Consider the following 56574-nt stretch of genomic DNA (forward strand, 5'->3'; position numbering starts at 1 on the left):
CGATAGCTCCGTCCGGCACTACACAGAGCAAAATGAAGCGATTGATTATGCCGAGTTAAGCGCCATCGTAGCCGATGACCCGCGAATCCTGGCTCATGTCAAAGGCAAAGCAAAGCTGCGAAAGCTTGAGGCAGCCCGGAATAACTGGTTCCGGAATCACGTCAGATTGGACGACCAAGCACAATCCCTTGAGCAAAGAGTCGCAACCTTGGCGGCCAAAATGCAGATGATTCGAGCCGATGCAGCAAACATTGCGGCCACCGCGGATGAGTTGTTGATTACCGTGGATGGTGTGACATATGAAAAAATGGGGGTGGATTCGACGGCTACAGATCGTCTAAACATAACCACCGCCGCCCCGGCTGTCGGTTCAAAATATAGCAGACTGAACTACCGTGCAGATATTGGCAGTCAACACGACATGGCTACTTACCGGGGGGCTACTCTGGTCTATGAAAAGCCATATTTCGCCAAACTGTGCTTCGCCACCGAGTTCACAGTTCGCGGCCCCTCCGGTCATCACTACGAGCTGAGAAATGTAGAGCGCAATAGCATTAACGCTGTGATGGCGGCCTTCGTCGCGCTCGTCGATAACTTGCCGCGCTTACCAAACATAGCCACAGCCCAAATGGCTACTTGGACAAAGAACGCTACCGACTATCGTATTGAGGCTGCGAAGCCATTCAGCGCCCAAGCAGAGCTTGATGAACTGATCCCATTTTTGCGGCAACTTGAAAAGGAGTTGGCAGATTCTGCCATACATTCAGCACATCAAGTGGCCGCTTGAGGAATGATGTAGCCCCTGCTGACAGGTGGGGGGTTCGTTGACGAAAGACATTCGTCTGTTATTTGATAGCCCCAACTTCTGAATATTGGTTTGCCCTCCCTTGCATTGACCGATGCCGTGGGATCATAACCCCATTGAAACCAAAATAGGGTTATGAACATGAACGCATTGAAACAAGGCGCTTCCAATCGCACGGATGATTCTTTGGTGATGCTCACTGTTGATCAGGTGGTCGCAGCCCCCTGGGGCAACGTCCGTCGCGGAAACCGCAATAATGCCAAGTGGACGGAATTTCTCGCTGATGTGAGGCTGCGCGGGATCATCCAATCGGTGACGGTTCGCCCCCATCCAGAAATGGCAGGTATTTTCGAGCTGTTAGCAGGATATGGCCGTTGGGATGCCGCTAAAATTGTGGGTTGCCCTATCCCCGCCCTTGTCGTCAATTGCAGTGACTCAGAAGGCGTTGCCATTGGCATGATGGAGAACCTGCAGCGGGAAGACATGGGGCCGGTTGATGAAGCCCACGCAGCACAAACGGCACTAGCTCTATGCAATGGTGATTACGAAGAAGCCCGCAAGCAACTCGGTTGGTCACTGGGTCGCCTCAAACAGCGACTGCATCTTACTCGCTGCACTCCGGCAGTGCTTGATGCAATCTCAGCAAAATTGGTTTCACTTCGTCATGCCGATTTGCTCGCAGGTATCAGTGCTGAGGCGCAGAACGCTCTGTTGCCCTCAATTACTGAGAAAAACCTTAGCGTAGATGCGCTCAAAGCCTTGCTTGGTAAAGCTTCGGCACCGATTTCCTCCGCGCGTTTTGATGTTGGAGATTGCGCCTCCTGCGTTCACAACAGTCAGCAACAATCCAGCCTGTTTAATGAGTTCGCTGTTGTAGACGGGGCTGTTTGCCGGAATCTTGTGTGCTTTAAACAAAAGACTGCTGCTATGGTTGCGGCCCGCAAGGACGAACTCGCCGAGCGTTACGGCACCATCATTGTACTATCCGAAGTATCCCAAGGTTCGATTAACCATGTAAGCCATGACACGGTTGGCGCAGAGCAGATGTTTGATGGCTGTTTACCTTGCTCGAAGCGCGTTGCATTGCTCGATGACCGCATTGATACCGCGGGTGATGTGCTCGAAGATCGATGTACCGACCCAGATTGCTTCAAAACGTGTGTTTCTAAGCACCGTGATGCAGTGGCGGAAGCTGCAGAAATCACTGAAAAGGCGAACTGGGCGGCAGGGATTGATCCCACCCTCACCAACGCAGCCCAACCCTTGCAAAAGGATGAAGGGAATACGCAGGCTCCCAATGTGCCTAAAAGAAAGGCTGCCGATAGTGATCCCACTACCTCTTTGAGTAGTTCGGTGGTTGCAGACCACAAGATAATGCTTAGACGCGCAGCCGTTGAGGCGTGGGGAAGCGACGCTGAGGCTTCACAGCGTTTTCAACTATCAGTTGTTTTGTCGAGCCTTTTGTCCGTTGCTGGCAAAGCAACCTTTGGACGCGCCCTGCCGGATACCATCGCTGATAGCAGTAAAAGTATTGAGGCGTTGCGAAGCGAGATTGCCAGTACCATGAGCTTTATCGTCGAGCGATTAGACGGCACCGGCTACTGCCCCATGGTGGACGTTATGATGGCAACACTCCCCCACGCACCTAACGCTAAGGAGAAGGCTATAGCCCAATGGGTTCCCACACCCGAGCGACTGAAAAGTTACACAACAGATACAATCACCTTCATCTTGAAGGAGTCCGGCTACTTGACTGCCTATGAAGCTGCCCACGATTCCAAAGCACTGAAAAAACTTATCGGTATGAGCAAAGGCGACCTTATCAAGACTGTCGGAGCCTTTGCGTTCGATTGGTCAGGCTACGCCCCCAGCTTTTACCTTAAGGGGTTCGAATAGTCCCTCTCCCCTCCCCCGCCTAGCAGGCGGGGGACACCCCTTTAGGATCCCCTGTGGGGATTTCACAATATGTCCTGTTCCTGGGAGCCATCTAGCGGGGTTGTACTCCGCTAGGATGCGCAAGGGTGACAACATGCTCAGTTCATCCAGTCGGTACAATTTCAGGTTTTTCTTTCTTCCCTTACTCCAACCCATCAGAGGACTTTTGCAAGGTGACCCGGGAATTCAGATAATAAGTGCGACACTCATGGATGAATGGCGAGAGGTGGCCAACTGCTGATTGGTGGTACCCTTCTGCTCGCCAAAGTATAAGCAGTATCACCATGAGCTATCAGCAGTTGACCGAGGGGCAACGATACCAGTTATCGGTGCTTCGCGCACAGGGGATGTCCATCCTTGCCACCGCACGCGCCATTGGCGTTCATCGCTCCACCCTCTACCGGGAGCTGCGTCGTAACGCCGGGCCGCAGGGCTACCAGCCAGACAATGCGCATCAGCACGCCACCCACCGACGGGCCAGTGCGGCCAAATCTCGGCTATCTGCCGATGTCATCCAGTTTGTCGAGCTGACACTCGCCTGGTGGTGGAGCCCGGAGCAGATAAGCACGGTGGGCAAGCAGATAGGCCTCATGGTGAGTCACGAGTGGATATACCGCCATGTGGCCGCCGACAAAGCCCGGGGTGGCCAGTTGTACCGCCATCTGCGCCAGGGCCACAAGCGCTACCGCAAGGGGGCGAGCAGCCTGCGTTCTCCCATCAAGGAAGCCCGCTCTATTGATGAACGGCCGGCTATCGTCGATAGCCGGGAGCGGCTCGGTGATTGGGAGGCGGACACGGTGCTGGGCAAGCAAGGCACAGGTGCACTGGTCACCCTGGTGGAGCGCAAGAGCCGGCTCTATCTGGTCAAGCGGGTCGCGAGCAAACAGGCTGGGGTGGTGCGGGATGCGATAATCGAGATGTTAACGCCCTACATCGAGCAGGTGCATACTATCACCTTTGACAACGGCGGCGAGTTTGCCGAACACAAGGCGATAGAGGAAGCGCTGGGTGCCGAGACTTACTTTGCGCACCCTTACTCTTCGTGGGAGCGCGGTCTGAACGAGAACAGCAATGGGCTGTTGAGGCAGTTTATCCCAAAGGGAACAGACCTGAGAGAGGTCACGGACGAGGATGTCAGGAGAGCGGAGCAGTGGCTCAACCTACGACCTCGGAAATGTCTCGGATTCAGGCAGCCTGTCAAGGTATTCGAAGAGTACCGTCAGGCGGCATAGGCGAGTGTCGCACTTCGAAGTTGAATTCGCGACCTACCTGATGGGCACTTGCATTATCAAGTTACGGCGTAAGTTGACTCCACGCACCAAGGAGACAACCGTTATGATGGAATTTACCTTTAAATCCAGTTCATCTTTTACCGACGCAATCACCTTCGTTGCAGCTCATGCTAAAGGGAGCATTGCACCGATTCATAAATACCTTCTCCTGCAAATAGCAGAGAGCGGTGTTCTGTCAGTTCAAGCCACAAATGGTGGTTTCTTTGCGACCCGCATGACGAGAATGGATTCGTTCAACGGCACTGGTTCTATCTGCGTTGATGCGGCAAAATTCAATGCCATCGTTCACTCGATGCCCGTTGATGCAATCGCAACTGTCAAGTTTTGCTCTGACGGCAATAAATTATCTGGCGTTGTTCAAGCAGGGCGTAGTCGATTCCAGTTAGTGTGCTTGTCAGCCGACGAGTTCCCACAGCCAGAGATTTGTAATAACACCTCTCGTTTTTCCATCCAAAGCAGCGATCTGATTCCCACCCTGACCCGTCTAAACCGTATGGTTCCGGCTAATGATTGTCGACACACGCTCAATTCCATTTGCGTTGAGCTGGACGAAACGAGGGCCGTAGTTGTGGCATCCGATGGAATGCGGCTGGCTAAAGGAGAGATCCCTATCAGCAGTATTAGCGGTGATGTGCGGGGGCGTCAGCTGTTGATCCCTAAACAACAAGTGCAGCAGATAATTTCAATGACAAAATTGGGGTGTGAGCTGGTAGTTCTCTTTGATACTTCACGCCTTGCCATCATCTGTCCGGTATATGGTTGGAGGCTACAATTCAGCCTATTAGAAGGAAAGTACCCCAACTGGCAGCGTGTTATCCCGAGTCCCTCTGGTCATGGTTGGGCTGATCTAGGGGTAGATAGGGAATATTTCATTTCATGCCTTGAGAGAGCCAAGATTCTTGCTGATGGTCGCAAGCAAACTGTACGTTTCCAAGTTCAAGCTGGGGAGATCACTATCAGCTCGAAGAACGAAGGGAGCGACGAGGGGGCAACCGAGATCGTCCCCTGTAAGATGCCGTCAGGCTTAGACAGAGTATCGGCCATTTTCAATGTCGGTTATCTCGTCGATGCTCTGCGCGGATTGTCCGGCGCAATAGTCAATCTGACCATCGACACCTCGGAGCAGAATAGTGCGGTTCTCATGCGCTCTGAAACTGACATCACTGCATTGCAGGTGTTAGCCCAAGTAAAGGCTTGATGTTATCTAACAGCTTGATTATGTCGTTCTATTGGGGGGCAAGCTAATCGCTATGCCCCTTGCATCAGCCGGTATCGGGTTAACCTAAGTCCACTGAATCAAGAACCAGACCGGAGAAATATCCATGTTCCAGCCCCTGATTGAATGCCTTTCCACTCGCCTCGGGGTGAGTCAGTTCAACCTTCAAGTGTCCGGCTCGGCAGAGTTAACACAGGTGATCATCATCCCCGTTCTCTCGGCTCCTGCGGCCAATGTTACCGGGGCAGGCTATCAGGAGGGAGGACAAGCCTATCGTGCAGCCCTGACAACTCCGGTTATCGTTTCCGCACCTCTAAGTAACATTGATACTCGCTTAGCTGAGATCCTTGACGAGTATGCTCAAGCTCTCTCTGGGACATTGCGCCAGCCCAGCATCACTGAGCAATTGCAGAAAGCTGTATCTCAAGCGGCGGTCAAGGGAGTTGAGCCGAAGAAGAAAAAGGGGGAAGCCACAAAGCCAGTCACTGATGATGCTATTCCAGCAGGGGCAGGGGCAGGGGCAGGGGCAGGGGCAGGGGCAGGGGCAGGGGCAGGGGCAGGGGCAGGGGCAGGGGCAGTTCAGGAGAAGGTTGATACCCAAGCACTTTTTGACCAAGACATTTTGTCCTCTTTGGGTATCTAAGGGGAGTCCATATGCAAACCATCAACTTACTGCGTCGAACCTTTAAAATTGGCTCTGCTATCGTAGATGACCCTGTTCCTGGCCTGCCACTCGAAACGGCACAACAGATCCTATCAGCCACCTACCCACAGGTGCGCTGGACAACCTTGTACGAGACAGATGGCCTTCTGGTTGGGAATACATTGCAATACGAATTTCTAATACCCCCAGTTAAAACCAACGGTTAGATGTTGGAGGGGGGAGGGGATCAAAAACCGCCGCAAGGCGGTTTTATCATTTTGGTGCATAGATTTCAGTCGCCAGCTATCAGTCCTCTAGGGGTGGTTTGAGTGACCCATCACAGTTGATGGGGGGCTATCGTCGGTGAGCTGACAGCCGAAAAATACAGTGTATTTATGTTTCCAACTTGTTATTGATGGCGCAAGAGAGCAACAAAAATACACTGTATTTTTGGGAGCTTGAGCTGATCTTGCGTCTGAACAATCTAAGAGATACTGGCTGCATAGGAGGTGCCTTCATGCCGACTCATGATGAACTAGCCGCATGGCTGGATGTAATTGAGGCTGAACCAGAACAGCCGTTAGAGCCAGTTTCCGATCAAAATTACCTAGAAGCATTTGCCAAGGAGAAAATGAAATGGGTGCAGTTTGCTCAGAAAGTTGCGAGAGCACCAACCGAGCGGGATTTGCAATCCGGTTGGGCGTTCCGGCCTCGCTGACAGGGCAGGATCGCGCACGTTTGCAAGTACCCCCATCCTTGCGTCTGCGTGGGGCTGTGATACCAAGACCGGGGCTTTCGACTACAGATGGATTCCAATCATCTATTCACTCTCTGGGGGAAATTGCACCACTGTTGAAGTCTGTTGTTACGTTGGCTCACAAGAACGGATGGGGGGCCACGGAACTGACCTATTTGGTGGCAGCACAAACTCTAGCAGAGCGCCTGAGTCGTTTTGAGGATCTTGCGCATGTGGTATGCCAAGAGCTATCTACGCGAGCTGAGCGAGCAGGGGAGGCATGTGCCCGCGAACTGCGGGAGATACTGATAAACGTGGGTGGGGAAATATTGGCCGGAGAGTTTGACGATAGCTATTCAACGTGTAAGCAGATTCTTGATTTTAGTTTTGGCCTTGTTAACGACCGAAACGGTAATGAGTTCGGTCAGTCCAGCGAGCAATTAAGATTCCGGCTGTTTTCAGATCTAGAATTCATGGTATTTCCATCGTCAGTATCCAGCGACTACCTCGCAGCATTTCAAAACCTCATGTTCTCGCAACTCCCACTGGTAGGGTTCATCCCAAGCAATGCCTTCTTTGAATACACTCTCGACTGGATGACTGAGTGTTACGATCTTGAGTTACCCGAGACTTTGGAGGCCACCCAAATTCACGAGTTCATCGGCGTTCTGGAGCGGGCAGAAAGTGAATTATCCAAGATAGACTCAGCTCCCAGATTCGAAACAGAAGCCCCCGACTTTTTCGATAAACTCGCGCTTCTGGTCGGTGGCAAAGCAGAGGCAACATCTGTTCTTATGAAGGTAAATGATGCCAGTGATGAACTCGGTGGTGATGGATACTCAGCCATGTGGAGCTGTTTTGATTATTGCCATCAGAAAGCTGGCTGGGCTGAAATCGAGCAGTCAGTAAAGGAGATAACTGCTGAAGGGGGACTTGCGGCTGTGTTTGGCCGCTTGCGCGAGGTGGAAGATAACACCTCTCTGAGTGCCTTCCTATTGGGGGCTCAGACGATCATTGAAAGGGAAATGGCGACCTATAGGGTCTCGAAAGAGGTTTTCGACTACCAAGACGAGTCTGACATATCCATTGACTTTAAAATCCCCTTTGAGACAAAGGCACTTCCGCGCAGGGAGCTTGCAGATGATGCCTACAACACTCACAACGACTTTGCCATGAACGGGGATCTATGTACCTCTAGCGTTTGCGTCCACATCAATGATGATACTTTGATGGCCATGGAATCGTGGCAGCGAAGCATTGCAATTATGGCCGCTGTGTACGTCGCAGGAAACAACGTTAAAGAGGAAGCTGGTCATGCAAGTGGTCAGAAATAATACCTGTCAGAAGAAACAGACTTTACCCCGCCTTGCGCTCGTATTTTCCAGCTCTAGTGAGCAGATGGCAGACCTAACCGGCATTACACGACACGCCATCGTTGACGACAAACTCGGGTTAGGTGAACCCCTGTCAATGCAGACTATTCATGAGCTGTTGGCAGACCTCACAGGCTCTCTGGATCGCTCCCAGGGTAACACGAAGGGCAACTACCAATTCATCCCCTCTAACGTGCTACTCAGTAGCCCAAGCGCGATTACATGGTATCAGCCCTCGCGGGAAGGGATGTTATGGTTACAGGTGGGTGGTGAGCGTTGCGGTTTCAAGATCCTTTGGCCAGCTCTAGTGTTCAATGTCCAGAAAGGGTCGGCACGGCTATCTGTAGCCGCTTTGGACACCGACGAACGCCCTACACCCGAGAACCATGTCTACGATGTTCCTATGCCCAACTGCTACCACGGAGGAGGGTTTTGCCTTGGAAGTGCAACGTTGCCCCGAGAAATTGATTTCTCGACCTTGCCGGAGATTGAGGCTTGCATGTACGACGCACTTAAAACTCACAGTAACAACTCCCAAGCGGTAGCCGATGGCTCTACACCAACCGCGTTTTGGGTCGGGATGGACGTAGAGCGGAGAAAGACCGGCGTAATCCCAACAATAACTGCATCCCAGATGACGAGAATAGGCTATCTCGGTGATTGGATTGAACAGGTTGCATCACGATAAAGAAGGGGATAATTGCGAAAGTTGAGAAAAGGAGCAGGGCGATGAAGTGGAAAACCCCCATCGAGTATTTGTCTCAGGAAGTGGATGTTGTGCTAATTGGGTGTGGAGGGACTGGCAGTTTTGTCATGGGCGAGCTGTCAATGTTACATGATCTCTTGACCCGTCTTGGTCATCCCGGTATCAGTGTGACTGCCTATGATGGCTCTCCAGTTCGTGAAGCTAATTTAGGTCGCCAGAGGTTCCATGCGGCAGACCTGGGGCTCCCCAAAGCACAAGCCTTAGTCGATGCGGAGCGTTGCTATAACGGTTTCGCTTGGGAGGCTAGGGGAGACTATGAGGTGGGTCAGGAACTCCTTAATCGCCGCCGTCCAACCGTATTTATCACAGCAGTGGACAAGCCTAGTTTTCGTGTACAATTCGGGTCGAAGTTTGCAACATTGAGCAAATCAAACCGCCTCTGGATTGATGCTGGCAACGATAACAAGACGGGGCAGGTAGTTTTAGGGGGGGCTGGGTTGCCGACAGCCTACGACTTGTTTGCGGGGCAGTATGAGGTGATGGTGGATGACCTATCCAAGAGCTGCTCATCAGCGGAGGCCGTCGCCAAACAAGATTTCGGGGTTAACTCAACGGCTGCCCGGGTTGTGGGCCAACTCATGTGGAACATGTTCCGGCATGGCGGCCTTGATTCCCACGGAGCGTTTTTCGACGTTCACCGGTTATCAGTTGACCCCATGCCCATTGACGAAAAAGTGTGGTCATCATTCGGATACTCTCCGCAGAGTCTCTGAATTCCATGAACACAACAACAAATAAAAACCGCCTTCAGGCGGTTTTTATTTTCTGGCATGTTGGTGAAACCCTATTGATGCTGTTGCTCCCATGCCCAGCTTGATCCTCACATTTTGAGCATGGCAAGGAGATCGAACAGTTGCTGACTGGAGATCTCGTCTGGTAGGGTCAACTCGAAAGTATTACCCTTTTTTTGCTTCACCGCGATCCCGGCAATCACATTCACATTGGTACGCTTTTCCGGCTTTTCACCCGCAAGTTCTGTAGCTTGTGCGGCAATGTCGGCCAGTGCTTTCGGTGCTGAGGGGTATGGTTCTTTACCCTGGGCCCATAATATCAGGGCTTCAACTTGTCCCTTCGTGAGTAGCTTTAGGGTTCTGCGCAGATTCAGTATTGTTGGGCGTCCAGTGCCAGTTCCATCCGGTAGCAGTTCATAGAGTGGCAGCGGAATCTCAAGTGCCCACTGTGAAGCGCGGACTTCTGACTCATGCACCCCGAATAACGATGCTACCTTGAGTACATCCAGCCCTTCATCTTTCATCACCCGGGCATAATGCAGCCCTTTATCATAAAGCGAGTTGGGTCGAGTGAGGTTAGCAATTCGACTGAGCTCGCGTAGCTCAGCCATGCTCAGATCCTCTGTTTCGTCGGTGTAAGCTATGGGCAAGCCTTTTTCCGCCAACAACGCACAGTATCGGCGACGCTGACCGTCAAATATCCCGTACCTGGTATCTGCCCCTCGTACTGCCAACACCTCCATTACGACACCACCAGAGCGAACTGAGCCGATCAGGTCATCTACAGTATCTTCAGTCACTCCCGACTTGGAGCGAATGTTCGCTTCGTGGATGTAGGTTAGCTCCTCAACATGTGCAGAGGGGATATAGACAGACGTCAGCCGCACGAGGCGCCCGCTTTTCAGGCGTATAACCCGGAAAGCACCGGTCGAACGAATCTTACTGGCCAATGCTTCTTCTGCATCCTGAAATCCCCCAGCCACATCCTCAGGCATGCTGAACACACCGCTTGATATGGACTGCGCGGCTGCTGATGTAGCAATGTGGGCCGCTAGGCCTTCGCTCATTGGCGTGCGCTTTTTATTCATCAGTTTGCTACCTCAAGAATGTTAGAGAAAAACTCAGCCACAACGTTCTCCGCAACGTTCTGGGCGCGTCTGAGTGACCTGGTATCTCCTGCATAATGTTTCGGTTGGATGGTGAATACGGTGCGGCCATCTTCAGTGACAGAAGAGAATGGCCTCAGTTGCTCCATCCTGTTGACAAACAACTTCGCAGGTTCAAGGTTCTTGAGCATCATGTAGTTATCCAGATGCTGTGGATTGGTGCCGTCAAATTTACTGCCCAGAAGCCACACGGATGCGGGATCAAGGTTTGGGGAGGGAATGTTCGCCAACAACCCATGAATGGACTCGAGGAATTTCAAGCTCGAGTCAAACTCCAGCGGGTCGAGGCCAATAGCAACAAACAAGCTGTCACTCGCTTGCAAGGTGTTAATCAAGGCCGCATCAAGGTGAGGTCCCGCATCAAGTAAGATGAGGTCGTAGTGATCACGAATCGGATCTATGACATATTTTGTCAGCAATTCGGTCATGTTGATGCCGGTATCTGCGGCGTGTTGGTATGCCTGCAGTGAAAAGAATCCATCTGCAGTTCCCGCTGGCATGACAAATAGCCCATCGCTAGAAGTAGGCAGCATCCAGGACCTTACCGTTTCAGGTGTAGCCCTGGTGGCAATGGCTTCGATTGCAGAATGTTGTGGCTCTTTACCAAGCCCGGCGAATCCAAAAGCCACGGAAGTTGACCCCTGAGGATCCATGTCGATGACCGCTACCCGCAATTGATGGCGGATCAGGTTGCGATGATGAACCAAACCGGTCGCGATGGTGACAGTCGATGTGGTTTTGCCGACCCCTCCCTTGAGGTTGAGGCAAGCAACAACCTTGGCGAGAGTATCGGAGCCTAGAGTGGACTTGATCTCGGCAAACGAACGCTGACCTGCAGCCTTATAAATCGCCCGAACATCGGCATGAGAAAATGTGTGTGGTTGGAGTGCGTTTTTCTCTGCGGGTAGCCGGCTGAACTCTCGACCACCTTCCCGCAACACCTTGATAGCCCCTTCAACCCTGGCTCGAGTCATTTCAGGTAAACGTTGCACCTGGTACATTGTGTAAACCGCACTTTGATACCCGTCCTCAATGGAAGTGTCCCGGCGGTCTTGCTTCACATCGGCTATGTAACCCAACAGCATTCTTGCTTGGCCGCGGAGTTTTTCGAAGCCAACCAGGCGTTGCTGCCTTGCCAATACACTGCTCATTCAACAATCCCCCTCAATTCCATGTTTTTAGATTTTTGGATGATAATTCAGGAATTATGGGTTTGTCTATTTTTTGGCTCCAGGCGCAACTGAAGGCGCTAGTTCTTCCCTCAGCGATATCCGGCCAACCAAAGCTAAATGCACATCAGATAGCCGATCACATTCTTTCATCAGCGGCATGATTAATCGGCAGAAATAGCTGCATCAGCAAATCAGCATCGTGGCCAAACACGGTCATTTTTCGACCCACGGGTGATACAAAGCGACTACGACAGTAGTTCAAAGGCGCTACGCAGGTAGCTCAACGGTGATACGACTTGCATCAAATGTGATTCGTTTATGATGCAAAGCGTTGACAACGGGTAAGCGCAAAAATGAGCACAAATGCAACCTACCCTTGGCACTTAGACAGCATCTCTTAGCGAGGACCTTATGTTACCAAGCAGAAAAGGCGCATCGAAACTCGAGCCCTACACAGTCGAAATCCTGGAGCTGAGGGGAAAGCATTCGCTTGAGGTGATCCGTGAGTACCTAGAGGAGAAGTACAACATTGAGATAACAAGGTCTGCAATTAACGCCTTCGTAAAACGTCGACAGAAAGGATTGGCAAACCGTAATTCGATGCCACAAGCCCCTCTCGAACCCATTAAGGCTCCTGCCGCCGTACAGCGTAGCCATGTAGCCGAGCAACAACCTTCTTCCACAACCGATAAGGCGGAATCGCCGGCTGTTGTTGATGTGTGGGCTGGAAAGGTAACACTCTGAATATTAAGGAATAACATAATGAAAATCGTTGTAGTATCTAAAACAGGATTTGTGGGTAAAACCGTTCTGTCTGCCCACTGGTTGAAAACCATGATGCCCGCCGCACAGCTCTTCTCGATTGAGGATATGAACCAGGCAGCTGATGCACTTGGTGTTGACGTAACCACAATGAACGGTGGCCAATTCTCTAATCTGATGAATTGCATCATGGTAGAGGATGAAGCCATCATCGATGTGGGTATGAGCAACGTCCGGTTCTTCATCGATGGACTTCGCAAGTTCAGTAACTCTTGCCAAGAGTTCGACTACTACTTTGTCCCCCTCACACCGGAGAAGCGTTGCCAGGAAGAGGCGGCAGAAACCATCAACACACTGTTGGAAATTGGAGTAGATCCGGCTCGGATTCGCCCTATTTTCAACAAAATCCCGGCCACATTCTTCTCCTTCGAGCAGTTCTCGGGCTTCGTGTCATACATGAAGAAGCACACCAAAGTGGAAACTGACTTCAAGTGGGCAGTCGAAGAAAACCCTGCGTTTGAAATGCTCTCGCGTCAAGGGCTGAGCCTCGCTACTGTGGTTGCTGATACTCGGGATTATAAGGGTGAGGCGAAGGAGCTTGTTATGAAGGCGCGTGCCGAGGGGGGGGAGCTCGATACCGGCAAGATAGAAGAGCTTACTTCCATGCACACTCTTCGTATGTGCTGTATTCCACTCCTTGAAAAGCTCAACGTTGTCTGGAGAGATTTGCGTCTCAAGCGGGCTGCTTAATGACTCCCCCCGGACAACCGGAGGCCCTATCGCTGAAGGGGGGCGTGTTGCCGGCAGAACATTACCAGGCAATCTTTGCATCAATGCTTGGTGATGTGTACGAAGCGATTCAAGCAGCCAGCCGCCTGCAAGGGGAGGTGGAGCGTAACCATGAACTGTTTGGAAGGATTGAGTCGCTATTAAGGTGGCTGTCCCGCGAGAGGCAAGAGATCCATGATGCAGCAACACGCTTCGGGGTCATGCTAGGGCGACTAGATGAAGAGAATGAACGATTTATTCGTTTGCATCGTTCCACTCTCGATGCGATGAGGAGTGAACTCGAATTCATAGCTCGCTCTGAATTGAAGGTGAGGGAAAGTAAACTGAATGTCGTTTCATGCACCCCCTGGCTGATAGCCATAATCAGCTCTGGCATTACAGGGTACTTGCTTGGAATAATGGCGAAATGATTAGAAGGCCGCACAGTGATTGTGCGGCCTTATCCATCGCACTTATCGGCGGGGATCAGAATGTAAGGAGTACCACAGCATGGCCCAAGTTGAATGCCCATCTTGTAAGGGTAGAGGAAAGGAAGTGGTGTTTCTCAACCCCACTACAGAACAGCGAGGTAGTTTCTCGCTGGATACCTGCTCAATTTGCAAGGGGAGCGGAAAAACCACAGTAGAGATCGCCGATCAGCTCACAAAGCGCCAAAAAACATGGGACAAGATCCTGAATGGATAATAGAGAAAAATCGACATGGAAGCGCGGGTTCGAGAGATCAGCAAGTAAAGGGAAGTTTGTGATGGCCATGGATGATCTGAAAACGGGTGATGTGAGAATTTTTGCCAAGAGCGGCAATACCGTCCGCCTTATTGAGCGAGAAGGTGAGGGCTGGGTCGTGGAGCGGACAACCGGGGCATCAGCGGGAAAACAAATGTGGTGCCCGTCCCGCTCCCTGGTCAAGTCACTCGATTCTGAGTAAGAGGAAAAACGGGACCATGAGGGCACCAGATCACCCGCCCGCCGCCGCTGACCACCCAGGGCCCCGAGCTCAGCGGCGACCCGGGGCACCAGATCCCGGTGCCGGCCCGGGGGCCCACTGCGTACCGGCTCCGCCACCGGTGGCCACCCTGGTCGCCGAGCTCGGCGGTGACCCAGGGTACCAGATCCCGGCCCCGGCCCGAGGGCCCGGGGCCACCTGCAGAACCGGATCACCCACCCACCACCGTTAGCCACCATAGGCGCCAAGCTCATCGGAGACCCGGGGCACCGGATCTCGGCACCGACCCGCGGGCCCCCACTGCGCATCGGACCCGCTTCACCTCTCGGACCTCCCATAACACCGAACCCACTCCGGCCCGGGGGCCCACTGCGTACCGGCACAGCCATCGGCCAGCTGGACACCGTACCGCCACCGGTGGCCACCTTGGGCGCCGAGCTCGGGGGTGACCCGGGGGACCAGATCCCGGCACCGGCCCGGGGGCCACCTGCAGCACCGGTTCACCTGCCTGACCGCCGGCAGTGGCCACCTTGGGCGCCGAGCTCGGGGGTGACCCGGGGGACCAGATCCCGGCACCGGCCCGGGGGCCACCTGCAGCACCGGTTCACCTGCCTGACCGCCGGCAGTGGCCACCTTTGGCCCCGAGCTCGTCGACGACCCAGGGCACCGGATCCCGGGGCCGGCCGGGGGCCCACCGGATAACCCACCCAGCGGCCGGCAGTGGCCACCTTGAGCGCCGAGCTCGGCGGTGACCCGGGGCACCAGGTCCCGGTACCGGCCCGCGGGCCCACTACGTACCGGATCACCGGCACTGGCCAGCTGGACATCTACAGCACCGGACACCCTAGGCCTCGAGCTCATCGGCGACCCTGGGCACCAGGTCCCGCCCCCCGCCCGGGGGCCACCTGCAACACCGGTTCACCCGCCCGGCCACCGGCAGTGGCCACCCTGGGCCCTGAGCTCGTCGGCGGGCCGGGGGCCACCTGCAGCACCGGATCCTCCGCCCGGCCACCGGCATTGGTCACCTTGGGCACCGAGCCCGCGGCGGTCCGGGGCCCACCGCGCACCAGATCACCCACCCGCCGCCGCGGGCCACCTTGGACACCGGATCCCGGCACCGGCCCGGGGGCCACCTGCAGCACCGGTTCACCCGCCCGGCCACCGGCAGTGGCCACCCTGGGCCCTGAGCTCGTCGGCGGCCTGGGGCCACCTGCAGCACCGGTTCACCTGCCCGGCCACCGGCAGTAGCCACCCTGGGCCCTGAGCTCGTCGGCGGCCCGGGGCCACCTGCAGCACCGGTTCACCTGCCTGGGCGCCGAGCTCGGCGGCGACCCGGGATCCCGTACTCAGCATGCACACCGACAAAACCCCACCACCACCCAGGCCCCTCCGCTCCCCGGCGCCGGCCGGGGGCCCACCGGATCACCCACCCAGCGGCCGGCAGTGGCCACCTTGAGCGCCGAGCTCGGCGGTGACCCGGGGGGCCAGATCCCGGCACCGGCCCGGGGGCCCACTGCGTACTGGCACCGCCACCGGTGGCCACCCTGGGCCCTGAGCTCGTCGGCGGCCCGGGGCCACCTGCAGCACCGGATCACCCGCCCGGTCACCGGCATTGGCCACCTGTAGTACCGGATCACCAACCTGGCGGCCGGCAGTAGCCGCCCTGGGCCCCGAGCTCGTCGGCGGCCTGGGGCCCACTACGCACCGGATCACCGGCACCGGCCAGCTGGACACAGCACCGCCGCCGGTGGCCACCATGAGTCCCGAGCTCGGCGGTGACCCGGGGCACCACATCCCGGCACCTGCCCGGGGCCCGCCGCACACCTGGTCCCCGGCAAAGAGCAAGCCACCCAGGATATCGAACCGTCCTGCGGCCCGAACAAAACCACCAGCGGTGTCGACCAAGGACATCGAGCTGAGCACAACCGTTGGAGCTGGCTGCCCTGGGCCTCGAGTTCGACAGCAGCTAAGGCCCGTTAGCGCCAACCCATCTCAGGGCGGCCCACGGCGCCGGCTACGCCTACCGCCACTCACCAACTCATCTGCACCTGTGCTCGCAGTCTTGGGCTACGAACCATAACGGACTCCCAATCTGGATAGTCAGTAAGGATCCAAAGCTGATGATCATCTAGCCGAACGTGGATCCAGTGATTGAATATCAAGTCTGATGGCCACCGAAAAGTATTGGCCACCACCAGAGGAAGGGAAGGGAAGGGAAGGGAAGCATTAGAGTAACGCGAAGTAATAGGCAAGAGCCGGCGAATCTATCAATGCTGCGACACTGACGCGGCTAATGCGGTAGAAACTACTGATGTAGCCCCTTATCTCTAAGATATCTCCGACATTCCATCAACAAAAAGCCCCGCGAGGCGGGGCTGTTTGGATCTTGCGTCTGTCATATGTCTATGTAGAGATCTTAACTGGGCGCGGCAACGGCTTACAGGCGATGATTGCGAGCTGCCATTCATGGTGCTGAGGGCTACCCCATATCTGATCTGACAATGAGGCCAACTCTTCATCTGAACGGATCTGGTGCAGTTCGCCGGTCATCAGTTGATAGTGGTACACGTACAGCCGACGATAAAGCGCCTCGGACATTCTGGCCTTCCAGAAGTGCATACCCTCCCCAGTCTGCATGTTATCACTCAGGATCACATCGTAACGGGCGAGTATATAGCCGAAAAATACCGCTGACGGCAGGTCTCGAAGAGCTGCCTTGTGGTGCTGATTGAACGAGCGCCAAACCCGTTGCTGGGTGGCTGGGCGACATTTCAAGTCTTCATAGTGAACGATGATCACCTGGTTGTAATAGGCGACCTCAGCCGTCTGATCATTGACCAAGGCGATCTCGAACTTGTCACCACCGAGTCGAGTAGTCACACAGACTAGGCGGTAGCCGGGCGGTAGAGCGAGCCCCAACTCCGGCGCAATCTCCTGGATGTGCTCATGCCCCACCAGAGCTTGATACATAGCCCCGTTGGTTGCGGTCACTTCCAGATCACGGAATGTTTCTGTGACCTTGTTTGCATCGATAATGAGTTGCGGCATAGCGTCTCGTAGTTGATTGCTCATATTTGATTCACGCCTACTCTACCACTCTCCATAAGAATAGACAAAGCCCCGCAAAGAGGGGCAGGACGACCAAAACGAACTATGTCAGGCAAATCACCGACTTATTTTATCCCGAGGCCTAGTGCATTTGAGCCGAAGGTAATAACAAGCTCCCAGGGACCCCAGGCAGTAGAGTAGGAAGGGCAGCACCGTCCGATATGGGTAGGTGCTAGGAACCATGCTCGTCGGCGGAATAGACATTATCTTGAAGTTTTTGAATTTCGTCGATTTTCCGTCCGCATCAGTCAGAAAATAAGCCCCAGCCCAGTCAATAGAGAGGTCACCTGAAAGAGTTATATCATTCGGAAGCACGACTTCAACATTGTGGCGAACAAAGCCAACAGAGTGCCATTTCACCCCTAAATGGATGACCCCTATCGCCATCCATAGCCAACACCCTCCGGCCAACAAGATAACTGGAACATACCGCATTTGACTCACTTGTACCTCCCCTAGAACAACGATGTTTGGCCCTAAAGCTTCATGACCTTTTTCCTACGACTACCCGCAGCCGCCCGGTTCCAGTCATCCCGCTTATTGCTCTCAATTGATTCCCTTCCTGCTTCCCATGTTCCGCTGAAAAAGTTGGCATCATCTATTCGACCAACAGCGATTAAGGGGGTCACCAAGCGCGAAAAATACACCCTCTTGTGAATCTGAGCCGCAACTTCAAGCGGCGATCGAGAAGAAGAGAGCATCTTTTTCAAGATGGCGATAGTTTCTGCGTTATCTCTATACCAGAAAGTGACTCGAAGATGAGCCGGTTTAAGCGGTATAGAGCGGAGTATCGTTTCAAATTCTGACTGTTTGCTTTTACGTGGATCATGGCTCGCGATCTGACGCAGCAGCGCGGCATCGGCATCACGCTCCACCGACTCAAACACCTTAGCTAGGCTGGTCAATTTGCGATCATCGCCCCCCTTGAGCAGGAGCCGAGCGCCGGCCGGTGACTTCTTGGCAGCCTTTCGCAATCCTGACATTATCCGCTCAACAACATCCAAGTTGGTTGATAACCACTCTTTAGGCTTGGTTCTGGCTGATGGACTCGTACTTGATGCCGTGAAACTGAGCCCCTGCAGTTCCTCCGCCACCTCAGTGCTATACGCCTTACCGCGGCCCCGTTTTTTGGGCACATCGATTACTGGAAGTGCAAGATCCGTATTCGCTACGGACCGAGCATCCCCAATTGAATGCGATTTGAAGTGAACTTCCGTAGCCAGAGTGAGCCGTTCGTCGCTGTCCTTTGACTTTACGTTGCGATAATTAATATCTACATCTATCAGTCCCGCACTCAGCAGCTCGTTAAGGGCCAGTGAGAGTTGCCGGCGATCGTTGTGGTTGTGTCGACCGGTCTCACGTGGATGAATCTCTCGCAGGAGCTCCAGAACCGTCATAGGCCGTAGATTCAGAAACACCCGGCGTCCAATTAGCTTGCCCGGCCTGGCTGCGATCCATAACGCTAGCAGCCGGGCCATCTGTGAGTTCAACTGAATGACTGCGCTTCGGTTTATTGGCACGAGCTTTTTAGTGCTCAGGTACAAGGTCCGCAGTTCTGGAGTCGGAGATATCTCTATGGTCCCATCAGGTTCTAACCTCAGAGTACCAACGATATTCGCAATCATGACCGATCTCTTACGGGTAGTCTCATCGGCATCATCAAGCGTTGGGTAAAAGAGCAGGGCAACGCTCTTGAGTCTTGCAAGCGAGTCCACGATTTTTTTGTCCAACAGGTAATCCGATGGCCGCATATCCTCAGGAATCGGTGAAAAAAATCGCTCTATGGTCATACGAATAGGCTTGATGATGGCCTGTTCAAACCTCTCCTTAGACAGACGCCCCAACCAATGCGTGATGCAGATATAAGAGACCAAATCCATCTGAGTGTTGAGCGTTGGCCCCCTCAAAGACATATAGGCGTGACCACTGCTAAGCGGAGTGGTCAGGTGGTAAATTCTATGCTCATCCAATGCAGGTGGCGTCTTCCCGCTTGCTAACACTCGGAACATCCCCGTTTTCAAGGTCATATCCAGGTGCAAATCAATGTTCTCCGGGGGAGGGCTTCGATCTGGGTACAAGGAACGGGCTTGAAACTTATCGTACTCAACCAAGAAGTCCGTATCGTGTTCGATCACAACCGGTGCTCTTGAGTTCGCCACGACAGTGACTTCAGGCGGTCCCTTTTCTTCAGCCCCCCCCACAGTCGATTCATTGGCCTCATCCACCAGCAACGTCATTTTGTCCATTGCCGGCCAAATGATCTCCAGGGCTTGCTCTACTGACAGTTCCGGTGCCGTCGACACGAAATTCAGCAGCATTGACACCGCCGATTTGTTAATTTTTGGTAAAAGCGGGGGAGCCATCACTTTAATAACGTCAGCAGGGAAGCCCTGCTTGGTTAAATACGCCCCTAAAATCGCGTTTGCGCAGCCAATTTTATCAACACTCATGTCTGTCACCCTCACCTGTGCATATGCTGAGCACAACCTGTTTAAAAGCTGTTCGTAAGCTGTTGCTATCTACAATTTCAGCCTCATTAGAGGCTTTACGGCATAGTAGATAAGAGACCACGGCATAGTAGATAGCATATCACGGCATATAACATAGAGCATCACGGCATAGTAGATAGGAGAACACGGCATAGTAGATAGGAGAACACGGCATATAACATACGAGTTAACGGCATATAACATAGAGCAAAAAAAATCTAATTACATCATGATGTTATGCCAACCCCCATCTTTAAAGATCTTAAACAGATCAAAGATATTAAAAGATCACTAGATCAAGAGATCATAAAGAAAGAGATCAATGATCTATAATAAGGTGCTATCGTTCTCTTCTCGATGGAGTCATTTTTCGGACTCAGAATCGGGTTGCAGCCCCCAAGCGAGCTAAAATTAGCCCCTATACAGCGCTCTGGTGGAGGGTTGGGCCTGAGGCAATGCCTTGGCATACCCCGGCTACGAACGCCCTAAAAACCGCCATTCCTGCGATTTTATGGATAGGTGCAAATCTGCTTAAAAAACAGTCCCATCCTATTGGATCCACCAAATGGATCCACTGGATCTATGGTTGATCCGTTTTTTAACAGGCCTTGTTTATCTCATCTCATCAATAACCAATTGCTAATCGTTGAGTTAAAACCACCCGAAATGGATCCAAGACACGTAAATCCAATACTCTGGGTTCGATCCTTGACAGGGTATGACAAAGCTCGACGATCTGGAGCGACAAAAACAGGCGCCCTAAGTTCAAAACTTGGTCTCATTCAGCATTCGTAAGATCCGATGGGGTTAACATACAACTTTCGGTGCGGAGGCATGTTATGAGAAACGTAGCAAGGAAAGGCGATCCCACCAGCACTGGTGGCGAGATCCAAGACGGGGACAGCAGCTGGATCAGCGAAGGCTCCCCAACCACATATATCGGGATGATGGCGAACTGCCCTGCTTGCAAAGTCGGACAGGGCCCTATCGTCGCCGTTGGCCCCCGCTCCATCATCGGCCCGGGCGGGCCGGTAGCGCTGCAGGGTGATTATGTCGCCTGCAGCTGTCCACCAATGAGCAACACCATACTCCCCGCCCAGGGGACGACCGTCGGCGACAATCAAGGGCCCCGAGCGGGAGCAGCCAGCGTCCCCGCAGAACCATCGGCACCAGCTCCCACCAGTTCGCCGGCGACCCCTCTTGTCCCGCTGGTTGACCCCACGGAACATCGGATCGGCATCTTCTTTGATGGCACCCAGAACAACCGGTACAACAGCAAGCTCAGGGAGCAGTGTGAAGAGGCAAGCACCGCGGCCTGCCAATCAATAGAGAAGCTGATAGGCAAGGGATCGTCATACGACGGCGGCGCCACCAACGTAGCCCGTCTGCATCAGGTCTATAGCGGCTCAGCAATCTACATCGAGGGGATCGGCACCAGTACCGGCAAAGCCGACTCGAATTTAGACATGGCCTTCGGCACTGGCGCAACTGGCGTCATATCCAGGTCAGAGGAAGGCCTGGCCAAGATCAGCACCATGATCGCCGGCCTCTCGTCCGGCCCGGTGGCGGTGGATGTTTTCGGCTTTAGCCGGGGTGCTGCCGCAGCTCGGCACTTCGTCAACATCCTTCTGGAATCCAACCAGGGGCGCGAGGTGCGCGTCGCCTTCGTCGGCCTCTTCGATACCGTGGCAGCAATTGGCCTGGACACCACTGATGACGACAATGCGCCGGTTCGCCTCTACATTGCCCCAGGGGCGGCGGAGAGGGTTGTCCAGTTGGCAGCCAAGGACGAGTACCGGCTCAACTTTGCGCTTAACTCTGTACAGCCAGAGCACACGGAACTCACGCTTTTCGGTACCCATAGCGATATTGGTGGCGGCTACCTGGCCCAAGTCGAAAAGACGCCGATCATGCGCCCCCTCGATGCCGTCCTAAAGTTTGGGGACGATGTGGCCTACAAGAGATTCGAGGCAGCAGCCAATGCTAGGCTCCAAGATGCTGCTGCCCAATACATGGAGTACGTGAAAGACAGCAGCCAGATCAAGCCGACCATCGGCACTTTCTCCGTTGTCTCCAAGAGCGATGCGCCAATGGTGGGCTATGTAGCCAATGCGATCATGACTCGCACAGTCAAACCGGATCTGCAGCTTCTTGCCGGCCACCTCATGCAGACCATAGCGCAGGAGAGCGGAGCGCCGCTTTCCCCTCTATCAGACCCGGTACCTGGGGAACTGGCCTTTCTGTTCAGCAAGTACCTTGATCTGTGGCATGGGAGCGGTGACATCACCCTATCCAAGGAACAAACCGAGCTGCTGATGACGGAGTATGTTCACTGCTCCGATAACTGGACGCCGGTCGGCCCCCTCTACGTGAACGCCCCCGCCCCTGGCCGGGTTCGTCGCATCTACCAGCAATCACCGGGGAAGTGACACGATGAAGCGAATAGCGATTGCCATAGCCCTTTCCATCACGCTGGTGGCTTGTGGAGATGCCCAGGAGAAGCAGCAGCACCGCAAGCCTCCAGAAGAACAGGTGATCAGTGAGCCAGCCCATGGGCTTGGAGTCCTGTTTGGGAAGCCAGACCCCAACTACACTCCACCTGGCACACCAGTTGATAGTCCGGGCTTTAAGGTGACTCTCCCAGAGGATCGCTGGGAAGATACCACTATCAGCAAACAAGAGGGCAAGCCAAGCGAGGCTGCTGGTGTAGATAAATGAGAGCTCGCGGGCGGATACTGGTGACACCTGAGCGGCAAGCTGCAATGATGAACTAATCAATCAACACGGAGGGCAAGCAATGTCCTTTACTGCGATCACCCTTGAGGCCGCCCAGGCCATTGAACCAACTGAACTGTCCGGCGTCATAGACGGGATACCGGTCAATCCTGCCGATCCACCAGCCAGAGACATCAAGAATGACGAGCGCGAAACCGAAGAGCTGATACTTTGGTGGCGCCAGCCGTACTTGCAATGGAACAAAAGAGGGCACTGGGAGATTAGATGCCTCGATGGCGGCGCATGGGACCGTCCCACGTTCATAGGCAGCCATGATGAGCTGGCCGGAGCCATCGAGCTGGCCAAGAAGCCTACCCGCGCGTATGCCATATGGGAGCGGCAGGCCATGGAGAACGGCGAAGCCCTAATGAGAACGCTGGGGCTTGATGAATGAGAAAAGGGCGTCTTTGTGGCGCCCATGTCTCACCGCTCGCGGCATCCTGCCCATTCAGGGGCTCAAACCGAGACCCACAACAACCTCAGTTCTGTTCAGCCTCCTGTTTTTCCTCTTACTTGTCGTGGTTGTCCAGGGGCTGCCACATCATGGCACCAGCGGCCTCGTTACAAGCGATGGCTTGCCACTGCTGGCCAGCCTCATCAACAGCGACACAGCCCGCGACCCAATGAGCAGGATCACGCAACTCGTTCACCCAACCCTGCACCTCGCCTCGATAGACCACAACCACGCCGCCACGGCCTGTATAGCCCTGCTCCTGCCGCCATTGAGTGGCCAGCTTGCTATCTGATGGCATCGTTATTCCATCCGAACTACTTCTACCGGTTTGCCGCGCAGCTTTCTGGCCGCTTTGGCGGCTTCCTCGGCGGTAATCCCCTCCACTAGGTAATGACCACCGCCGCGACTAGGGGTCGTCTCCCCCAGTTGCGCCATCGAATCACCCAACTCCAGCTGAATGCGCTCAGAGACCCAGCCATGGAGGCGCGGATAAACCGCAACCCGGCAAGCGCTGGCCTCGGTCACCGCCTTCTCGACATGTTCAGAAAATACCTTGGCCATCACTACTCCTTTGGTCTAACTCGTCCGCATCGGCGTAGGAGTACATATTCGTGATCAATTAGCTCTGATTCTCATCATCCAACCCGGAAGCGGTATATCCAACCATCGCGTTTTGGTAACGAACCGCAGCGATATGAATACGGACGGAAGACAAAAGCCCCGCCGCGGCAACGACTGCAGACAGCCATGGATTTGACCCATAGTTTGCTAGACCAAGAACCAGAAGCATGATGCTGATGCCGATCATGTGGCTGGCAGTTACAATGCCATGGGCTCGAAGTCTGGCAATCATTCTGTTCATTTGTGGCGTTTGTTCCTCGTAAAAATCAAGCGCTGAAGCGGTTCAGAAGCTGGAGGCGACCCAATAATCTCTGAGCTTTGCTATCCTGGCTCTGAGAGGAGTCATCCAGTTCTATATTATTCTTATCAAAAAGCGCTCTCAAGCTGGCTATGCCTCTCTGGGAGGCTTCATATCGAGACCGCCTCAGGATTTCCCTTACTTCACGGACAACAACCTTACACTCGTGCTCATCAAGCCAGCCGATGCCCCGACGAGTATATGGCAGGCTAAGAAGGTGCTGCATCCATGCATAGGCTTCGTGCTTATTCATTCTGCCGGAGTCGACCAGGGTGTTGATGCTGGCATGCGCCTCGCGTCTAGCCAATCGGGTATCTCTGTTGGCAACAGAACCGATCGCGATGTCAGTCCCTTCTCTGCAGCTAATGTAGCTATCGCAGGCATCACGGTTGCAACGGTAGATCATCGTTTTAGCCGGAGCGGCAGGATACACCACCTGTTTGCTGACGAGCTCCAGAGGAGAGCCACAAAACCGGCAGTCCTTTGGATGAAAATGACTATATGCTGTGTTGCGAGCCATATGCACAATCCTGATGAGAGGGTTGTAGCCATTGTCTCGTGGTACTCAGGAATGCAAGTTTGAGTTGCAGCCAGGCCGGCTGTGATAACTCATACTAGGCATGGGTAAGGGGGTCTACACCTGGGTGTGAAGTTGGGAGTGCAAAACAATCTCGGGTTTAGCCCAAAAATACCCCTGCTGCAGATTGAATCCGAGTATTTGAGATGAGATCGCTTGGTTGTAGGTTTCGATGCGTTCAGCGATGATGGGGATCCCCTTCTTCATACAGGCATCAATCCCTTCCAGCATAGAGGGGGGGTAGCCGTGCGTTTGCCCACACTCAAACTTCACTATGTCCCATTCAAAATCATGCAGTCGTGTAAGCGTGGAGTATTTCGTGCCGAAATCATCCATGACAAGTTCGACACCCATCGATCTAAGGCTATCCCATCGTTTTTGGAGCGTAGAGGCTGTGACCAGCTCGGTGACTTCTACCAAAATGTGGTGCTTGCGGGCCAGCTTGAGGATCAGAGTGCGCCATTGATGGAACTGGTGCTCAATTGCCAAGGTATGCTCACTCACATTGACCAGTAGTTTTAATTCTCCCTTAAGGAGCTGGTCTGCGAGCTCGAGAACGGCTTTATCGATGTCGAACCAAGAGTGGTAATCGGAGGTAGGAGGGGAGAACCTTGATAGGCCACTATTTCTCGCAAGCAACTCATAGGCATGAATCGCCTGCTTCTCTGTGTCGAACACTGGTTGCCTAGCAATGAGCATTAACTTTGGTCCCCTCTGAAATTGCCGCGAGAGAGTCTACCCCTCTGACGCCGAGTAAATCCTATGGTGAAATCGTGACCTATTTCTGGTGTTAGTTATCCACAGAATTGCTGGATAAGTATCCTGCGAACGTGTGGACAGTTCGCTGCAGCCATTGCCAGGACTGCATTACTGGCAGCACTTAGCTGCAGCGCCGTTGATATGGGTTATCTAGCACCAGGGAAGCCGGTAAGAGGCCAGGTCATGACATCCGCAAGCAGGTCTTCATATTCAGATTGTGCTGCCCGGCCAAGAGCTATTTGCAGCTTGATTAGGTTGGTAGCCAAAGCCGTGAAACCAACCACCTCGGTGCAACAGCTTTCGCCATTACGCGCCGCGGATAAAATGTCAAAGGAGTGATTGAAATCGGGCAGCCTGGCAGCGTCATGAATGGCATCGTAGATCAAAGCCAGCCGCGATATGGACTCAAAGGCCAGTTCCGGAAATGCATCCAGAGTTGAGCCTATGTTGTGGCCAAAATATGGTGCAATGACGGAACCGGCCTGGCAGGACAAGTCACTCGAGATTTTCTCGATTCTTTCCAGCATTGAATTCAGAAACTCCTGGGAATACCCAGCCCCCTGATCACCCAGTTGTTGCAACACGTCGTTCTTGATTTGCTCCTCAATGGACATCAGGATCAGTTGATACGAGGCGTGAACTGCTCGTACACAAGCAGTCAGTGGTCTGTGAGGAATGAGTTCCTTATGCCAGGTGGCCAAGGGATGGGACTTCAGTTCCGCATCGTCTGCGTCAGAGTAGGAGTAAGTTACGAGCGGCCGGCCATCGAGGTATATGATGTTGTGCACCATGACGACAAAGCCGTTCTTAGTAAGCCACAGGGAACCAGCTCTGACCCTTGAATCCCCCTGGTCAGTGGTGTTGGGTAGTGCGTGTATTGCGGTCATTTATTCCTCTCAACATTAGTGAATAGTAAGGCTGCGATGGTGCAGTTCGCTGGAGTCGATCAAGTATCGATGCCGGTATAGCTCGCTGGCCTGTTGGTTCAACGGCACCAATACCCACTCCACGTCTGAATGACAGATAATGGAGAAACAGTGGTCGTTGATAATGAAAATATCACCTGGGAAGTGCCGGCATTTTGATAGGAAATCATCACGCTGAGCCAACGTCAGTGGCTTGCACTCTGCGTAGTTCAGAATTTTTTCCCGTTCGCTAACCTGCACCGGCAGGTCTATGGTGGTGGCGATTGCTTTGCTGAAGTCCATAGGGTCCCCCCATTGTTTTTGATAAGTTGGTGACAGGATAAAGTGCTTTTTTGCAATGCAAGGGGGGCCCCCCGGGCGGCAAGCACCTGGACAGCTTCAAAAAGATTTGGTGAGTGCACCGGACCTATGTGGTGGCCGGTGCCTGGGATTGTGTGATTGATGGGAAGAGCGGGGAGGGGGGGGAGTCAAATTCATCCTGCCGGCGGTTCTCGGCGAACGGGATGCTATAGGGACTTCAGTAACAGTCCACGGAGAAAGTCCTGCTGTGAGATAGAGCAGGCTTTGAACCCGCGAAACACACCACTATCGACAAGGATTTCGTCATAACGCCCTGCGGTATCTCTATAAATCAGACGTCGCTTTCCAATTCCGTCGACCAACCCATCAACTAAGCGCACTACCTGTTCGGCGCTGTTGGTGATAGTTGCGCCGCGGTCAAGATCCAGAAGGATCAGCATGGTCTCGTCCTGGTACACAATGTCAAACCCGGGTGTTTGCAAAGCGTTTGCTCCCTATACCTCTGTTGAACCTACCCAGGCATCGCCAAGGTATGCATTCGCTCCCTGAAGCCGCTCCAGGGGGATATCGAGAGCACACAGGCTTTCATGTGTCCAACCTTCCGCCGGAGGGGAGTATTCAAAGATGACTACGGCCTTGTCGAACAGGTCGACGATCTGCAACTGACAGTGAATTAATGAGGGGGTCAGAATCACGCATTCACCAGGTAAAACATCAGTGATGAACTTCATGGCAAATCTATTCTCCCTGATTAACTCTGTTCATCTACAAGAACGGCGTGAATGGTGTTGTGCGGCATTGCTTTTTTGATCACTCCAGCCCTTTCAATTTCATTCACCAATTCGTCGCAAATGAGATGCTGCTCGCTTTTCTGATATGGCTTATGGGGGGAGGACAGGTACCACCCCGTCCCCCGGTTGGCAAGTTTCCATCCGGCACGCAGAAGCTCGATAATGTCGCGCACTTCCATATCTGTTCCCCAGTTTACTTCTCTATGTTGATCGCTGCCAAAAGCTTGTTCACCCTAACCATGTCTTCGTCGCTATGAGTAGGCCCGCTGTGGTACAAGCGACCGCACTCTTGGCATTCGAAGAGAAACCCGCCAGCCAGCGGTTCGCTGGTGAAAGACACGTCTGAATGGCATTCGCAACACAGATGCAGACCATCAGTGTCGACAATGGTCTGAACAGATTCATAATGGTCAACATTCGGTGCAAGGCAGTGCTTATCGGGGTCTGACGCTCAGTGGAACGAAAACTCACGTTAAGGGATTTTGGTCATGAGATTATCAAAAAGGATCTTCACCTAGATCCTTTTAAATTAAAAATGAAGTTTTAAATCAATCTAAAGTATATATGAGTAAACTTGGTCTGACAGTTACCAATGCTTAATCAGTGAGGCACCTATCTCAGCGATCTGTCTATTTCGTTCATCCATAGTTGCCTGACTCCCCGTCGTGTAGATAACTACGATACGGGAGGGCTTACCATCTGGCCCCAGTGCTGCAATGATACCGCGAGACCCACGCTCACCGGCTCCAGATTTATCAGCAATAAACCAGCCAGCCGGAAGGGCCGAGCGCAGAAGTGGTCCTGCAACTTTATCCGCCTCCATCCAGTCTATTAATTGTTGCCGGGAAGCTAGAGTAAGTAGTTCGCCAGTTAATAGTTTGCGCAACGTTGTTGCCATTGCTGCAGGCATCGTGGTGTCACGCTCGTCGTTTGGTATGGCTTCATTCAGCTCCGGTTCCCAACGATCAAGGCGAGTTACATGATCCCCCATGTTGTGCAAAAAAGCGGTTAGCTCCTTCGGTCCTCCGATCGTTGTCAGAAGTAAGTTGGCAGCAGTGTTATCACTCATGGTTATGGCAGCACTGCATAATTCTCTTACTGTCATGCCATCCGTAAGATGCTTTTCTGTGACTGGTGAGTACTCAACCAAGTCATTCTGAGAATAGTGTATGCGGCGACCGAGTTGCTCTTGCCCGGCGTCAACACGGGATAATACCGCACCACATAGCAGAACTTTAAAAGTGCTCATCATTGGAAAACGTTCTTCGGGGCGAAAACTCTCAAGGATCTTACCGCTGTTGAGATCCAGTTCGATGTAACCCACTCGTGCACCCAACTGATCTTCAGCATCTTTTACTTTCACCAGCGTTTCTGGGTGAGCAAAAACAGGAAGGCAAAATGCCGCAAAAAAGGGAATAAGGGCGACACGAAAATGTTGAATACTCATACTCTTCCTTTTTCAATATTATTGAAGCATTTACCAGGGTTATTGTCTCATGAGCGGATACATATTTGAATGTATTTAGAAAAATAAACAAATAGGGGTTCCGCGCACATTTCCCCGAAAAGTGCCACCTGACGTCTAAGAAACCATTATTATCATGACATTAACCTATAAAAATAGGCGTATCACGAGGCCTGTGGGAGGAAAATAAAGTGTCATCCTAACTACAGGACCCTGCAACGTAGCAATTCCTGCAAAAATCCATTTAAAACAATGACTTATTTCAATTCTGCCATCTGCAAGCGTTTTGTGGGGATGGAGGCCGGAATCATTAAAGTATCATCCTAATTTTCGCTCAACCTTGGAAAATGCTGAGAATCGTAAAAATAAAGTTTCATCCTTTCCGCTACTAGTTCAAGGCTTTCTTCCGGCCGCCGGCAACAACGCTGCTTGGCTGAGGCGATCCACTTGCGCTACCGCTCACTGATCAGATCGAACTTGAACTCGACGAGCAGCCAACCATCAGGCCGAGCGTGATCGCCAAAAAAAACGGATCATGCGAAATCCTTCGTTGAGTTTGGCGCGGGTTTTAGCAAATCAGCTGGCCCGCGATCCGGTTGAGAGTGATCCGAAGCGGTCCTTGACGACCGGCACAAATCGGCCGATTCTGTTGAAAAAGTAGCTTTAGCGGCAGCCTGCCGATCAGGTGTGCCTGCTGTCGAAGTGGCTGCAAGCCACTTCAAGTTGCCTTCCGGCGTTTCACTGAGCGTCCTTGCTCAGGTTTAAGGGTTAATTTGAGGGTTTCTGCTCGTAGCAGGCATACCTATCCCGTCAGCGGTGGCCCTTGAGGCAAAAGCTTGGCCATGCGGCGCAGGTTCTGCACCATCGCAGCCAAGGTGAATTCGTCAGTGGCACCCGTTAGGCCACGCAGTCGTAAACGGTCGAGTTTCATGATCCGTTTGAGGTGGGCGAAAAGCATCTCCACCTTCTTTCGTTCGCAGCGAGAGACGAGGTACTCCGGTGTCTTGGCGATGCGTCGAGCCACGTCGCGGGCAGCCTCATGGATGCTGCGGACGATCTTCCGATTCGGCGTGTTGGGGCAGCATTTCGCTTTCAACGGGCAGGTGGCGCAGTCGGTTTGGCTGGAGCGGTAAATGACGGTTTTGGCCTTAGTTACCCGCGACCTTTGCTGGGTGAAGGCGCGCCATTCACTGCGTAGCGGTTTGCCGGCTGGGCAGCGATATTCATTGGCGTCCTGACTCCAGTGAAAGTCGTTACTGGAGAGGCTGTCGTCCTTGCGCTCGGTCTTGTCCCACACCGGCACATGCGGTTCGATGTCCTTTTCTTCGACCATCCAGGCCAGCATCGGGGCGGTGCCATAAGCGGTATCGCCGATAAGGCGTTCCGGTGTGAGATCGAACTGCGCCTCGACACGCTCGACCATCGTCCTAGTCGAATCGACTTCGGCGGTACGGTGCGCCGGGGTAGCTTCCACGTCCATGATCACACCGTGCTCAGTGTCGATCAGGTAATTCGTGGAGTAGGCAAAAAAGGCCGGGCCACCTGGCGCTGCTGTCCAACGGGACTGAGGATCAGTGAGCGAAATTTTCTTGGGAAGAGCCTCAGCCAGCGCCTCTTCATCAAGGGCTTCGAGGTACTCGCGCACTGCGCGGCTGCTGAGCTTTGGATCGTTCCAATCGACCTCATCTCCCGCCACCCCACGTTGCCGGCTGGCATCCGCCTTAATGATGCTGGCGTCGACGGCGAAACCTTCACCCTTGACTAGGCCGGCTGCCATGCAGCGCCGCAGCACCTCATTGAATAACCAGCGGAATAGATCGCTGTCACGAAAACGCCCATGGCGATTCTTCGAGAAGGTCGAGTGATTGGGGACTTCGTCTTCCAGACCCAACCGGCAGAACCAGCGATAGGCCAGGTTCAGGTGCACCTCTTCGCACAATCGCCGCTCGGAACGAATGCCATAGCAGTAGCCGACGACCAGCATGCGCACCATCAACTCCGGGTCAATCGAGGGACGCCCGATGGGGCTATAGAAATCTGCCAGGTAGGCACGTAGATCACTGAGATCCAAGCACTGGTCGATGCTGCGCAGGAGATGTTGGGCCGGGACGTGATCTTCCAGATTGAACGAGTAGAACAGGCGCTGCTGTCCTCCCGGTAACTGTCCCATCATGCTGTTCGCCCCCACGCTCGCTGACAAAGCAATTTTGCCAACGGCATGGGGAGGCCGCTACTTTTTCAACAGAATCGGCCGCACACAGCCATTCGGCTCAACAGAACCCTGCCTTTACCCCACCAAACTCCGGAAACTCGCCCGGTAGTCCGTCGGCTTGAGATGCACATGTTGGCTGAGGTCGCCGGGTAGCGTGAACAGGCGCGGACCGTCCCGAAACTGGAACACGCGATACAGATGGAATTGATCGCCCGCCTCCTTGGAGAATTCGAGTTCGTTGTGGCTGACCAAGAAAGACGAGCCTACCCCGCCATTGGTGGTTTTCACCTCGATGAAGCGCTCATGGGCGTCCTCTTCGAACGACAGGATGTCGAACCCCGCACCGTCTCCCTGGGTGTCGGACACCCAATCCAGCCGCTGAAAAAGCTCTGGGTGGCCGAGCTCGGTCAGGCGTTGCTGTTCGTAGCCAATCACCCACTGCTCCCCTGCCCGGCCCAGCTTGCGGTTGGCTTCATCGCGAGCGGCATAATCGAACTTTCGCGGTAGGCGTTGCCGTAGAGATGCCGGGGTACGCACAAGCACTTCACGGGCGGGTGGTTCTACCAAAGCCGCTCGGTAGGTTTTGTCACCCGGAAGTTTTACCTCCTCCAGGGCATCGACAAGAGCGCCGACCGTCTGCTGATGTTCCAGAACGTAGGCGTGTACGGATTTACGCAGCAGCAGTTGGCTGTTGCCGCGTGGCTTGTAGCCGTTGATATAGGGCAGGCCCAGGGCATCGAGTACGGCGCTAATGTTCTGGTGCTTGAGCTCGACTGAAGACTTGCTGCGACCGTTCAGCAGTTGGCGCAGTGCCTGGTTGTGCTCGGACTTGTGGTACGGCTCCCCAGCCGCCTCGGCACGCAGCATGTCGAAATAGTCTTCGACCGTGGCCAGGACCTCTTCTTCGGACCAGTCTTCGCCGATGCGAATGATGCGAAACCCGAGCCGCGTCAGCGCCGGAACGACGGTCGTCTCGCCACCGGAGAAGCTGTCAGCAGTGAGCGGGCCCTGCTCGGGAAATTGCTTGCCGAAGGCCACACCGGCGATGGCCTTGGAATCGCAATCGGTGCCGGTCTTCGGATCACGTACCAGGAAGTCGCGGGACTTGCCGTAGCCGTGGCGCGCCAGGAATTTCGTGCGGCCCAGTTGCACGAACTCATCGATGGCAGCCTGCACGGCGGCGGGGCTTCGAAGCTGGGAGAGTTGAGACACAGGGTCCTTCCTTACTGTCATGGTGTGCCGGGAACCGCCGAGCCACGAGATTATGAGTAGCCCCTGAACAGAAACGTCACGATAAAAGCCGTGAACGCCACCAGGCCCATTAAATCCCTTGCGTATTTGCAGCCCGTGCTGTCCAAACCTGTACCAGGTCCGATCAACACGCTCCAACCATTGAGGTACGAAAACACCGCCTGACCGAACAAAAAATGCGTGATAGCCGCCGCAGCCATGACGCCGGAATCGTCAGACAGGCTGTAGCTGTTGACCATTGCCCTGTACGCCTGCATCTGAAATGGCTATTGCCCTGATGGGAGCCGGCTTTTCAGCCACCGACACCAGCGATGCCGTCAATATTCTTTACCCGATAACCATGACCGTACAAGCTAACAAGGCCTGGCAAGCCAGCGGACTTAAAAAGTCTTTTTTTCTACCATCCCACAAAAAAGTTCGTGGTGGAGAAAAGATAAGCTATGCAAGGCTTTAGGAGACGTGGTTTTTCAGGATGACGAAGAACGATTCGGCGCTAGGTGCAACATAGGTGCATCGCACGAGCGCTAGGAACGGCGAAAAAAGGCGGACGTGGCGAAATCGGTAGACGCAGCAGACTTTAAAATTGGAGTGCCCGCGGGGAAATCCGCGGAGTAGAACCGCTCAAAGTCGGGGAACGCTAACGGGCAATACCCTAAGCCAATCCCGAGCCAAGCCCCTTCGGGGGAAGGTGTAGAGACTGGACGGGCGGCGCCTAAAGCCTTCGGGCAATGGCGAAGGGACAGTCCAGACCACGAACGTCATCAGACGGCGGCGAAAGTCGAGGTGGTACGAAAATCTGCTTCTCTGTGAGAGTACGGGTTCGAGTCCCGTCGTCCGCACCACAAAGCCAAACATCCCTGCGATGATCGACCTCTGGGCGTTTGGTCGTGAGCCCGCCACCCTCGCGCTACGCTTTGCGCAGGCGTCGAAGGCGATCAGGTGCGCCCATCGATTCCGTCGAGCACCATCGCTGCGAGTTCATCGCTGGTGTGTGCACCACTATCGAGAACACGGGTTGTGCATGGAAGCCGTTCCCTTGCGGCCAAGCATCGGGCGACATTCGCTAATCGCCACTCTCGAATCTCCGCATTTCGATTCGGGTCAGGATGCATGGTCTGGTTCGCGATCCGGTGACGCAATAGGTCCTCGTTGAGCGTCAGAAAGATGTGCAGCAGCTGATCGTCGATCCGCCTTACCCCGTCGAGTATCTCAGTCAGATAGTCCGGGTGCACGAGCGTCATTGGGATGATGATGTCCTGCGAGTAATTCCTTCGAATCTCCCTGACCGCCGCGATCGTAAGTCCCCTCCACAAGGGGAGATCCTGATAGTCTCCGCTCGCTGGCATGGGGACCGTTTCTTTCACCACGAACCCGATTTCCTCGGGGTCAAAGATCAGCGATTTGGAACGCCGATCGCGCAGCCGCTTAGCGAGCGTCGTCTTTCCGGCGCCGAAAGGTCCGTTGATCCAGATTATCATTGTCGACGGCCTCTAACCTGAAGGCTCGCAAGAGCGCTCGACGGCCTCGTGCGGAGGCACGATCGGAGTGGTTCCGAAATGCTTCTCAAGATAGGTGACGCCGAACGTCACGATGTCCTGCGCGTCGAACAGGTAGCACTGAGCAAAGCCCACGACACCTTCTCGATGGCGACCGAGCTTCACGTAAGCATTTGCTATAGTTTCAACCGCATCCGGCTTTCCTTCGATAGCAAAGCAATCGAGAATGCCGTTTGAATCGTAATCCGATGCCGTTTTCCAGGCGACTTCACCGTCTCTTCCAAGCATCGGCATCTCATACGTCACCCACCGTTTGTTGGGGATATCGGCAACCGCCTCGGCGTAGTGCAATGCGGTAACGGAGTTTAGCGGCGCACCCAACAGCAGGGCCTTCCCGCCAAGGCGAACGAACCGCTCGACGGGCGATCCTTCCCCCAAGGCGTGACCGAGTTCGTGAGGCTCCGTCAGCGTTTCAGCCAGCGGACCAACCGCGACCATCGATGCATCGGGGTGCGCGCTGCGCCGCGCGCCGGGGGCTTGAACCAGAAATTGATTCAGCAGGCCGAACCCACGGTAAGTCCCGGCTGTTGCGGGATCGAACGGCAGCCAGGTACGGCGGGCTTCGTCATCCAGCCGAGCGCCATTCAGAGTCTCCTCGTAGGGTGATCGGTCCCACGACGCGTATCCCATCACAGTGCCAGTCGGCCCAACCGCGGAGCGTAACGCGGCAACGACCGTCTCCGCTCCTCCTTCGACCGGACCAATCGCTTTAAGTGAGGCATGCACCATCAAGAGGTCACCGGTTTGGACTCCGAGTTTTTGAAGCGCCTCCGTTATTGCCTTCCGCGTATGCATCGCGATATCTCCTCTAAACTGCAAAACACTATACGGGGTCTGACGCTCAGTGGAACGAAAACTCACGTTAAGGGATTTTGGTCATGAGATTATCAAAAAGGATCTTCACCTAGATCCTTTTAAATTAAAAATGAAGTTTTAAATCAATCTAAAGTATATATGAGTAAACGGCACTGTTGCAAATAGTCGGTGGTGATAAACTTATCATCCCCTTTTGCTGATGGAGCTGCACATGAACCCATTCAAAGGCCGGCATTTTCAGCGTGACATCATTCTGTGGGCCGTACGCTGGTACTGCAAATACGGCATCAGTTACCGTGAGCTGCAGGAGATGCTGGCTGAACGCGGAGTGAATGTCGATCACTCCACGATTTACCGCTGGGTTCAGCGTTATGCGCCTGAAATGGAAAAACGGCTGCGCTGGTACTGGCGTAACCCTTCCGATCTTTGCCCGTGGCACATGGATGAAACCTACGTGAAGGTCAATGGCCGCTGGGCGTATCTGTACCGGGCCGTCGACAGCCGGGGCCGCACTGTCGATTTTTATCTCTCCTCCCGTCGTAACAGCAAAGCTGCATACCGGTTTCTGGGTAAAATCCTCAACAACGTGAAGAAGTGGCAGATCCCGCGATTCATCAACACGGATAAAGCGCCCGCCTATGGTCGCGCGCTTGCTCTGCTCAAACGCGAAGGCCGGTGCCCGTCTGACGTTGAACACCGACAGATTAAGTACCGGAACAACGTGATTGAATGCGATCATGGCAAACTGAAACGGATAATCGGCGCCACGCTGGGATTTAAATCCATGAAGACGGCTTACGCCACCATCAAAGGTATTGAGGTGATGCGTGCACTACGCAAAGGCCAGGCCTCAGCATTTTATTATGGTGATCCCCTGGGCGAAATGCGCCTGGTAAGCAGAGTTTTTGAAATGTAAGGCCTTTGAATAAGACAAAAGGCTGCCTCATCGCTAACTTTGCAACAGTGCCCCCTCGGCTACCACCTCCATTGTCGTTTTCAGAAGACGGCTGCACTGAACGTCAGAAGCCGACTGCACTATAGCAGCGGAGGGGTTGGATCCATCAGGCAACGACGGGCTGCTGCCGGCCATCAGCGGACGCAGGGAGGACTTTCCGCAACCGGCCGTTCGATGCGGCACCGATGGCCTTCGCGCAGGGGTAGTGAATCCGCCAGGATTGACTTGCGCTGCCCTACCTCTCACTAGTGAGGGGCGGCAGCGCATCAAGCGGTGAGCGCACTCCGGCACCGCCAACTTTCAGCACATGCGTGTAAATCATCGTCGTAGAGACGTCGGAATGGCCGAGCAGATCCTGCACGGTTCGAATGTCGTAACCGCTGCGGAGCAAGGCCGTCGCGAACGAGTGGCGGAGGGTGTGCGGTGTGGCGGGCTTCGTGATGCCTGCTTGTTCTACGGCACGTTTGAAGGCGCGCTGAAAGGTCTGGTCATACATGTGATGGCGACGCACGACACCGCTCCGTGGATCGGTCGAATGCGTGTGCTGCGCAAAAACCCAGAACCACGGCCAGGAATGCCCGGCGCGCGGATACTTCCGCTCAAGGGCGTCGGGAAGCGCAACGCCGCTGCGGCCCTCGGCCTGGTCCTTCAGCCACCATGCCCGTGCACGCGACAGCTGCTCGCGCAGGCTGGGTGCCAAGCTCTCGGGTAACATCAAGGCCCGATCCTTGGAGCCCTTGCCCTCCCGCACGATGATCGTGCCGTGATCGAAATCCAGATCCTTGACCCGCAGTTGCAAACCCTCACTGATCCGCATGCCCGTTCCATACAGAAGCTGGGCGAACAAACGATGCTCGCCTTCCAGAAAACCGAGGATGCGAACCACTTCATCCGGGGTCAGCACCACCGGCAAGCGCCGCGACGGCCGAGGTCTTCCGATCTCCTGAAGCCAGGGCAGATCCGTGCACAGCACCTTGCCGTAGAAGAACAGCAAGGCCGCCAATGCCTGACGATGCGTGGAGACCGAAACCTTGCGCTCGTTCGCCAGCCAGGACAGAAATGCCTCGACTTCGCTGCTGCCCAAGGTTGCCGGGTGACGCACACCGTGGAAACGGATGAAGGCACGAACCCAGTGGACATAAGCCTGTTCGGTTGGTAAGCTGTAAAGTTAGATGCACTAAGCACATAATTGCTCACAGCCAAACTATCAGGTCAAGTCTGCTTTTATTATTTTTAAGCGTGCATAATAAGCCCTACACAAATTGGGAGTTAGACATCATGAGCAACGCAAAAACAAAGTTAGGCATCACAAAGTACAGCATCGTGACCAACAGCAACGATTCCGTCACACTGCGCCTCATGACTGAGCATGACCTTGCGATGCTCTATGAGTGGCTAAATCGATCTCATATCGTCGAGTGGTGGGGCGGAGAAGAAGCACGCCCGACACTTGCTGACGTACAGGAACAGTACTTGCCAAGCGTTTTAGCGCAAGAGTCCGTCACTCCATACATTGCAATGCTGAATGGAGAGCCGATTGGGTATGCCCAGTCGTACGTTGCTCTTGGAAGCGGGGACGGAAGGTGGGAAGAAGAAACCGATCCAGGAGTACGCGGAATAGACCAGTTACTGGCGAATGCATCACAACTGGGCAAAGGCTTGGGAACCAAGCTGGTTCGAGCTCTGGTTGAGTTGCTGTTCAATGATCCCGAGGTCACCAAGATCCAAACGGACCCGTCGCCGAGCAACTTGCGAGCGATCCGATGCTACGAGAAAGCGGGGTTTGAGAGGCAAGGTACCGTAACCACCCCATATGGTCCAGCCGTGTACATGGTTCAAACACGCCAGGCATTCGAGCGAACACGCAGTGATGCCTAACCCTTCCATCGAGGGGGACGTCCAAGGGCTGGCGCCCTTGGCCGCCCCTCATGTCAAACGTTGGGCGAACCCGGAGCCTCATTAATTGTTAGCCGTTAAAATTAAGCCCTTTACCAAACCAATACTTATTATGAAAAACACAATACATATCAACTTCGCTATTTTTTTAATAATTGCAAATATTATCTACAGCAGCGCCAGTGCATCAACAGATATCTCTACTGTTGCATCTCCATTATTTGAAGGAACTGAAGGTTGTTTTTTACTTTACGATGCATCCACAAACGCTGAAATTGCTCAATTCAATAAAGCAAAGTGTGCAACGCAAATGGCACCAGATTCAACTTTCAAGATCGCATTATCACTTATGGCATTTGATGCGGAAATAATAGATCAGAAAACCATATTCAAATGGGATAAAACCCCCAAAGGAATGGAGATCTGGAACAGCAATCATACACCAAAGACGTGGATGCAATTTTCTGTTGTTTGGGTTTCGCAAGAAATAACCCAAAAAATTGGATTAAATAAAATCAAGAATTATCTCAAAGATTTTGATTATGGAAATCAAGACTTCTCTGGAGATAAAGAAAGAAACAACGGATTAACAGAAGCATGGCTCGAAAGTAGCTTAAAAATTTCACCAGAAGAACAAATTCAATTCCTGCGTAAAATTATTAATCACAATCTCCCAGTTAAAAACTCAGCCATAGAAAACACCATAGAGAACATGTATCTACAAGATCTGGATAATAGTACAAAACTGTATGGGAAAACTGGTGCAGGATTCACAGCAAATAGAACCTTACAAAACGGATGGTTTGAAGGGTTTATTATAAGCAAATCAGGACATAAATATGTTTTTGTGTCCGCACTTACAGGAAACTTGGGGTCGAATTTAACATCAAGCATAAAAGCCAAGAAAAATGCGATCACCATTCTAAACACACTAAATTTATAAAAAATCTAATGGCAAAATCGCCCAACCCTTCAATCAAGTCGGGACGGCCAAAAGCAAGCTTTTGGCTCCCCTCGCTGGCGCTCGGCGCCCCTTATTTCAAACGTTAGACGGCAAAGTCACAGACCGCGGGATCTCTTATGACCAACTACTTTGATAGCCCCTTCAAAGGCAAGCTGCTTTCTGAGCAAGTGAAGAACCCCAATATCAAAGTTGGGCGGTACAGCTATTACTCTGGCTACTATCATGGGCACTCATTCGATGACTGCGCACGGTATCTGTTTCCGGACCGTGATGACGTTGATAAGTTGATCATCGGTAGTTTCTGCTCTATCGGGAGTGGGGCTTCCTTTATCATGGCTGGCAATCAGGGGCATCGGTACGACTGGGCATCATCTTTCCCGTTCTTTTATATGCAGGAAGAACCTGCATTCTCAAGCGCACTCGATGCCTTCCAAAAAGCAGGTAATACTGTCATTGGCAATGACGTTTGGATCGGCTCTGAGGCAATGGTCATGCCCGGAATCAAGATCGGGCACGGTGCGGTGATAGGCAGCCGCTCGTTGGTGACAAAAGATGTGGAGCCTTACGCTATCGTTGGCGGCAATCCCGCTAAGAAGATTAAGAAACGCTTCACCGATGAGGAAATTTCATTGCTTCTGGAGATGGAGTGGTGGAATTGGTCACTGGAGAAGATCAAAGCGGCAATGCCCATGCTGTGCTCGTCTAATATTGTTGGCCTGCACAAGTATTGGCTCGAGTTTGCCGTCTAACAATTCAATCAAGCCGATGCCGCTTCGCGGCACGGCTTATTTCAGGCGTTAGATGCACTAAGCACATAATTGCTCACAGCCAAACTATCAGGTCAAGTCTGCTTTTATTATTTTTAAGCGTGCATAATAAGCCCTACACAAATTGGGAGATATATCATGAAAGGCTGGCTTTTTCTTGTTATCGCAATAGTTGGCGAAGTAATCGCAACATCCGCATTAAAATCTAGCGAGGGCTTTACTAAGCTTGCCCCTTCCGCCGTTGTCATAATCGGTTATGGCATCGCATTTTATTTTCTTTCTCTGGTTCTGAAATCCATCCCTGTCGGTGTTGCTTATGCAGTCTGGTCGGGACTCGGCGTCGTCATAATTACAGCCATTGCCTGGTTGCTTCATGGGCAAAAGCTTGATGCGTGGGGCTTTGTAGGTATGGGGCTCATAATTGCTGCCTTTTTGCTCGCCCGATCCCCATCGTGGAAGTCGCTGCGGAGGCCGACGCCATGGTGACGGTGTTCGGCATTCTGAATCTCACCGAGGACTCCTTCTTCGATGAGAGCCGGCGGCTAGACCCCGCCGGCGCTGTCACCGCGGCGATCGAAATGCTGCGAGTCGGATCAGACGTCGTGGATGTCGGACCGGCCGCCAGCCATCCGGACGCGAGGCCTGTATCGCCGGCCGATGAGATCAGACGTATTGCGCCGCTCTTAGACGCCCTGTCCGATCAGATGCACCGTGTTTCAATCGACAGCTTCCAACCGGAAACCCAGCGCTATGCGCTCAAGCGCGGCGTGGGCTACCTGAACGATATCCAAGGATTTCCTGACCCTGCGCTCTATCCCGATATTGCTGAGGCGGACTGCAGGCTGGTGGTTATGCACTCAGCGCAGCGGGATGGCATCGCCACCCGCACCGGTCACCTTCGACCCGAAGACGCGCTCGACGAGATTGTGCGGTTCTTCGAGGCGCGGGTTTCCGCCTTGCGACGGAGCGGGGTCGCTGCCGACCGGCTCATCCTCGATCCGGGGATGGGATTTTTCTTGAGCCCCGCACCGGAAACATCGCTGCACGTGCTGTCGAACCTTCAAAAGCTGAAGTCGGCGTTGGGGCTTCCGCTATTGGTCTCGGTGTCGCGGAAATCCTTCTTGGGCGCCACCGTTGGCCTTCCTGTAAAGGATCTGGGTCCAGCGAGCCTTGCGGCGGAACTTCACGCGATCGGCAATGGCGCTGACTACGTCCGCACCCACGCGCCTGGAGATCTGCGAAGCGCAATCACCTTCTCGGAAACCCTCGCGAAATTTCGCAGTCGCGACGCCAGAGACCGAGGGTTAGATCATGCCTAGCATTCACCTTCCGGCCGCCCGCTAAATATCTCCTTTTGGGTTGTTAATAAAACATCCAATAAGTTGACTGTGCGTGAAAAAGAAAGTTTTGTGTGATGGCGTTGAAGATCGCACCGTTAAGCTCTTATGTGGGATGGTGCAGAGCTCGACGACTACCGATAAAACGCAACCGCCGCAAACAGACAAGAAAAAGCCCCAACTGATAACAGTTGGGGCTTCAGTATTGTGATTGGTGGAGCAATAGCACCCTGAACCCAAAACCTTCTCGCTCAACCGGTAGTGGCTGATAACAACTCGTGAGGGCTATTGCGGGTTAAGCATTTAGCGATGTCTAGGGCCAGACTGGACGTCTGAACGCAAGCCGCTGATACTGTACATAACCACAGTATCAGCGGAGGATACCCATGTCGCTGGCAAGGAACGCCACGGCGAGTCAATCGCCCACTCAAACAAACGGTTACGAACGCCACCAACCCGACCAGACGCTGCTCTACCAGCTGGTTGAGCAGCACTACCCAGCCTTCAAAGCCTCACTCGAAGCCCAAGGTCAACACCTGCCTCGCTACATCCAACAAGAATTCAACGACCTCCTCCAATGTGGCCGTCTGGAGTATGGTTTCATGCGGGTTCGCTGCGAGGATTGTCATCACGAGCGTCTGGTCGCCTTCAGCTGTAAACGACGCGGCTTTTGCCCTAGCTGCGGTGCCCGCCGGATGGCCGAGAGTGCGGCGCTGCTGATAGACGAAGTCTTCCCCAAGGAGCCCATTCGCCAGTGGGTGCTCAGCTTTCCTTTCCAGCTACGCTTTTTGCTGGCTCGCCATCCCCAGCTGATGGGCCAGGTCTTGAGTATCGTCTATCGTACACTCTCAACTCATCTGATCAAAAAAGCCGGTTACACCAAAGCCTCTGCACAAACTGGCTCAGTGACTCTTATCCAACGCTTTGGCTCCGCGCTAAATCTCAATGTCCACTACCACATGCTGTTTCTCGATGGTGTCTATGCCGAAGATGACTATGGCAAGCAACGCTTCCATCGTGTCAAGGCACCCACTTACGATGAGCTGAATACGCTCGCTCACACCCTCAGCCATCGCATCGCTCGCTGCATGGAAAAGCGTGGGATTTTGGAGCGTGATGCCGAGAATACGTGGTTGACACTGGAAGAGGGCGAAGACGATACGCTGACTCAATTACATGGTGCTTCGGTTACGTATCGCATTGCCGTCGGCCCCCAGCAAGGGCGCAAAGTCTTCACCCTGCAAACCTTGCCAGGGCGTGAGGATAAAGCCGACTCAAGCAGTCGAGTAGCCAACCATGCTGGTTTCTCGCTACACGCCGGTGTGATGGCCGAAGCGCATCAGCGGGATAAGCTTGAGCGCTTGTGTCGCTACATTAGTCGGCCAGCGGTTTCAGAAAAACGTCTGGCATTAACCGCCAATGGGCAGGTGCGTTACGAGCTCAAAACTCCGTACCGCAATGGCACCACCCATGTGATCTTCGAGCCGCTGGACTTCATCGCCAAACTCGCTGCGTTGGTACCTAAGCCGCGAGTCAACCTCACACGCTTCCACGGCGTCTTTGCACCGAACAGCAAACACCGAGTTCAAGTAACACCCGCCAAGCGGGGCAAGAAGCCCGACAAATCGGAAGGTCTCGATACTAACTGGCGTGACAAGAGTCCTGCAGAGCGCCACCGCGCCATGACCTGGATGCAACGCCTCAAGCGAGTCTTCAATATTGATATTGAAGTCTGCGAACACTGCGGCGGTCACGTCAAAGTGATTGCCAGCATCGAAGATCCGAAGGTCATTGAGCAGATTCTCAAGCATCTGAAACAGAAAACAGCCAAGGCGAATGCCGCCAAGCAGCGTGAGCTGCCACCAGAACGAGCGCCGCCACTGACTCCCAGCCTGTTCGATCCATCACAGAGTCGTCTCTTTGACTGACGACCCCAAATCCAACACTGCTCAACACTGCCAACTTTTAAACGGGGCGGTGGGGCAGTTTGTATCTCTCGAGCTATCAGGCTAGAGATTTTACCGCCAAATCGAACCTTATTAGAGCGGTTTAGGCTGGACCGGCAGTTAAAATTGGGGCTTGAGCGGTAAACGAGTGAGGGAATTTCAGGTAAGATACTTCGGATGAGGAGCAAAAAGGTGGTTTATACTTCCTATACCCAAAAAGGTTGTTTATACTTCCTATACCCTAAAAAGGCAGCTTTGGCTGCCTTTTGTATAATTCATATCGACTTATCAAAAGGACAATCCGATGAATGTCATTATAAAAGCTGTAGTTACTGCCTCGACGCTACTGATGGTATCTTTTAGTTCATTCGAAACCTCAGCGCAATCCCCACTGTTAAAAGAGCAAATTGAATCCATAGTCATTGGAAAAAAAGCCACTGTAGGCGTTGCAGTGTGGGGGCCTGACGATCTGGAACCTTTACTGATTAATCCTTTTGAAAAATTCCCAATGCAAAGTGTATTTAAATTGCATTTAGCTATGTTGGTACTGCATCAGGTTGATCAGGGAAAGTTGGATTTAAATCAGACCGTTATCGTAAACAGGGCTAAGGTTTTACAGAATACCTGGGCTCCGATAATGAAAGCGTATCAGGGAGACGAGTTTAGTGTTCCAGTGCAGCAACTGCTGCAATACTCGGTCTCGCTCAGCGATAACGTGGCCTGTGATTTGTTATTTGAACTGGTTGGTGGACCAGCTGCTTTGCATGACTATATCCAGTCTATGGGTATAAAGGAGACCGCTGTGGTCGCAAATGAAGCGCAGATGCACGCCGATGATCAGGTGCAGTATCAAAACTGGACCTCGATGAAAGGTGCTGCAGAGATCCTGAAAAAGTTTGAGCAAAAAACACAGCTGTCTGAAACCTCGCAGGCTTTGTTATGGAAGTGGATGGTCGAAACCACCACAGGACCAGAGCGGTTAAAAGGTTTGTTACCAGCTGGTACTGTGGTCGCACATAAAACTGGTACTTCGGGTATCAAAGCCGGAAAAACTGCGGCCACTAATGATTTAGGTATCATTCTGTTGCCTGATGGACGGCCCTTGCTGGTTGCTGTTTTTGTGAAAGACTCAGCCGAGTCAAGCCGAACCAATGAAGCTATCATTGCGCAGGTTGCTCAGACTGCGTATCAATTTGAATTGAAAAAGCTTTCTGCCCTAAGCCCAAATTAACAGACTATCAGCACTATCTAAGCCGCTGACTCTGGTTGTACACTAAAGCTATGGTTTGAAATTGGAGTAGGTTATGCAGTTATTAGGTTCAGTGGCTTCCCCTTTTGTTCGTCGTTTACGTTTAGTACTGGCAGGGCAACCTTATCAGTTTGTAGCGCTTAATATTTTTGAGTCTGAAGGCCGTTCAGTGTTGGTACAACATAATCCGGCACGCAAAGTGCCTGTGTTAGTGGATGGAGAGCAGGTTATTTTTGATTCAGGCGTAATTTATCGTTATTTGGCTTCGAAACTGAAATTCAAACCATTGAGCTGGGATCAGGAAAACGGTCTGACGACCATCAATGCCTGCACAGACTCCTTGGTTGAATTACTGCTTTGTAAGCGCTCAGGTTTTGACGTGACTGAAGATAAATTGTTTTTTAATCTTCAGCATGAGCGAATTCAGGCGACGCTAGAGGCACTTGAGCAACAAATCAGGGCAGGGCATTTCGGTGACTGGGACTATCCTGGTATCAGTCTGTTCACTTTAATCGACTGGATATTGTTCCGCGATTTAGTCGACTTAAAACCCTTCCCTGTATTATTACAGTTCAGAAATGCGCATTTAAACCGGCCGATGGTCGCTGAAACCGACCCGCGTTTAAGCTAAAAACAACAGGTCAGAGCCAAGACTCTGACCTTTATTATTTATTCCACACCAATAAAGCCGCCGGTTTGATGCGCCCATAATTGAGCGTAAATACCGCCTTTGGCGATCAGTTCCTGATGACTGCCTTGTTCCACAATACGACCTTGATCCAGAACGATCAGCCTGTCCATAGCTGCTATGGTAGATAAACGGTGTGCAATGGCTATAACCGTTTTGCCTATCATCAACTGAGTCAGACTATGCTGAATAGCTGATTCTACTTCGGAGTCCAGCGCTGAGGTGGCTTCATCCAAAATCAGAATAGGGGCGTTTTTCAGTAAAACCCGAGCTATTGCAATACGTTGACGTTGACCACCAGAAAGCTTGACTCCACGTTCGCCCACCTGAGCGTCGTAGCCACTGTTGCCTTTAGGATCGGTAAGCTCCTGAATAAAAGCATCGGCTTCGGCTAAACGGGCTGCTTCAATCATTTCCGCTTCGGTAGCGCCAGGACGACCATATAAAATATTTTCCCTTACAGTACGGTGTAGCAGGGAGGTATCCTGGGTCACCATAGCTATATGAGCGCGAAGACTTTCCTGTGATACAGTTTTGATGTCCTGACCGTCTATCAAAATCTGGCCTGAATTGACATCATAAAAGCGCAGCAGTAAGTTCACCAGCGTGGATTTACCAGCACCAGAACGGCCGACTAAACCTACTTTTTCACCGGGTTTAATCGACAAGTCCAGACCATCAATCACAGGACCATGTTCACCTGCTGCTTTGCCGTAGTTAAAGTTCAGTTGCTTAAACTCAATCTGACCTTGTGGCACTTCAAGCGGCTTCGCATCAGCTTTGTCGATGATTTGCTGAGGCTGAGACAAAGTCGCAATACCATCTGCCACAGTACCTATGTTTTCAAACAGTGCACTGACTTCCCACATGATCCACTGCGACATACCATTTAAACGCAGCGCCAGACTGACTGCGATGGCAATAGAGCCCACAGTGACGGCATTGACAGACCAAAGCCATATCGCCAGCGTGGCAATAGAGAACACCAACAGATAGTTCAGACCCTGCACACAAATATTGAGCCAGGTAGCCAGTCGCATTTGTCTGTACACAGGCACCAGAAACAGCTGCATGCTATCGCGGGCGTATTCTGACTCACGAGCCGTGTGTGAAAACAGTTTAATAGTGCTGATATTGGTGTAGCTGTCGACAATACGGCCTGTCATTTCTGAACGGGCATCGGCTTGTTCTGTTGCAACTTGTTTCAGTCTCGGCACAAAATAAAACTGCAAGCCGGTGTATATGACTAACCAGGCAATCATCGGCAGTACCAAGCGCCAATCTGCATCGGCGATCAGATACAACATAGAGCCAAAATACACCACCACATACACCATCACATCCAGCAGCTTGGTGGCCGTTTCGCGCACTGCCAAAGCCGTTTGCATCACTTTAGTGGCGATGCGACCAGCGAATTCATTCTGGTAGAAACCCAAACTTTGTTTCAGTAAATAACGATGCGCCAGCCAGCGGATCGACATAGGGTAGTTACCCAATATAGTTTGGTGGATCAGGGCTGAGTGAAAAAATACCAAACCAGGCAACACCAGCAACATCACTATGGCCATAGTGATCAAGGTATCCTGCTCTTCCTGCCAGAAAGTAGCCGGATTCTTGGTTACCAACCAATTGCGTATTCCGGTGAAGTTGAACAGTGATTCCGGAATCTGTGAACACCATTTCCGGAAAGTATGCGGACAGGGATTCTTCGAGCAGAAGCTGAGCTTTGAGGGGAGGCATCTTTTCGACTCACTGAACAAGCCAGCAGCCAAGCGCAGCGCGGCAGTTGTGGATCCAAGACGTTGGAACAGGACGGTTCATCTGACATCAGAGTACGTGCACTGAGGTGTCCGGAATCGGTGTACACGCAAGCCGGAATCAGCGTTCATTTTAAACCGGAATAGGTGTTCATTTTCGACCGGAATATGCACCAATCGACTAATTGCCCCATATAGCCAAATAAGGACACTTCTAATGCGGCCAGTAAGGCTGTCGCAATAGACATCAGGATCAGAGGCAACACCATGCCTTGACTGTAATGCAAACAAAATGCAAACAGGCCTTGAGGTGGCTGAGTTGGCTCTTTATCAGGGAAAGGGTTGGTTAAGCGTTCAAAAAAGCCCAGCATAAAATTCCTCTGCAGCAACGAAAAAGGCAGTTATTGTACGTCAAAGTTTAAAAAACAGATGTAACTATTTGATGAAAGCCCGGTTTAGAACGGCCATCTTATTTTATAACCGATAGCTTGTGACTCGCTTTTTTGCTGAACAGAACAGCAGATTGTTGAAAATAAATACAAAAAATCTGAAAAATCCAAAAGATGCTATATCACATGAACTCAGCAGCTTAGATTTATTGAAGGACCGTTAATAGGTAATAACTGGAAAATCTATAACTTAGCTTCTGTTTTGTCAGCTTGCAAAGGACTTTTTGCTTTCTACACTGAAAATACAGAGTACCCGAATCAGGGTGTTGTCTCGTCTTACAGGAGTGTTGAAATGGATGCCAAAGAATTATTGGTCTACATGAAGCAGGCAGAACTGCAAGCTGAGTTAGTCGTTGAGGCTGGTCAGCAACTGGACAGAGCCATCAAACAATTACATGACTGGTCTGAAGACTGGGATTGTCAGCGCCGGGCTTGTGAAGATATGTACGATGCCGTGCATTTAATTCTGATCCATAGCTATCAATTATCCCGGATTTTCTGGCCCGCCAAGTGTTGCGGAGAACTGGGGCTGGATTTGTGTCATAGAGCCATGGCGCTGCGAAGTGAAATCAACCTGCCTGATCTAAACCATCCACTGCGGAATGAGGCGTTATGGCGTCATGCAGATGAGCTGGATCATTCAGTGCGGGATAATACTGCTCTGCGTCGTTATCAAGCGCATCATTTAACCGGTTTTAATCAGGTGATCACCTGGATGGATAATGAAGCCATGTTTTGCTGGCTTGAACCTGCCAGTAAAACCTTTGTGTTTCATGCCGAGGAGTTTGCTTTAGCCCAATTACTGGATGCTGTGCATCAGGTTCAGCAAGATATTCAGAATTTTCTTAACAAGCAGCATCAGTCAAATCTAAAGGTGGCCAAAGCTGGCGTGCATCACTATGAGAAGCAGTGGGGGGCATTTAAAATAAGACAAGACAGATCTTGTCCACAGCTTTGTTGTTATGACTACTTATCTAATTTAATAAATCCGTAGGCAGAAATCTCGCTGAGCTTATGTTCTCTGATCTTTTTTGCGACTTCTGCTTGGTAGTCTTCAATGTACAGGTGCAAAAAATCTTTAAACTCTTCATCCAAAGCACGTCTATCCACAGAGTTACCGAACCGTTGCGCTTCGTATGCAAGCAGGCATAATCTATGCGCCCGGATCTCCATATCAGCGGCCACCTGCTTTTCGATAATGTTTAATGCATCTGACATTCCAATCAACTTCTTGTAGAAAAACAGACTTAACAGTAAAAAGCCAAACGTAATTGCAGACATAACAAAAGTCAGCATTCCTGAAGTTCCTTTCTGTGCTTGACGGCTCCTGATATGGACCATAAAAATATCGCTAAAATTGCTGCGATATTTATAGCTGGTATTCCATATTTGTATATACCACCCAATAGATCAGTGCCAAATATGACTCTGTCTGTGAATCTCGCTACCTGCAGAACAGAGTGCATCAAGATGCTTAAACAAATGAATTGAGTGATTTGTTCAACCGCCCATACGAATTTTCTATGAATAACCCAGATGATACCAAGCGTCAATGTTTGACATATCACCCAACTTGGGTACCAAAGTAAGCGAGCGAGCTCAGGAGATGTTTCAGATATCCCCATCAGCAAAGGAGCAATCCTGTCTTGAGCTAATCCCGATAAAGTGAGTATCAATATGGTTATTCGTGCAGATTTACTGGCCGACCAGACTAAGGACAGCAGTAGAGAACCTATGCACAACACCCATAAGTACTCAGCAAGAGTCGTAATAAATGTCCCCACAAACTACCTCTTATTTTGGTGGTTCATTACCCCAGCCACCACCTAATGTAGTCAGTGTTGGATTTATTGCTTTAGATTCTTGCTGCTCTGCAGCCAGCTTCGCCTTTGCTTCAGCAGATAAGGTGACAGTGTCTGCAGTAGAGGGTGCTGTTGTAGTGGTGGTTTTAGCCTGAGCAGCAGGAGCAACAGTTTGTATTGTTGATGTAGCCGCTGTGCCCGGAGTATTTAAGTTGATTTGCATAACTGTTCCTTACCATTGTCACTAAATCAGAAAACAAATGTACCGAGGGCTTTACTAAGCTTGCCCCTTCCGCCGTTGTCATAATCGGTTATGGCATCGCATTTTATTTTCTTTCTCTGGTTCTGAAATCCATCCCTGTCGGTGTTGCTTATGCAGTCTGGTCGGGACTCGGCGTCGTCATAATTACAGCCATTGCCTGGTTGCTTCATGGGCAAAAGCTTGATGCGTGGGGCTTTGTAGGTATGGGGCTCATAATTGCTGCCTTTTTGCTCGCCCGATCCCCATCGTGGAAGTCGCTGCGGAGGCCGACGCCATGGTGACGGTGTTCGGCATTCTGAATCTCACCGAGGACTCCTTCTTCGATGAGAGCCGGCGGCTAGACCCCGCCGGCGCTGTCACCGCGGCGATCGAAATGCTGCGAGTCGGATCAGACGTCGTGGATGTCGGACCGGCCGCCAGCCATCCGGACGCGAGGCCTGTATCGCCGGCCGATGAGATCAGACGTATTGCGCCGCTCTTAGACGCCCTGTCCGATCAGATGCACCGTGTTTCAATCGACAGCTTCCAACCGGAAACCCAGCGCTATGCGCTCAAGCGCGGCGTGGGCTACCTGAACGATATCCAAGGATTTCCTGACCCTGCGCTCTATCCCGATATTGCTGAGGCGGACTGCAGGCTGGTGGTTATGCACTCAGCGCAGCGGGATGGCATCGCCACCCGCACCGGTCACCTTCGACCCGAAGACGCGCTCGACGAGATTGTGCGGTTCTTCGAGGCGCGGGTTTCCGCCTTGCGACGGAGCGGGGTCGCTGCCGACCGGCTCATCCTCGATCCGGGGATGGGATTTTTCTTGAGCCCCGCACCGGAAACATCGCTGCACGTGCTGTCGAACCTTCAAAAGCTGAAGTCGGCGTTGGGGCTTCCGCTATTGGTCTCGGTGTCGCGGAAATCCTTCTTGGGCGCCACCGTTGGCCTTCCTGTAAAGGATCTGGGTCCAGCGAGCCTTGCGGCGGAACTTCACGCGATCGGCAATGGCGCTGACTACGTCCGCACCCACGCGCCTGGAGATCTGCGAAGCGCAATCACCTTCTCGGAAACCCTCGCGAAATTTCGCAGTCGCGACGCCAGAGACCGAGGGTTAGATCATGCCTAGCATTCACCTTCCGGCCGCCCGCTAGCGGACCCTGGTCAGGTTCCGCGAAGGTGGGCGCAGACATGCTGGGCTCGTCAGGATCAAACTGCACTATGAGGCGGCGGTTCATACCGCGCCAGGGGAGCGAATGGACAGCGAGGAGCCTCCGAACGTTCGGGTCGCCTGCTCGGGTGATATCGACGAGGTTGTGCGGCTGATGCACGACGCTGCGGCGTGGATGTCCGCCAAGGGAACGCCCGCCTGGGACGTCGCGCGGATCGACCGGACATTCGCGGAGACCTTCGTCCTGAGATCCGAGCTCCTAGGGATCGCCTCAGAAAACGGAAAATAAAGCACGCTAAGCCGTAAGTAAGCGTGCTCCTGTGAAAGCCACAGCTAAAACTGCGTAGTACACATAGAGGTATTTTTTTCTAGATTTATATCGAATTTCGTTATCGAATTTCGCTTATTATTGATCAACTCGTTGCAGATCATGAAGGCGAAAGTATGACGAATAACCCTACCGATGACAGCAGACCATGGTCGGTCTTTCTTATTTTTCTGCGGCTTGGATTGACATCTTTTGGCGGCCCCATTGCGCACTTGGGCTACTTCCGCGCCGAATTTGTCACACGGCGGCGCTGGCTCTCCGAACGGAGCTATGCTGACTTGGTCGCGCTTTGTCAGTTCTTGCCAGGGCCTGCAAGCAGCCAGGTCGGCATAGCGGTAGGACTGTCTCGGGCTGGATACAGCGGGGCGCTGGCTGCTTGGGCTGGCTTCACGCTGCCGTCTGCCATAGCCTTGATCCTTTTTGCGCTCGGCATCTCCAGCTATGGCGATTACGTCTCGCAGGGCGCGTTGCATGGCTTAAAAGTGGTGGCTGTGGCCGTGGTCGCTCAAGCAGTATGGGGCATGGCGCGTAACCTATGCACGGATGGGCTGCGAGTCACCATCATGGCAATTGCTACCTGCGTCGTTTTACTTGTGCCGTCCGCGTGGGGACAGGTTGGCGTGATTGCTATCGCAGGCATCGCAGGCCGGTTATTGTTCAAGCCAGCGAAAGTTGTTGAGCATGACCCCCTACCTATCACGGTCAGTCACCGGGCCGGCGTGCTTTGGCTCTCGCTGTTCTTTGTCTTGCTGATTGGCCTGCCGGTGTTGGCCGAACTGATGCCAAGTCAAACCATGGCAATGGTGGATTCCTTCTATCGTGTCGGATCACTGGTGTTCGGCGGTGGTCACGTTGTGCTGCCATTACTGCAAGCCGAAGTGGTGCCCTCCGGCTGGGTCAACAATGAATCCTTTCTCGCGGGGTACGGGGCAGCTCAAGCGGTGCCCGGCCCTTTGTTCACGTTCGCCGCGTTTCTTGGTGCCTCGATGAACACCGCCCCGTCGGGCTGGATCGGCGGCATTGTGTGTCTGCTGGCTATCTTCGCGCCCTCGTTCTTGCTGGTCGTCGGATCAATGCCATTTTGGGAGCGTTTGCGCCGCAATACAGGCATCCAAGCTGCGCTGGCCGGGATCAATGCCGCTGTAGTCGGCTTGCTGCTGGCCGCGCTGTATCAGCCTGTATGGACTAGCGCCATCTTTCAGCCGCAAGACTTCGGCTTGGCATTAGTTGCCCTTGTCGCACTTATGTTCTGGAAGCTCCCGCCGTGGCTGGTTGTCCTCGGTAGCGGTGCAGCTGGGTGGCTGTTGAGCGTCGCTCTGTGAGGCACAAAAAATGACTGACAAAGACCTCTACGGCGGTTTGATCCGCCTGCACATCCTTCACCATGCAGCCGAGGAACCTGTCTTTGGGCTGGGGATCATCGAAGAGCTACGCCGACACGGCTACGAGATGAGCGCTGGCACCGTGTACCCGATGCTGCACGGCCTGGAAAAAAAAGGCTATCTGACCTCACGCCACGAACGCACCGGGCGACGTGAACGGCGTGTTTATGACATCACTGAACAAGGCAGAACTGCACTTGCTGATGCGAAAACAAAGGTCAAGGAGCTGTTCGGAGAGTTGGTAGAAGGTGGTTGAGTTTTTGCTTCTATGTCAGGTTGAGCTATACCCTAACTGGATTGTCATTTTCAGAAGACGACTGCACCAGTTGATTGGGCGTAATGGCTGTTGTGCAGCCAGCTCCTGACAGTTCAATATCAGAAGTGATCTGCACCAATCTCGACTATGCTCAATACTCGTGTGGGCTCTGTTGCAAAAATCGTGAAGCTTGAGCATGCTTGGCGGAGATTGGACGGACGGAACGATGACGGATTTCAAGTGGCGCCATTTCCAGGGTGATGTGATCCTGTGGGCGGTGCGCTGGTATTGTCGCTATCCGATCAGCTATCGCGACCTTGAGGAAATGCTGGCGGAACGCGGCATTTCGGTCGACCATACGACGATCTATCGCTGGGTCCAGTGCTACGCCCCGGAGATGGAGAAGCGGCTGCGCTGGTTCTGGCGGCGTGGCTTTGATCCGAGCTGGCGCCTGGATGAAACCTACGTCAAGGTGCGGGGCAAGTGGACCTACCTGTACCGGGCAGTCGACAAGCGGGGCGACACGATCGATTTCTACCTGTCGCCGACCCGCAGCGCCAAGGCAGCGAAGCGGTTCCTGGGCAAGGCCCTGCGAGGCCTGAAGCACTGGGAAAAGCCTGCCACGCTCAATACCGACAAAGCGCCGAGCTATGGTGCAGCGATCACCGAATTGAAGCGCGAAGGAAAGCTGGACCGGGAGACGGCCCACCGGCAGGTGAAGTATCTCAATAACGTGATCGAGGCCGATCACGGAAAGCTCAAGATACTGATCAAGCCGGTGCGCGGTTTCAAATCGATCCCCACGGCCTATGCCACGATCAAGGGATTCGAAGTCATGCGAGCCCTGCGCAAAGGACAGGCTCGCCCCTGGTGCCTGCAGCCCGGCATCAGGGGCGAGGTGCGCCTTGTGGAGAGAGCTTTTGGCATTGGGCCCTCGGCGCTGACGGAGGCCATGGGCATGCTCAACCACCATTTCGCAGCAGCCGCCTGATCGGCGCAGAGCGACAGCCTACCTCTGACTGCCGCCAATCTTTGCAACAGAGCCCGCCGTGCTAGTCTGCTCGGTGATGGTGGAGTGAAGCCAACCCGCAATCGGGTTATGAATCTGCATCGCGATTCGCAATCAGCTGTCTCTTGAGCATGTCGAACTCCTGCGATGTTATCTCGCCGTGCTCGTGCTGCTACACCAACTTGTCCAACTCATCCGCCACACCGCTCCCCACCACCTGCGATGGCCAGGTTGTTTGCTGGGCGCATTGGCGGAGTATCGTCTCGACCCGGGACACCCACACCGGCACAACCTTACGGGAGTGATTCACTGTCAAAGAATCGGCCCGGTGCTCTGACGCAAGTATCGGGATGGTCACCATTTGTAAGCCGTAGACCTGAGTGGTGATCAAGACTTCGATACCACCGACCGTACCGGTACTAATCGACGACGGTCGTGTTCGTCGCCTGCCGCAGGGACTCTGCACACCTCCGTTTACGCATGTGCCTGGAGGAGTTGGAAATCGTCGTGTTCGGGAAACATTAAACACAGGATGGCAGCGATCTGAGCCAGCACATGATCAGCTAGCTCACCATCCGGATCGACGGCCCACTGCATCGTCGCGCCAGCGATGACCGAGTGCAGGAGCAACTCAGCTGCCGCAGGAGCACCTGGGGGCAGTCGCTTGCGGATCCCCTCCACCACCGCGCGGTTCCGCTGGATCGCAAGCGTGCGTAGCTCCGGCACCTGGAGCTCGTACCAGGAGATGAGATAGTTCACCGAGAAGTCGTTGCGAGTGTTCATGCTCCGAACGAGCACCTGCAAAAATTCCCAGAGCCCTTGCGGCCCTGCGCCTATCGGTATCGCATTCAGGTAATGCCGCACCTGCTCGACGCCGCGCTCCATCATCCTCACCAGCAGCGTATCGCGGTTGGTGAAGCGCTGGATTAACGCTGCGCGGGAGAGCCCCACCTCCTTTGCTACTCCGCTGAGCGTGAACTCTATGGGACCGCAACGCTTCAGCACTACGGTGGCGGCCTCGAGTACCTCGTCATCGGACTTGAGCTTGGGGCGGGGCATCAGTGTTCACCTTCTGTATGGGTTGGGGCGGAGGCTGTGGCTGCCGCCGCCATTGTAGCAAATTGAAGACGGAGCGAGAGTAGAGCCACGAGCCCCGCAAACACGGCCGATACAACGAGGCCAGGGAGCGGACCAGCAAGGTCGACAAACGCGCCGGCCGCAAGCATAACCATGGGCGAGGCTGACAGCATCACCGCCGAGACCGTGCCGAGTACCCGGCCGAGAAGTTCTGGCGGCGTGCGGTTGTAGATGGCAGCGTTGAGAATGGGAGAGACTGAGCCGGTCAGCAGTCCCACGAGCGCGCCCAACAACATCAGCACCGGCACGCCTGGCAACTGTGAAAGCAGAAGCGAGCCCACCGCAGAGCCACAAAATGCCACCGCCAGCCAGTTCTGCGCTGATATCCGGGCGCCGACCGACGCATGAATGGCAATGCCAAGGAGACCACCAGCCCCCATCATTGAGGAGAACAGCCCGAGCTCTGCTACTTGGCGTCCTGCATCTACAAACAGCGCAGGCATGATGACGCTGCCGTTGGCGCCAACGATGCCCACGAAGATCATCACTATACCAAAGAGAGGGCGCAGCAGGGGTTCGCTCCAGAGAAAAGCGACGCCGGCGCGCATGGAGAGAGTCGCCGTCGTGGTCATCGTCCGAGCGGCACGCGCGGGAAGCACCCACGCGCCGAGCAGACCTGCAAGGACGGAGCAGAACGCCGTCAGCCCGAGCGTTGGCGCAGCGCCAAGCAGGCCGATTGCGGCCCCCCCAAGGGCCGGGCCACCTAGAATCGCGACGTTCCCGATCACCGCTTTCAGTGACGAGACGCGCTCAACGGAGAGCCCGGCGACGTGGCCGAGTTTGGGCAGCTCACTGTCCTGCGCGGCCATACCGGGTGCGTCGAACGCGGCACCGAGCACCACGCAAGCGATCAGCCCAGTGTTCGAGAGGGCGCCAACGGCATCGAGCAGTGGGATGCTCGCCATGGCCACGCCGCCCACCACACCCGAGATCAATGCGACGGGCGCGCGCCCGAACCGATCGACGAGGCCACCACCAACCCACGCGCCGATGATGGTCGCGATGACGCTGCTAGCGGCCGTGGCGCCCGCCCAGGCCGCGCTCTTTGTATGAGACAGGACGAACCATGGAAGCGCGAGGGCCGCCACCGCGTTGCCGATCCGGAAGAGAAAGGTCGCCGCGAACAGCGTCGCGAGCGGGCTATATCGACGTTCGCTCATTCCGCTGCGGCGAGCTGCGCCTTCGCCGCAGCGAGGTACTCTTCGTTACCCGAGTCGAGGGCGAAGAGTGCGTAGGTGACCGCCCCGAACGCAAGGCGCTCCGCGATGTGGTGGGCGAGCCGCGGCCACACCCGGCCACCGGCCGCTTCATACGTGAGGAGGAGCTTCGCGAGCCCCTCTTCACCAAAGACCATAAGGTGCGCGGCCATGTCGATGGCAGGGTCATCAACGCGGGCCTCGCTCCAGTCGATCATCCCGCTGACGCGCTCCGTGTTGTCGATGAGCACATGGCCCACGTAGAGATCGCCATGCACCACCACGGAGAAATCTGGCCACGACGAATCGTCGTCGAGCCAGCGCTGCCACCGGTGGAGGCGCTTGTCGTTCACCACGAACTCGCGTCGGACGCGGTCAACGTCGTCGGCCACCTTCTGACGGGCCTGCGTCGGTGTACGGATGAGCATCCCCGCATCCACGGCGGCGGAAATGGGGACGGCATGCAGGGCGGCGAGCGCGGTCGCGAAGCTCTCCGCGAAGACCTCCGAGTCCTGCGGCACGACCCAGTCGGGCGTGGACGAACCAGGCTGGATGACCATCGCAGTCGAGTCTTCGAGCATGGGATAGGCAACGAGCTCGGCGTTGGCCACGCGCCAGTCCGGCACCGCGAACGGCAGGCGATTCTTGAGCATTGCCAGCACCCGCGCCTCTGGTTCGACCTTCGCGCTTACCTCGGCTCGGCGCGGGATGCGCAGCACCCACCGACGTCCATCGTCGACGGTGGCGATCACGATCCTATAGTCGAGCCCAAGCTCATTGACAGTCAGCGGGCCATGGAGCTTGAGCCCATGTCGGGCTGCAAGTGCGTACAGTTGGGAGGTATCGGCGGTCGTGACTACGGTCATGATTCACTCCTGAGGGCTTGACGGGTTTAGCCACCTAAATGTAACAGTCACGTCGGTTATATTCAATCCGGCACTGTTGCAAAGTTAGCGATGAGGCAGCCTTTTGTCTTATTCAAAGGCCTTACATTTCAAAAACTCTGCTTACCAGGCGCATTTCGCCCAGGGGATCACCATAATAAAATGCTGAGGCCTGGCCTTTGCGTAGTGCACGCATCACCTCAATACCTTTGATGGTGGCGTAAGCCGTCTTCATGGATTTAAATCCCAGCGTGGCGCCGATTATCCGTTTCAGTTTGCCATGATCGCATTCAATCACGTTGTTCCGGTACTTAATCTGTCGGTGTTCAACGTCAGACGGGCACCGGCCTTCGCGTTTGAGCAGAGCAAGCGCGCGACCATAGGCGGGCGCTTTATCCGTGTTGATGAATCGCGGGATCTGCCACTT

62 protein-coding genes and 3 pseudogenes (2 of these 65 running past the window's edge) are annotated in these 56574 nt (G+C 53.6%); 36 read left to right on the forward strand and 29 right to left on the reverse strand.

All coding sequences use genetic code 11. From position 1 onward, the window contains the following. The 10 genes from I6L32_RS21690 to I6L32_RS21735 form a co-directional block, all read left to right on the forward strand. Positions 1-787, forward strand: the 3' portion of a protein-coding gene (locus I6L32_RS21690) for a helicase-related protein (protein ID WP_210538610.1). 4220 nt of this gene lie to the left of the window's left edge; 787 of the gene's 5007 nt are visible here — the last part of the coding sequence; the start codon falls outside the window, past its left edge; its stop codon occupies positions 785-787. 159 nt (positions 788-946) lie between these two features. After that, positions 947-2701, forward strand: a complete 1755-nt coding sequence (locus I6L32_RS21695) for a PRTRC system ParB family protein (protein WP_210538611.1) — start codon at positions 947-949, stop codon at positions 2699-2701. A 323-nt stretch (positions 2702-3024) separates the two neighbouring features. Next, positions 3025-3972 (forward strand): IS30-like element ISAs2 family transposase, encoded by a 948-nt coding sequence (locus I6L32_RS21700; protein ID WP_043171239.1) that lies wholly within the window; start codon positions 3025-3027, stop codon positions 3970-3972. Positions 3973-4075: 103 nt separating this feature from the next. Then, positions 4076-5230 carry a DNA polymerase III subunit beta gene (locus tag I6L32_RS21705; protein WP_210538612.1) on the forward strand — a complete coding sequence of 385 codons (1155 nt, stop codon included), beginning with the start codon at positions 4076-4078 and terminating at the stop codon, positions 5228-5230. A 124-nt stretch (positions 5231-5354) separates the two neighbouring features. Continuing rightward, positions 5355-5891, forward strand: coding sequence for a hypothetical protein (locus I6L32_RS21710; RefSeq protein ID WP_216945331.1), 537 nt, complete (start codon positions 5355-5357; stop codon positions 5889-5891). Between the two features lie 11 nt (positions 5892-5902). Then, positions 5903-6118 carry a hypothetical protein gene (locus I6L32_RS21715; protein WP_210538489.1) on the forward strand — a complete coding sequence of 72 codons (216 nt, stop codon included), beginning with the start codon at positions 5903-5905 and terminating at the stop codon, positions 6116-6118. A 179-nt stretch (positions 6119-6297) separates the two neighbouring features. Then, complete coding sequence (locus I6L32_RS21720; RefSeq protein WP_210538488.1) at positions 6298-6609, forward strand: hypothetical protein; 312 nt, start codon at positions 6298-6300, stop codon at positions 6607-6609. Positions 6610-6743: 134 nt separating this feature from the next. Beyond that, a complete protein-coding gene (locus I6L32_RS21725) occupies positions 6744-7961 on the forward strand; it encodes a hypothetical protein (RefSeq protein ID WP_210538487.1) in 1218 nt (405 codons plus the stop codon). After that, positions 7942-8688 carry a hypothetical protein gene (locus tag I6L32_RS21730; RefSeq protein WP_210538486.1) on the forward strand — a complete coding sequence of 249 codons (747 nt, stop codon included), beginning with the start codon at positions 7942-7944 and terminating at the stop codon, positions 8686-8688. Before I6L32_RS21725 ends, I6L32_RS21730 begins: the two co-directional genes overlap by 20 nt. 41 nt (positions 8689-8729) lie before the next feature. Continuing rightward, positions 8730-9479, forward strand: coding sequence for a PRTRC system ThiF family protein (locus I6L32_RS21735; protein WP_210538485.1), 750 nt, complete (start codon positions 8730-8732; stop codon positions 9477-9479). A gap of 107 nt (positions 9480-9586) precedes the next feature. On the opposite strand, the gene I6L32_RS21740 is transcribed toward I6L32_RS21735, so the two are convergent. Next, positions 9587-10585, reverse strand: a complete 999-nt coding sequence (locus I6L32_RS21740) for a ParB N-terminal domain-containing protein (protein WP_210538484.1) — start codon at positions 10583-10585, stop codon at positions 9587-9589. Beyond that, entirely contained in the window at positions 10585-11814 is a 1230-nt protein-coding gene (locus I6L32_RS21745; RefSeq protein ID WP_210538483.1) for a ParA family protein, read from the reverse strand. The genes I6L32_RS21740 and I6L32_RS21745 overlap by 1 nt, the downstream gene beginning before the upstream one ends. A 432-nt stretch (positions 11815-12246) precedes the next feature. Between I6L32_RS21745 and I6L32_RS21750 the strand changes: the two genes are divergently transcribed. From I6L32_RS21750 to I6L32_RS21770, 5 genes are all read left to right on the forward strand, one after another. Further along, complete coding sequence (locus I6L32_RS21750) at positions 12247-12579, forward strand: hypothetical protein (RefSeq protein ID WP_210538482.1); 333 nt, start codon at positions 12247-12249, stop codon at positions 12577-12579. 18 nt (positions 12580-12597) lie between these two features. After that, a complete protein-coding gene (locus tag I6L32_RS21755; RefSeq protein WP_210538481.1) occupies positions 12598-13347 on the forward strand; it encodes a hypothetical protein in 750 nt (249 codons plus the stop codon). 47 nt (positions 13348-13394) lie between these two features. Further along, positions 13395-13796, forward strand: coding sequence for a hypothetical protein (locus I6L32_RS21760; protein ID WP_210538480.1), 402 nt, complete (start codon positions 13395-13397; stop codon positions 13794-13796). Between the two features lie 79 nt (positions 13797-13875). Continuing rightward, on the forward strand, positions 13876-14070 hold the full coding sequence (locus tag I6L32_RS21765) for a hypothetical protein (protein ID WP_210538479.1): 195 nt from the start codon (positions 13876-13878) through the stop codon (positions 14068-14070). Then, positions 14063-14311, forward strand: coding sequence for a hypothetical protein (locus I6L32_RS21770; protein WP_210538478.1), 249 nt, complete (start codon positions 14063-14065; stop codon positions 14309-14311). Before I6L32_RS21765 ends, I6L32_RS21770 begins: the two co-directional genes overlap by 8 nt. Positions 14312-16732: 2421 nt before the next feature. Here I6L32_RS21770 and I6L32_RS21775 read toward each other — a convergent pair. Then, positions 16733-17377: a hypothetical protein gene (locus tag I6L32_RS21775; protein WP_210538280.1), complete on the reverse strand. Its 645-nt coding sequence runs from the start codon at positions 17375-17377 to the stop codon at positions 16733-16735. Positions 17378-17913: 536 nt separating this feature from the next. Then, positions 17914-19887 carry a hypothetical protein gene (locus I6L32_RS21780; protein WP_210538279.1) on the reverse strand — a complete coding sequence of 658 codons (1974 nt, stop codon included), beginning with the start codon at positions 19885-19887 and terminating at the stop codon, positions 17914-17916. An 878-nt stretch (positions 19888-20765) separates the two neighbouring features. Between I6L32_RS21780 and I6L32_RS21785 the strand changes: the two genes are divergently transcribed. The 3 genes from I6L32_RS21785 (at position 20766) to I6L32_RS21795 (ending at position 23095) form a co-directional block, all read left to right on the forward strand. Next, positions 20766-22355, forward strand: a complete 1590-nt coding sequence (locus I6L32_RS21785; protein ID WP_210538278.1) for a DUF2235 domain-containing protein — start codon at positions 20766-20768, stop codon at positions 22353-22355. A gap of 4 nt (positions 22356-22359) precedes the next feature. Beyond that, a complete protein-coding gene (locus I6L32_RS21790) occupies positions 22360-22644 on the forward strand; it encodes a hypothetical protein (protein ID WP_210538277.1) in 285 nt (94 codons plus the stop codon). A gap of 79 nt (positions 22645-22723) precedes the next feature. Next, complete coding sequence (locus I6L32_RS21795) at positions 22724-23095, forward strand: hypothetical protein (RefSeq protein WP_210538276.1); 372 nt, start codon at positions 22724-22726, stop codon at positions 23093-23095. A gap of 115 nt (positions 23096-23210) precedes the next feature. On the opposite strand, the gene I6L32_RS21800 is transcribed toward I6L32_RS21795, so the two are convergent. The 14 genes from I6L32_RS21800 to I6L32_RS21865 form a co-directional block, all read right to left on the reverse strand. After that, positions 23211-23453, reverse strand: coding sequence for a hypothetical protein (locus tag I6L32_RS21800; protein ID WP_210538275.1), 243 nt, complete (start codon positions 23451-23453; stop codon positions 23211-23213). 2 nt (positions 23454-23455) lie between these two features. Further along, positions 23456-23716: a hypothetical protein gene (locus I6L32_RS21805; RefSeq protein ID WP_210538274.1), complete on the reverse strand. Its 261-nt coding sequence runs from the start codon at positions 23714-23716 to the stop codon at positions 23456-23458. A 58-nt stretch (positions 23717-23774) separates the two neighbouring features. Beyond that, positions 23775-24017, reverse strand: a complete 243-nt coding sequence (locus I6L32_RS21810) for a hypothetical protein (protein WP_210538273.1) — start codon at positions 24015-24017, stop codon at positions 23775-23777. 25 nt (positions 24018-24042) lie between these two features. Next, a complete protein-coding gene (locus I6L32_RS21815) occupies positions 24043-24594 on the reverse strand; it encodes a zinc-finger-containing protein (RefSeq protein ID WP_210538272.1) in 552 nt (183 codons plus the stop codon). A gap of 114 nt (positions 24595-24708) precedes the next feature. Further along, entirely contained in the window at positions 24709-25350 is a 642-nt protein-coding gene (locus I6L32_RS21820) for an EAL domain-containing protein (protein WP_210538271.1), read from the reverse strand. A gap of 206 nt (positions 25351-25556) precedes the next feature. Next, entirely contained in the window at positions 25557-26297 is a 741-nt protein-coding gene (locus tag I6L32_RS21825) for a hypothetical protein (protein ID WP_210538270.1), read from the reverse strand. A 15-nt stretch (positions 26298-26312) separates the two neighbouring features. Beyond that, positions 26313-26618 carry a hypothetical protein gene (locus I6L32_RS21830; RefSeq protein WP_210538269.1) on the reverse strand — a complete coding sequence of 102 codons (306 nt, stop codon included), beginning with the start codon at positions 26616-26618 and terminating at the stop codon, positions 26313-26315. Between the two features lie 224 nt (positions 26619-26842). Next, positions 26843-27076, reverse strand: coding sequence for a hypothetical protein (locus I6L32_RS21835; RefSeq protein WP_210538268.1), 234 nt, complete (start codon positions 27074-27076; stop codon positions 26843-26845). Between the two features lie 54 nt (positions 27077-27130). Further along, entirely contained in the window at positions 27131-27367 is a 237-nt protein-coding gene (locus I6L32_RS21840) for a hypothetical protein (RefSeq protein ID WP_210538267.1), read from the reverse strand. Positions 27368-27387: 20 nt separating this feature from the next. After that, on the reverse strand, positions 27388-27606 hold the full coding sequence (locus tag I6L32_RS21845; protein ID WP_210538266.1) for a hypothetical protein: 219 nt from the start codon (positions 27604-27606) through the stop codon (positions 27388-27390). A gap of 407 nt (positions 27607-28013) precedes the next feature. After that, positions 28014-28874 carry a broad-spectrum class A beta-lactamase TEM-1 gene (locus I6L32_RS21850; protein WP_000027057.1) on the reverse strand — a complete coding sequence of 287 codons (861 nt, stop codon included), beginning with the start codon at positions 28872-28874 and terminating at the stop codon, positions 28014-28016. A gap of 820 nt (positions 28875-29694) precedes the next feature. After that, entirely contained in the window at positions 29695-31065 is a 1371-nt protein-coding gene (locus tag I6L32_RS21855; protein WP_000971921.1) for an IS1182-like element ISCfr1 family transposase, read from the reverse strand. Positions 31066-31179: 114 nt separating this feature from the next. Then, positions 31180-32316, reverse strand: a complete 1137-nt coding sequence (locus I6L32_RS21860; protein WP_000080861.1) for a DUF3883 domain-containing protein — start codon at positions 32314-32316, stop codon at positions 31180-31182. Positions 32317-32366: 50 nt separating this feature from the next. Next, complete coding sequence (locus I6L32_RS21865; protein ID WP_000248278.1) at positions 32367-32594, reverse strand: hypothetical protein; 228 nt, start codon at positions 32592-32594, stop codon at positions 32367-32369. A gap of 23 nt (positions 32595-32617) precedes the next feature. On the opposite strand from I6L32_RS21865, the gene I6L32_RS21870 reads away from it, so the two are divergent. Then, a complete protein-coding gene (locus I6L32_RS21870) occupies positions 32618-32809 on the forward strand; it encodes a hypothetical protein (protein ID WP_000951934.1) in 192 nt (63 codons plus the stop codon). A 481-nt stretch (positions 32810-33290) separates the two neighbouring features. Here I6L32_RS21870 and I6L32_RS21875 read toward each other — a convergent pair whose 3' ends face one another. Together I6L32_RS21875 and aac(3)-IId are read right to left on the reverse strand one after the other, a co-directional pair. Next, positions 33291-33833 carry an AAA family ATPase gene (locus tag I6L32_RS21875; protein WP_000587837.1) on the reverse strand — a complete coding sequence of 181 codons (543 nt, stop codon included), beginning with the start codon at positions 33831-33833 and terminating at the stop codon, positions 33291-33293. 12 nt (positions 33834-33845) lie between these two features. Continuing rightward, positions 33846-34706, reverse strand: coding sequence for an aminoglycoside N-acetyltransferase AAC(3)-IId (gene aac(3)-IId, locus I6L32_RS21880; RefSeq protein WP_000557454.1), 861 nt, complete (start codon positions 34704-34706; stop codon positions 33846-33848). A gap of 232 nt (positions 34707-34938) precedes the next feature. Here aac(3)-IId and I6L32_RS21885 point away from each other — a divergent pair, with 232 nt between their 5' ends. Beyond that, positions 34939-35643, forward strand: a complete 705-nt coding sequence (locus I6L32_RS21885) for an IS6-like element IS26 family transposase (RefSeq protein ID WP_001067855.1) — start codon at positions 34939-34941, stop codon at positions 35641-35643. A gap of 274 nt (positions 35644-35917) precedes the next feature. Here the strand turns inward: I6L32_RS21885 and intI1 are convergent. Beyond that, positions 35918-36847: pseudogene (gene intI1, locus I6L32_RS21890) on the reverse strand (class 1 integron integrase IntI1); the annotation flags it as partial. A 158-nt stretch (positions 36848-37005) separates the two neighbouring features. Between intI1 and I6L32_RS21895 the strand changes: the two are divergent. The 8 genes from I6L32_RS21895 (at position 37006) to I6L32_RS21930 (ending at position 44472) form a co-directional block, all read left to right on the forward strand. Then, the gene (locus I6L32_RS21895) at positions 37006-37560 is read left to right on the forward strand and encodes a fluoroquinolone-acetylating aminoglycoside 6'-N-acetyltransferase AAC(6')-Ib-cr5 (protein WP_063840321.1); all 555 of its coding nucleotides are present in this window, start codon (positions 37006-37008) and stop codon (positions 37558-37560) included. A gap of 130 nt (positions 37561-37690) precedes the next feature. Then, positions 37691-38521 (forward strand): oxacillin-hydrolyzing class D beta-lactamase OXA-1, encoded by an 831-nt coding sequence (locus I6L32_RS21900; protein WP_001334766.1) that lies wholly within the window; start codon positions 37691-37693, stop codon positions 38519-38521. A 137-nt stretch (positions 38522-38658) separates the two neighbouring features. After that, the gene (locus tag I6L32_RS21905; RefSeq protein ID WP_000186237.1) at positions 38659-39291 is read left to right on the forward strand and encodes a type B-3 chloramphenicol O-acetyltransferase CatB3; all 633 of its coding nucleotides are present in this window, start codon (positions 38659-38661) and stop codon (positions 39289-39291) included. Between the two features lie 156 nt (positions 39292-39447). Beyond that, entirely contained in the window at positions 39448-39795 is a 348-nt protein-coding gene (locus I6L32_RS21910; protein WP_000679427.1) for a quaternary ammonium compound efflux SMR transporter QacE delta 1, read from the forward strand. Further along, positions 39789-40628, forward strand: a complete 840-nt coding sequence (gene sul1 / locus I6L32_RS21915; RefSeq protein WP_000259031.1) for a sulfonamide-resistant dihydropteroate synthase Sul1 — start codon at positions 39789-39791, stop codon at positions 40626-40628. The genes I6L32_RS21910 and sul1 (I6L32_RS21915) overlap by 7 nt, the downstream gene beginning before the upstream one ends. A 404-nt stretch (positions 40629-41032) precedes the next feature. Then, a complete protein-coding gene (locus I6L32_RS21920; RefSeq protein ID WP_000050481.1) occupies positions 41033-42574 on the forward strand; it encodes an IS91-like element ISCR1 family transposase in 1542 nt (513 codons plus the stop codon). A 322-nt stretch (positions 42575-42896) separates the two neighbouring features. Further along, positions 42897-43823, forward strand: a complete 927-nt coding sequence (locus I6L32_RS21925; protein ID WP_049637349.1) for an extended-spectrum class A beta-lactamase PER-3 — start codon at positions 42897-42899, stop codon at positions 43821-43823. A gap of 73 nt (positions 43824-43896) precedes the next feature. Beyond that, entirely contained in the window at positions 43897-44472 is a 576-nt protein-coding gene (locus tag I6L32_RS21930; protein ID WP_001176353.1) for a glutathione S-transferase family protein, read from the forward strand. 38 nt (positions 44473-44510) lie between these two features. Here I6L32_RS21930 and I6L32_RS21935 read toward each other — a convergent pair whose 3' ends face one another. Both I6L32_RS21935 and I6L32_RS21940 read right to left on the reverse strand, forming a co-directional pair. Beyond that, positions 44511-46196 (reverse strand): ABC transporter ATP-binding protein, encoded by a 1686-nt coding sequence (locus I6L32_RS21935; RefSeq protein WP_216945337.1) that lies wholly within the window; start codon positions 46194-46196, stop codon positions 44511-44513. 263 nt (positions 46197-46459) lie between these two features. Further along, a pseudogene (locus tag I6L32_RS21940) lies at positions 46460-46657 on the reverse strand (ABC transporter ATP-binding protein); the annotation flags it as partial. A gap of 370 nt (positions 46658-47027) precedes the next feature. Between I6L32_RS21940 and I6L32_RS21945 the strand changes: the two are divergent. After that, positions 47028-47729 (forward strand): hypothetical protein, encoded by a 702-nt coding sequence (locus tag I6L32_RS21945; RefSeq protein WP_032495674.1) that lies wholly within the window; start codon positions 47028-47030, stop codon positions 47727-47729. On the opposite strand, the gene I6L32_RS21950 is transcribed toward I6L32_RS21945, so the two are convergent. After that, complete coding sequence (locus I6L32_RS21950) at positions 47702-48031, reverse strand: hypothetical protein (protein WP_033917513.1); 330 nt, start codon at positions 48029-48031, stop codon at positions 47702-47704. The genes I6L32_RS21945 and I6L32_RS21950 overlap by 28 nt on opposite strands. A 498-nt stretch (positions 48032-48529) precedes the next feature. After that, positions 48530-48760, reverse strand: coding sequence for a hypothetical protein (locus I6L32_RS21955; protein ID WP_032495677.1), 231 nt, complete (start codon positions 48758-48760; stop codon positions 48530-48532). Positions 48761-48762: 2 nt separating this feature from the next. Here I6L32_RS21955 and I6L32_RS21960 point away from each other — a divergent pair, with 2 nt between their 5' ends. From I6L32_RS21960 to I6L32_RS21985, 7 genes and pseudogenes are all read left to right on the forward strand, one after another. Further along, positions 48763-49080 carry a multidrug efflux SMR transporter gene (locus tag I6L32_RS21960; protein ID WP_071211019.1) on the forward strand — a complete coding sequence of 106 codons (318 nt, stop codon included), beginning with the start codon at positions 48763-48765 and terminating at the stop codon, positions 49078-49080. Further along, complete coding sequence (sul1, locus tag I6L32_RS21965) at positions 49074-49913, forward strand: sulfonamide-resistant dihydropteroate synthase Sul1 (RefSeq protein WP_000259031.1); 840 nt, start codon at positions 49074-49076, stop codon at positions 49911-49913. The genes I6L32_RS21960 and sul1 (I6L32_RS21965) overlap by 7 nt, the downstream gene beginning before the upstream one ends. A gap of 127 nt (positions 49914-50040) precedes the next feature. Then, positions 50041-50244 (forward strand): hypothetical protein, encoded by a 204-nt coding sequence (locus I6L32_RS21970; RefSeq protein WP_000376616.1) that lies wholly within the window; start codon positions 50041-50043, stop codon positions 50242-50244. A 155-nt stretch (positions 50245-50399) separates the two neighbouring features. Continuing rightward, a complete protein-coding gene (gene chrA, locus I6L32_RS21975) occupies positions 50400-51605 on the forward strand; it encodes a chromate efflux transporter (protein WP_000184001.1) in 1206 nt (401 codons plus the stop codon). Between the two features lie 10 nt (positions 51606-51615). After that, complete coding sequence (locus I6L32_RS21980) at positions 51616-51921, forward strand: PadR family transcriptional regulator (RefSeq protein WP_000130000.1); 306 nt, start codon at positions 51616-51618, stop codon at positions 51919-51921. A gap of 43 nt (positions 51922-51964) precedes the next feature. Beyond that, a pseudogene (locus tag I6L32_RS23255) lies at positions 51965-52030 on the forward strand (hypothetical protein); the annotation flags it as partial. A 117-nt stretch (positions 52031-52147) separates the two neighbouring features. Further along, the gene (locus I6L32_RS21985) at positions 52148-52912 is read left to right on the forward strand and encodes an IS6-like element IS6100 family transposase (protein ID WP_001389365.1); all 765 of its coding nucleotides are present in this window, start codon (positions 52148-52150) and stop codon (positions 52910-52912) included. Positions 52913-53404: 492 nt separating this feature from the next. Here the strand turns inward: I6L32_RS21985 and mphR(A) are convergent, their stop codons facing one another. The 4 genes from mphR(A) to I6L32_RS22005 all read right to left on the reverse strand — a co-directional run. Beyond that, positions 53405-53989 carry a macrolide-binding transcriptional repressor MphR(A) gene (gene mphR(A), locus I6L32_RS21990; protein WP_001137892.1) on the reverse strand — a complete coding sequence of 195 codons (585 nt, stop codon included), beginning with the start codon at positions 53987-53989 and terminating at the stop codon, positions 53405-53407. Further along, complete coding sequence (gene mrx(A) / locus I6L32_RS21995; RefSeq protein ID WP_000004159.1) at positions 53989-55227, reverse strand: macrolide resistance MFS transporter Mrx(A); 1239 nt, start codon at positions 55225-55227, stop codon at positions 53989-53991. The genes mphR(A) and mrx(A) overlap by 1 nt, the downstream gene beginning before the upstream one ends. Then, positions 55224-56129: an Mph(A) family macrolide 2'-phosphotransferase gene (locus I6L32_RS22000; protein ID WP_000219391.1), complete on the reverse strand. Its 906-nt coding sequence runs from the start codon at positions 56127-56129 to the stop codon at positions 55224-55226. The genes mrx(A) and I6L32_RS22000 overlap by 4 nt, the downstream gene beginning before the upstream one ends. Before the next feature lie 121 nt (positions 56130-56250). Continuing rightward, positions 56251-56574, reverse strand: the end of a protein-coding gene (locus tag I6L32_RS22005; RefSeq protein ID WP_001067834.1) for an IS6-like element IS26 family transposase. It continues 381 nt past the right edge of the window; only the last 324 of its 705 coding nucleotides appear in the window; its start codon lies off the right edge, out of view — the gene reads right to left on this strand; it ends in the stop codon at positions 56251-56253.

It is taken from the genome of Aeromonas sp. FDAARGOS 1402, from assembly GCF_019046925.1.
GTDB classification, from domain to species: domain Bacteria; phylum Pseudomonadota; class Gammaproteobacteria; order Enterobacterales; family Aeromonadaceae; genus Aeromonas; species Aeromonas caviae.

Bases quoted from the DNA above. Each gene is read 5' to 3' on its own strand.
- I6L32_RS21715 (WP_210538489.1), top strand. From the start codon at position 5,903: ATGCAAACCATCAACTTACTGCGTCGAACCTTTAAAATTGGCTCTGCT.
- I6L32_RS21775 (WP_210538280.1), bottom strand. From the start codon at position 17,377: ATGCCGCAACTCATTATCGATGCAAACAAGGTCACAGAAACATTCCGT.
- I6L32_RS21910 (WP_000679427.1), top strand. From the start codon at position 39,448: ATGAAAGGCTGGCTTTTTCTTGTTATCGCAATAGTTGGCGAAGTAATC.
- I6L32_RS21855 (WP_000971921.1), bottom strand. From the start codon at position 31,065: ATGATGGGACAGTTACCGGGAGGACAGCAGCGCCTGTTCTACTCGTTC.
- I6L32_RS21835 (WP_210538268.1), bottom strand. From the start codon at position 27,076: ATGCTGATCCTTCTGGATCTTGACCGCGGCGCAACTATCACCAACAGC.
- I6L32_RS21780 (WP_210538279.1), bottom strand. From the start codon at position 19,887: ATGAGTGTTGATAAAATTGGCTGCGCAAACGCGATTTTAGGGGCGTAT.
- I6L32_RS21950 (WP_033917513.1), bottom strand. From the start codon at position 48,031: ATGCTGACTTTTGTTATGTCTGCAATTACGTTTGGCTTTTTACTGTTA.
- I6L32_RS21970 (WP_000376616.1), top strand. From the start codon at position 50,041: ATGGACAGCGAGGAGCCTCCGAACGTTCGGGTCGCCTGCTCGGGTGAT.
- I6L32_RS21710 (WP_216945331.1), top strand. From the start codon at position 5,355: ATGTTCCAGCCCCTGATTGAATGCCTTTCCACTCGCCTCGGGGTGAGT.
- I6L32_RS21875 (WP_000587837.1), bottom strand. From the start codon at position 33,833: ATGATAATCTGGATCAACGGACCTTTCGGCGCCGGAAAGACGACGCTC.
- I6L32_RS21820 (WP_210538271.1), bottom strand. From the start codon at position 25,350: ATGCTCATTGCTAGGCAACCAGTGTTCGACACAGAGAAGCAGGCGATT.
- I6L32_RS22000 (WP_000219391.1), bottom strand. From the start codon at position 56,129: ATGACCGTAGTCACGACCGCCGATACCTCCCAACTGTACGCACTTGCA.
- I6L32_RS21885 (WP_001067855.1), top strand. From the start codon at position 34,939: ATGAACCCATTCAAAGGCCGGCATTTTCAGCGTGACATCATTCTGTGG.
- I6L32_RS21900 (WP_001334766.1), top strand. From the start codon at position 37,691: ATGAAAAACACAATACATATCAACTTCGCTATTTTTTTAATAATTGCA.
- I6L32_RS21905 (WP_000186237.1), top strand. From the start codon at position 38,659: ATGACCAACTACTTTGATAGCCCCTTCAAAGGCAAGCTGCTTTCTGAG.
- I6L32_RS21750 (WP_210538482.1), top strand. From the start codon at position 12,247: ATGTTACCAAGCAGAAAAGGCGCATCGAAACTCGAGCCCTACACAGTC.
- I6L32_RS21730 (WP_210538486.1), top strand. From the start codon at position 7,942: ATGCAAGTGGTCAGAAATAATACCTGTCAGAAGAAACAGACTTTACCC.
- sul1 (WP_000259031.1), top strand. From the start codon at position 49,074: ATGGTGACGGTGTTCGGCATTCTGAATCTCACCGAGGACTCCTTCTTC.
- I6L32_RS21755 (WP_210538481.1), top strand. From the start codon at position 12,598: ATGAAAATCGTTGTAGTATCTAAAACAGGATTTGTGGGTAAAACCGTT.
- chrA (WP_000184001.1), top strand. From the start codon at position 50,400: ATGACGAATAACCCTACCGATGACAGCAGACCATGGTCGGTCTTTCTT.
- I6L32_RS21810 (WP_210538273.1), bottom strand. From the start codon at position 24,017: ATGAACAGAATGATTGCCAGACTTCGAGCCCATGGCATTGTAACTGCC.
- I6L32_RS21745 (WP_210538483.1), bottom strand. From the start codon at position 11,814: ATGAGCAGTGTATTGGCAAGGCAGCAACGCCTGGTTGGCTTCGAAAAA.
- I6L32_RS21985 (WP_001389365.1), top strand. From the start codon at position 52,148: ATGACGGATTTCAAGTGGCGCCATTTCCAGGGTGATGTGATCCTGTGG.
- I6L32_RS21705 (WP_210538612.1), top strand. From the start codon at position 4,076: ATGATGGAATTTACCTTTAAATCCAGTTCATCTTTTACCGACGCAATC.
- I6L32_RS21770 (WP_210538478.1), top strand. From the start codon at position 14,063: ATGGATAATAGAGAAAAATCGACATGGAAGCGCGGGTTCGAGAGATCA.
- I6L32_RS21700 (WP_043171239.1), top strand. From the start codon at position 3,025: ATGAGCTATCAGCAGTTGACCGAGGGGCAACGATACCAGTTATCGGTG.
- I6L32_RS21765 (WP_210538479.1), top strand. From the start codon at position 13,876: ATGGCCCAAGTTGAATGCCCATCTTGTAAGGGTAGAGGAAAGGAAGTG.
- I6L32_RS21815 (WP_210538272.1), bottom strand. From the start codon at position 24,594: ATGGCTCGCAACACAGCATATAGTCATTTTCATCCAAAGGACTGCCGG.
- I6L32_RS21795 (WP_210538276.1), top strand. From the start codon at position 22,724: ATGTCCTTTACTGCGATCACCCTTGAGGCCGCCCAGGCCATTGAACCA.
- I6L32_RS21805 (WP_210538274.1), bottom strand. From the start codon at position 23,716: ATGGCCAAGGTATTTTCTGAACATGTCGAGAAGGCGGTGACCGAGGCC.
- I6L32_RS21945 (WP_032495674.1), top strand. From the start codon at position 47,028: ATGGATGCCAAAGAATTATTGGTCTACATGAAGCAGGCAGAACTGCAA.
- I6L32_RS21865 (WP_000248278.1), bottom strand. From the start codon at position 32,594: ATGGTCAACAGCTACAGCCTGTCTGACGATTCCGGCGTCATGGCTGCG.
- I6L32_RS21920 (WP_000050481.1), top strand. From the start codon at position 41,033: ATGTCGCTGGCAAGGAACGCCACGGCGAGTCAATCGCCCACTCAAACA.
- sul1 (WP_000259031.1), top strand. From the start codon at position 39,789: ATGGTGACGGTGTTCGGCATTCTGAATCTCACCGAGGACTCCTTCTTC.
- I6L32_RS21840 (WP_210538267.1), bottom strand. From the start codon at position 27,367: ATGAAGTTCATCACTGATGTTTTACCTGGTGAATGCGTGATTCTGACC.
- I6L32_RS21850 (WP_000027057.1), bottom strand. From the start codon at position 28,874: ATGAGTATTCAACATTTTCGTGTCGCCCTTATTCCCTTTTTTGCGGCA.
- I6L32_RS21800 (WP_210538275.1), bottom strand. From the start codon at position 23,453: ATGCCATCAGATAGCAAGCTGGCCACTCAATGGCGGCAGGAGCAGGGC.
- I6L32_RS21790 (WP_210538277.1), top strand. From the start codon at position 22,360: ATGAAGCGAATAGCGATTGCCATAGCCCTTTCCATCACGCTGGTGGCT.
- I6L32_RS21830 (WP_210538269.1), bottom strand. From the start codon at position 26,618: ATGGACTTCAGCAAAGCAATCGCCACCACCATAGACCTGCCGGTGCAG.
- I6L32_RS21930 (WP_001176353.1), top strand. From the start codon at position 43,897: ATGCAGTTATTAGGTTCAGTGGCTTCCCCTTTTGTTCGTCGTTTACGT.
- I6L32_RS21695 (WP_210538611.1), top strand. From the start codon at position 947: ATGAACGCATTGAAACAAGGCGCTTCCAATCGCACGGATGATTCTTTG.
- I6L32_RS21735 (WP_210538485.1), top strand. From the start codon at position 8,730: ATGAAGTGGAAAACCCCCATCGAGTATTTGTCTCAGGAAGTGGATGTT.
- I6L32_RS21845 (WP_210538266.1), bottom strand. From the start codon at position 27,606: ATGGAAGTGCGCGACATTATCGAGCTTCTGCGTGCCGGATGGAAACTT.
- I6L32_RS21825 (WP_210538270.1), bottom strand. From the start codon at position 26,297: ATGACCGCAATACACGCACTACCCAACACCACTGACCAGGGGGATTCA.
- I6L32_RS21870 (WP_000951934.1), top strand. From the start codon at position 32,618: ATGGCTATTGCCCTGATGGGAGCCGGCTTTTCAGCCACCGACACCAGC.
- I6L32_RS21955 (WP_032495677.1), bottom strand. From the start codon at position 48,760: ATGCAAATCAACTTAAATACTCCGGGCACAGCGGCTACATCAACAATA.
- I6L32_RS21785 (WP_210538278.1), top strand. From the start codon at position 20,766: ATGAGAAACGTAGCAAGGAAAGGCGATCCCACCAGCACTGGTGGCGAG.
- I6L32_RS21980 (WP_000130000.1), top strand. From the start codon at position 51,616: ATGACTGACAAAGACCTCTACGGCGGTTTGATCCGCCTGCACATCCTT.
- I6L32_RS21740 (WP_210538484.1), bottom strand. From the start codon at position 10,585: ATGAATAAAAAGCGCACGCCAATGAGCGAAGGCCTAGCGGCCCACATT.
- I6L32_RS21925 (WP_049637349.1), top strand. From the start codon at position 42,897: ATGAATGTCATTATAAAAGCTGTAGTTACTGCCTCGACGCTACTGATG.